This window comes from Brevundimonas sp. NPDC090276 (genome assembly GCF_044772165.1).
Lineage (GTDB): Bacteria > Pseudomonadota > Alphaproteobacteria > Caulobacterales > Caulobacteraceae > Brevundimonas.
This window is the reverse complement of sequence record NZ_JBIVYK010000001.1, coordinates 833,760-888,237: the sequence shown is the minus strand read 5'-3', so window position 1 is coordinate 888,237 and position 54,478 is coordinate 833,760. Positions and strand designations below refer to the sequence as shown.

The window sequence follows — 54,478 nt, the reverse complement described above, 5'->3', positions numbered from 1 at the left end:
AGCAGGTCCCCATCATAGAGGCTGACATTGCTGTAGTCGAAGTCCAGCAGCAGTTGACCGGCCATGCCGATCATCTCTTCAGCCATGCGGCGCGAATAGCCCACGGCTTCGCTCTCATTGGCGAAATCATCGGTCAGCGTGTTGACCTCGGCCGCCTCGCTGCCTTCGGTCGCGCTGGTGGTGACGATTGTATATGCGGGCATGGTCATCTCTCTTGGGGGTGGAACCCCACCCCTAACCCGTTTGCCGTCCGAAGCCGCCTAGTTTCGGCAAACGATCCGGTGATCGCTGCAGATCAATCCCGCGAACCCCGGTTGTTCCGCTTGGTGGCGCGGTAATGCTTCTGAAGCCCCGCAAGGCGACGACGCTCAGCGTCCTTGGCCACGCGTTCCGCCCTCTCTTCGGCCGCCGCCGATTCGAGCTTCAACTTGAGGAAGTGCGCCCAGCGGTCGGGGTCCAGCGCCCCGCTCTCCAGCGCGGCCCGGACTGCGCAACCGGGTTCGTTGGCGTGGCCGCAGTCGCTGAAGCGGCAGTCCTGAGGCAGACGCTCGATGTCGTCGAACACCGCGCTGACCCCTTCGTCGGCGTCGATCAGCCCTACTTCGCGAATGCCGGGCGTATCGACGATCATGCCCCCGCCAGGCAGCAGGACCAGCTCGCGGTGACTGGTCGTGTGACGCCCCTGATCGTCGGCCTCTCGAATAGCCTGCGTCGCCATCCGGTCCTCGTTCAGAAAGGCGTTGACCAGGGTTGACTTGCCGACGCCGGACGAGCCGATCAGCACACAGGTCTCGCCCGGCTTGACCTCGGCCAGCAGCGCATCGAGACCGACGCCCTCGCGGGCGGAAACCAGCAGCACCGGGCAATCGACCTCCAGAGCAGCGATCTCGGCCGCCTGGGCCTGGGGATCGTTGCTGAGGTCGGCTTTCGTCAACACCACCACGGGCCGTGCGCCGCTCTGCCATGCGGCGGCGAGATAGCGCTGGATCCGGCGCGGATTGAGGTCGGCGTTCAGCGAAGTGACGATAAAGGCCACGTCGATATTGGCGGCGATAATCTGCAAACCGCGTGCGCTGTGCGCCGCCCGGCGAACAAAGGCTGTGCTGCGCGGCAGGATGGCGTGGATGGTGGCGGTGCGTTCCTGGGCGTTCTGTGACAGCGCCACCCAGTCGCCAACAGCCGGGTGGCCCAACTCCCTGGCCTCGTGCAGCAGGCGGCCCGAGGCCTTGGCCCGCACCTCGCCTCGATCAGTGATGACCAGATAGCCGTCCCGCTGCTGAAGCACGACCCGTCCAGGCGTGTGGCCTGCGCGCGCGTGCGGGGCAAAGGCCTCCGCCAGCAGATCGGACCATCCGTATTGCTCGATCAAGTAAGGGGCATCCTATCCTCGGGCGACCTGCCGCCGGCTGGTCGTGGCCCTTTCTATGGGCCCGTTGGCCGGCGGCGAACAGTCACCTGGCGGATGCCCTGCCAATTTCAGCGTCAGGCCACGCTGCTGAACAGCGCCGCGCCCCTCGCCTGCGTCAGCGCAGCACCTCGTTCACGTCCGCCAGCACCACGTCGTGCATCTGGTTCAGATAGGCCTCGTAGTAGCCCTTGTGCGAGGCGCCCACGAGGGTCAGCATCTTCACGCCCGGCTTCACCCCCATGACGTCGCGCATATTGGCGACCATGCGCAGGTTCCGCGTCTCATAGGCGGCCAGGTACATCCGGCCGAAGCCTTCGGGCGACGGGTCCTTCTGGGCCGCGCCGAAGTCGCTCTCATAGGCCCGGCGCATCGCCTCGGCGCTGTTGTAGTAGCGATAGAGGTTCAGCAGGCCGTCGGGCTGCGACAGCCCAGCCTCGAACGGCGCCTCCGCCGTCTTGCGCTCTTCGCTCGCCGGATTGTTCCAGACCTGGCGGATGGCCCGGACGAAGCCCTTGATGTCCGCCGGATACCGATCGGCCGAGTGGTCATCGACGCTCCACACCCGCTCCAGTCCCAGACGGGCGGCCAGGATGGCGGCGACGGAATCGCTCTCGTTGATGCTGTCCAGTTGCTTGTTCAACTGCGCGACCAGCTGGGCGTCCAGCCCTTCGCCCTCGCGGCGGTCGGCCGGGGCCAGGCGCAGCCATTGGACGAAGGCCGAGGTCGGCTCGCCCGCCGCCAGGAAGACCGCCGCCAGACGGCGACGCTGCTCAGGCGTCGGCGCCGCCGGCCATTCCGCCAGCAGGCGCTCGGCCTCGGCGTTGGCCGCCGGGACGTCCAATCCGGTCTGCTGCCCGGCGTGGCTGGCGTCCTCGCAATAGTCGCTGATCGACATGGCGTATCGCTGCGGATAGCGGCGCATGGCGTCGCATTGCAGGCCCGAGACGTTCTCGATGGCGATCACCTCGGGCGCCCAGGCCGCCAGACGATCCAGCAAGGGCGGCAGCATGTCGGCGCGCACCGCGTCGCCCATCTGGGCCAGGTGGGGCGAACCCACCACCAGCACCTGATTGAGCGGCCCCGCGGGCGGCCCCTTCAGCTGGTCCGGGTGGAAGGCGGGACGATAGGTCTGGGCGGCGGCGGCCCCCGTCAGGGCGAGGGCGACGCCCAGGGCCAGAAGGCCGGCGGAAGAACGGACAGATTTCACAGTACGCAACCTTGTAGGATCGACGGCGCCGCCCACGACGGCTCAAGCGGGACCGTTAGACGAACCCGCGTTCGCCGCCCCGTTAATTCCCGCTCATCTTTGATCGCCCGCGCCTTTCCTGTGGATGCCGCCACGCCCCTGATCCGACGTCGTGAATCGTATCGCTCCACAGCCATCAACAGGTTTGCCCACCGCGGGCGGACCACTTGCCCACAGGGCGCCGAATCGCCCGCTTGCCAGAAACCCTCGTTCGTCAGACCCTCATCAGGCCGAGGGACACGACGGCGCGGGAAGCCTGAACCAGCAATGGGACACAGGGTTTCAAGCGGGTCGGTCCGGCTCTCTGACCCAGGGTTCCGGGCCTTTTCGAAGGACGCGGAAACACCGAGGCAGGGCCACAGGCTCCCGATCTTTCAGCGCCTCGGCGCAGGGGTTGTGGAGAACCGGGCCGGGATCGAAGACGACGCGTCCCGACGACGCGCCCGACACGACCAGGAGCCGCCAGGAGACCAGCCGACGCCGCCGGGTCCGCCCGGAAGTCGAGGCCAGGCCCTGACCCATCCGGCCAGGTCCAACCCGGACTTGGCGAGGGGACGTGATCGCGGGCCTGCCTTCGGGCGGTTCAGGATCGCGTCCCCTCGCTCAATTCGGGTGTGCAGTGCGGCGCCGCCGACCTTTCCAAGTCCGCCGCCGCCCCCTAAACCGTCAGTCAATGACCTTCGACCGCCTCTCCCGCCGCAATCTGCTGCTGGGCGCCGCCGGCCTGACCGCCGCAGGCGCTCTGTCCGCCTGCGGCCGCGCCGAGGCGCCGGTCGATGAATCCGGCCGGGTGCGCCTGCGCCTCGCCGCCGGAGGGCCGGTCACCGCCGCCCACGGGGGCTTCTATCAGGCGATCGCGACCGGAGCCTATGAACGACGCGGCCTGAACGTCGAGATCCTGACCGGTGCGGCAGGCGCCGACGTCCCTGCCCTGCTCGCCGCCAGCGCCGTGGAACTGGCCGTCGGCGTCGACAGCTTCGCCCCCATGCGGCTGATCGCCGATCGTGCCCCCGTCAAGGCGGTCGCCGCCTTCCTGCAGAAGGACCCCGTGGTCCTGATGGCCCGGCCCAACCAACCGTTGGAGACCCTGTCCGCCCTGCGCGACAGGCCCATCCTGATGAGCCCCGCCGATCACGCGGGCTTCTGGAACTGGCTGCGGACACGCTTCGAGCTGGCGCCCGATCAGGCCAAACCCGGCACCCCCGAAGACAACCTCAAGGCCTTCCGCGAGGATCCCAAGTCGGTGCTGGTCGGACGGCTGACGGCGGGCGATCCGACGCTGATCGCGCGCGAGACCGGCTTTGACCCCCGTGTCCTGATCCCCGCCGACGACGGCTACCCCTCCTATTCCAGCCTGGTCCTGGCCCCCAACGCCTTCGCCCGCGACAACGCCCGGGCCCTGCGCGACTTCATCGCCGCCTCGGTCGAGGGCTGGCGCGACTACGTCCACGGCGACGGCAGCAAGGCCGACGCCCTGATCCGCCGCGCCAACCCCGATCTGAACCAGCGCCTGCTGAACGCCGTGCGCGACAGCCTGCGGACCGAGGCCGTGGTCGACGGCGGCGACGCCGCCCTCTACGGCCTGGGCACCATGACCGCCGAACGCTGGCAGGCCTTCGCCGAACAGACCGAGGCCGCCTATCCCTCGCCCCCCGACTGGCGCGAGGCCTTCACCGTCCAGTACCTGCCCGGACGCAGCTGAGCGCCTGTTAGCAGCGGATTAAGCCGTCACGGCCTAGTCTGCCCCCTTACCACCGTCTCTTTTCAGGAGGCCGTCCGTGCGACGCCCGCCGATCACCGCCATCCTGACCGCCGGGGCCTGCGCCTTGAGCGTCGCCGCGCCCGCTGCGGCCCAGGAAAGCGCGAGTCAGCGCTACCTCGCCTGGCCGACCAAGGGCGCAGGAGCCCCTCGCGCTCCCGGCGCCTATGTCGCCAACCCCGCCGCCGACGCGCCGCGCCGCCGCGCCCCGATCATCCCGCACGGCGGCTTTGGCCGAATGCCGGACACGGCCCCGGCGCAAAACCTGACGCCCGCCAGCGCCTGGCTCGGCCCCAACGCCCCGATCTATCAACCCGTCCCGCCGCCCCAGCCCTACGCGCCCCCGGCGCCGACCCCGTGGTCGCGCGACCTGACGCCGCCCGCCCCCCCCTACGCCGCCGCGATGGCCCCAGCGCCCACGGCCTACGCGCCGCCGGTTCCGACCCGCACCGCGCCGCAACCGCAGCCTCAGCCTCAGCCTCAGCCTCAGTCGGTCTACGCCCCCGCCGAACCGCCCCCTGTCGAGCAGGCCTATGCCGTCCCGGCCGAGGTCGCCCCCGCGCCGCAACCGCCCGTCGCCTATGCTCCGCCGGTGCCGATGCCGGAGGCCGTCCCGACCGCGCCCGTGACGACGCCAACCGCCTATTATGCGACGCAGCCCGAACCGGCGCCGGCGCCCGTCACGACCGCTCCGGCTCTCGCTCCGGCGTCCGAGCCGACGCCCCCCGCGCCCGAGGCCCCGGCCTTCGACCCCATGGCCCCGCGCCGCGACGCCCCCATCTTCCGCCTGCAGCGCGCCGCCCCGAGCGAACCGGTCGCCGCGCCTGCGCAGCCGCAGGCCGCGCCCGCGCCCGTCCCGCAGGCCCAAGCCCAGGCTCACGTTCCGCCCCAGCCCTCTCAGCCGGCGCCGCAGGAAGGCGCCCGCTACTATTCGCTGCATCGCCAGGCCGGTCGCCAGCCCGACGCCACGCCCCTGCCGCCGACGGTCTATCTGGATGCCCTGCCGGTCGAGCTGGCCACGCCCCCGGCCTCCGCCGATCTGGCCGAACCACCGGCCCAGCCCGCCCTGATCCGCAATTCCAGCGGCCGGCTTCAGGCCGCGCCCGACACCGAAGTCCAAGACCAGCCATGAGCGACGGCGCCCCCTCCTCACCCATCGTCGACGCCGCCTCGCGTCTGCCGGACCTGATCGCCCTGGCGCAGGAGACCTCCAGCGAGAAGCGCCGCGCCCTGTTGCGTGAGCTGACCGACCACTTCTTCGGCGCCCCCGAGCGCAGCGAGGCCGAGACCGCCCTCTACGGCTCGGTGCTCAGTGACCTGACCGACGCCATGGAGCTCGCCGTCCGCACCGAACTGGCCGAACGCTTCGCCCACGCGCCCGACGCGCCCCGCCAGCTGATCCGCCGCCTCGCCAACGACGAGGCCGAGGACGTGGCCCACCCGGTGCTGCGCGCCTCGCCGGTGCTGACCGAGGCCGACCTGATCCAGGTCATCCGCTCGCGCGGTCAGGGCCATATGCGCGCCGTCAGCCAGCGGGCCTCCGTGTCCGAGGCCGTGTCCGACGCCATCATCGAGCGCGGCGACGACGAGACCCTGGGCGTTCTGCTGGGCAACGACGGCGCCCAGTTGTCGCGCGCCGCCTGCGAAACCGCCGTCGAGCGGGCCCGCGTCAATCCAGCCCTGCACGCCCCGACCGTCGAGCGCGCCAGCCTGCCGCCCGACCTGCTGAACGAGATGTATTTCGAGGTCGAGGCCCGCCTGCGTCAGCGCATTCTGGAACAGAACGCCCGCATGGACCCGGCCCTGCTGGAAAGCGCCCTGGCCGCCGGTCGCACCCGCGTCGCCACCGACGACGGCGCCCTGCCGCCCGACTACGCCGAGAGCCTGGCCTATGTCGAGGAACTGAACGTCGCCGGTCAGCTGACCCCGCCGGTCCTGGCCCGCTTCCTGCGCTCGGGCAGCCGGACGTCGTTCCTGATCGCCCTGTCTCAGCTGGCCGACATCGACTTCCACACCGCCCGCCAGATTGTCGAGCGGCGCGAACTGGACGCCCTGGCCGTGGTCTGCAAGGCCGCCGACCTGGATCGCGCCCTGTTCCTGACCTACGCCGTCGTCCTGCTCAACACCGACGGCGACGCCATGGGCAAGGCCCGCGCCTACGCCGGCATGTACAACGACCTCACCAGCGAGGCGGCCCAACGCACTCTGCGCTTCTGGCGTATGCGCAAGGCCATGCACGCGGCCTAAAGACCAGAAGCGCAACACCCCAACAAACGCGCTCAAGCAGCCCGAAGGGCGGTAGCGCACCTAGAGTGCGCTCAGGCAGGCCGATAGCGCCTCAACAAAGCAAAACGCCCGCCCTCCTTCCGGAGAACGGGCGCTGCATCCAGCCTTGAAAGACCGGTCTTACTTCTTGGCGCGGGGCGCGCGGGCCGGTTTGCGGCCGCCCTGGCCCAGACCCATCTGCTTGGCCAGGTCCGAACGGGCCTTGGCGTAGTTCGGAGCGACCATGGGGTAATCCTTGGCCAGGCCCCACTTCGCCCGGTACTCCTCGGGGCTCATATTGTATTTCGTGCGCAGGTGACGCTTCAGCGACTTGAACTTGCGGCCGTCTTCCAAGCAGATCAGGAAGTCAGGCGTGATCGACTTGCGCACCGGAACCGCCGGTTCCTTGGGCTCGGGCTCGACTTCGACCGGCGCCGAGGAAACGCCCGACAGTGCGGCGTGGATCTGAGCGATCAGACCCGGCACGGCTTCAGCCGAGACGGTGTTGTTGCTGACATAGGCCGACACGATGTCCGCCGTCATTTCGAGCAGTTCGGGTTTTTCTTCCATGGGGGGATCGCCTGTTGCAGGAGCCAAACGCATTCGACTGATCTGACCCGACCCGTCGGTGTTCGGTTTCATACGGATGTTCCGTGATGAAAGCAATGCAAGCATAGATCATCATTGAAACGGTGAGTTTCTATACTGATCTAAAACGAGACCGACCGATCAGCTTCACCGACCGAAGTTATCCGCAAGCGCCAGCATGGCCGCCCGTTCGGGTGCGGAGTATTCGTCGATCAGCTCTTCGTCGCCCTCGCGGATCGCACGAAGAAGCGCCGGGGTCAGGGCCGACGATAGAGACCAGTTCCAGTAACGCAGCACCGTCTGCGCCCGATCCACGGCCAACATTTCATAAGTAATCTGCACCCGCTCCCAATCGGGATGGACCTCGCCGTTGGCGTCGACCTCGGGGCGGCGCATGGCCCTCCACAGGGTCTGCAGGTCCAGCCGCGTCAGGCCGGTGGCCTTGCACAGGATGGCCATGGGCTCGCCGCCGGCGTCGCCCATGATCTTGGCCGAGGTCAGCGGCTTGATCCCCGACAGGTAGCCGATCTCGCCGACCAGTTCGCGGGTCATGCCCCGGCTGGCCGCGGCGACCGCGTCCTCCAGGCCGTTATAGGGGCTCTTGTCGATGGCGGCGCGGTTGCGCTGGCGCCGCTCGATGAACTGCAGGGCCTTGCGTGTGACCGGGTCGGACCAGCCCTCGGCGGCGGCGACGGCGAACAGGTCCTCGACGCTGTCCTGCAGCACCTCACGCGACACGGCGAAGCGTTGCAATACGGCGCGGCGCTCCTCAGGCCCGCACCACCAGAACATGACATAGGCGCCGGACGGTCGCAGCTCCGGCCGCTTCAGCAACGGCGCGCACAGGCCCCGGCTCTGGCGGCTCAGGGCCACGACGCCCTCGATCGCGCCCTGGGCCAGTCGCGCGGAGGTGTTCTTCAGCACCGCCTCGATGACGGCGTCCTCGCCAAAGCTCAGCAGGGTCTCGGTCACCACTTCCGACAGGCCGCGCCGTTCGGCGATCAGCAGGCGATGTGCGATCCCTGTGTCGCGGGCGCAGCCGATCAGGTCCACGTCGGTCAACGAGGCGCACTGCTCGATCAGCGGCCCCGCCACCGACGGCTCGTCGCGCAGCATCAGCCGCGCCAGACTGTCGGGCAGCTCCGCCAGTGGGGCCAGCCGCACCGCCACGCGCCGCCGCTCCTCGACCGAAGCCAGCCGCAACAGGTCGACCAGCAGGTCGCCCGTCACCGCCCGCTCGAAGGCGTTGATCCGGCTGGCGGGCAGACAGACGACGTCCGCCAGCCGCCGCAGCAGCGTCTGGCGGGCCTTCGACGCCGCAGGCGGGACGTCGGCGTCGGAACTGACAGCCGGAATTGACATGGCTTCTACCCTAGCGCGAGCCGGTTAACCGCGCGTGAGGGGCGAAAGGCCGACCCCTTACAGCCCCTCGAACAGGGCCGTGGACAGGTAGCGTTCGGCGAAGCTGGGGATGATGGCGACGATGGTCTTGCCCGCATTCTCGTCCAGCGCCGCCTGCCGGAAGGCGGCGATCAGGGCCGCGCCCGAGCTGATGCCGACCGGCACGCCCTCCGTCCGCGCCACCTTGCGCGCCATGTCGAAGGCCTCGTCGTTGGAGACCTGTTCGACGCCGTCGATCACGGCGCGGTCGACGATGGAGGGGACGAAGCCCGCGCCGATGCCCTGAATCTTGTGCGGGCCAGGCGCGCCGCCCGACAGGACGGGCGAGGCGGTCGGCTCGACCGCGATCATCTTCACCGAGGGCTTTTTCAGCTTCAACGCGTGTCCGACGCCGGTGATGGTGCCGCCGGTGCCGACCCCGGCGACGACGATGTCCACCGCGCCGGCCGTGTCGTTCCAGATCTCTTCGGCGGTCGTGACCTCGTGGATGGCCGGGTTGGCGGGGTTCTCGAACTGCGAGGGGGTGACGGCGCCGGGCGTGCGGGCCAGCAGGTCCTGAGCCATGCCGATGGCGCCCTTCATGCCCTGTTCGGCCGGGGTCAGCACCAGTTCTGCGCCCAGCAGGGCCAGCATCTTGCGGCGCTCGATCGACATGCTCTCGGGCATGACCAGGATCAGCTTGTAGCCCTTGGAGGCGGCGACGAAGGCCAGGGCGATGCCGGTGTTGCCGCTGGTCGGCTCGATCAGCACCGAGCCGGGCTTGATCTTGCCCGCCTGCTCCAGCGCTTCGATCATGGCCACGCCGATGCGGTCCTTGACCGAGGCCAGCGGGTTGAAGAACTCCAGCTTGGCCAGCACCGTGGCCTTGGGCTCAAGCTCTTTCGTCAGATTGGGCAGCCGCACCAGGGGCGTGTCGCCGATGGTGTCGACGATGCTGTCATACACCCGGCCGCGTCCGGCCTTCTTGTGGCGGCTGGCGTCATAGGCGGTGTCGGACATGGGGAGATCTCCGTGCGGCGGTTTCGTCTAGGTGACAGTCCTTATACGCGCGAGGCAAGAGCGCGCCGCACAGGATTTCTGCCGACCGATTAAGCGCAGCTATAAATCCTCATCGCGCCAGCCCCCGCCGCGCCGGATCAAACGGCAGAACCTCGCGGATCGAGATCAGGGTCTTGAAGGCGCGCACCCGCGCGTCGTCGTTCAGCACCTCGCGCGTGAAGACCTCATAAGCCTCCATGGTCGGCACCCGGACATAGAGGACGAAGTCGGTCTCGCCGGTCACATACCAGGCGGCCTGGACCTCGGGTCGGGCGGTCAGCTTGGCGATCAGGGCGTCCAGCACGCCGGTCCCCTCGCGCTCCATCTCGACCAGGACGTGCATGGTCAGGGCGCGCTCCAGCCGCCGCTCGTCGATCACCGCCACGTCGGCGACGATGACCCCGTCGTCGCGCAGGCGGCGCAGGCGACGCGACACCGCCGATTCCGACAGGCCGACCTTGTCCGCCAGCACGCGGGCAGGCTGCAGATTGTCGCGTCGGACCAGATCCAGCAGGCGGCGGTCAAAATCGTCGAGCGTGACGGTTTCCTGCATATGTCATCTTTCTCACGCGGTTTTATTGCATCCTATCAGCAGAAATCAGCGAGAAACACAGGTGGATTTTCACTAGGTTCCGGCCCCATGTCCTCCCCGACTCTCGCCCTGCCGGCGCCGCGCTTCGCGGCCGCCCTGCCCTATCTCGCCCTGATGGGCGGGATCGTCTCCCTGTCCCTTGGGACCTCGTTCGCCAAGTCGCTGTATCCCATGGTGGGGGCGGCGGGCACGGCCTCGCTGCGCGTCGGCCTGTCGGCCCTGATCCTGTTGGCCGTCTGGCGGCCGTGGCGGTCGCAGCTGACCCGCGCCGACCTCAAGGGGCTGGCGATCTACGGCGTGGTCATGGGTCTGATGAACCTGTGCTTCTACCTGTCGCTGGCCACCATTCCCCTGGGCGTGGCCCTGGCCATCGAGTTCACCGGACCGCTGACCATCGCCCTGCTCAACTCGCGCAAGCTGATCCACTTCGTCTGGATCGGCTTCGCGGTTCTGGGCCTGGCCCTGCTGCTGCCGTTCAACGGCGACGTTCAGGCCCTGGACCCGGTCGGCTGCGCCTTCGCCGCGGCGGCGGCGGTTTTCTGGGCCCTCTACATCGTCTTCGGCAAGCGGGTCAGCCACCTGCCCAGCGGCCCGACCGTGGCCGTCGGCATGTCGATGGCGGCCCTGACGGTCGTGCCCTTCGGCTTCGCCACGGCGGGCCTGGAACTGCTGAACCCGTCCATCCTGATGCTGGGCCTGATCGTGGCCGTGGTGTCCAGCGCCTTGCCCTACACCCTGGACATGATCGCCCTGAAGGGCATCCCCAAGCGCACCTTCGGCGTCATGCTGAGCGGCGATCCGGCGGTCGGCGCCCTGGCCGGCCTGCTGTTCCTGGGCGAGCACCTCAGCGGCCTGCAATGGCTGGCCATCGCGGCCATCATCACCGCCTCGATCGGCGCGGTCCTGACGTCGCCCGCGGGCGAAGACCAGCCGCTGCAGGACCCGGCCGCCCCGGCCTGACCCTTTACGCCTGTCCCACGACGCGTCGTCAGAAGCGACGCTGAAGGCTCAGACGGACACTCCGCCCGATCGGGTCCTGCCAGTCCCGGCCATAGCCGGGCGCGGGGGCCCCGTCGCCGAGACGCGCCTCGGGCCGCGCGTCGAACAGATTGCTGACCTCCAGGCTTAGTTGCAGCCCGGCGCTGCGACGACGCGCCCCGCCTTCCTCGTCGGCGTTCGCGGCGCGAACCGAGGTCGACGTCATCTGGAAGCTGAGCTTGAGATCCACCGCCGTATAGGGCGCCGTGATCAGATCCCCTGAACCGTCCTGGCCGCTGAAACGCCGCGTCCGATAGCCCTCCTCCCACCGCGCCGAAGCATTGACGCCCCACCGCCCGCGCCGGGCGTCGAGCATCGCCCGCGCATCCTGTCGGGAGACGCCGCCTCCATCCCCTTTCAGGCGGTCGAGTTCCGGCAGCCCCGACGCCAGAGAAAGCGTGCTCCCGAGCCGGAGATTATAGTTGAGCGCCACCCGAACAACGGTCGCCTCGTTGGCGGCGACGCCGGCAGGTCGCGGAAGGTTGAAATTCAGACTGCTGGTCAGGCCTTCCGTCTGGGTCGAGCCGAGGTTCATCGGCCGGAAATCAATACTAATGAGACGTCCAGTCGCATCCCGTTGAAACCGATCGGGAAACGCAGCCTCCACATCCTCGGTCAGATCCGGCAGCGCACCTATCCCGTCGGTCGATTCCGTGCGCAGGTAGCCGAGGTTGCCGGCCAGAGACCACCGGCTGAAAGGCCCGATCGAAGCGGTCAAGGACAGGCTCTCTGTGTGGGGCGGCCGCAGATCCGGATTCCCGCCCCGGATCGGCGCGATCTCCACCGCTTCTCCGGTCCGGAAGTCGAACACGACCATCGGCGTATCGAAATAGACCGGCTCGAACCTCTGCAGGTCCGGCACGCTGTCGCTAGAGGCCGACCAGACGCCGTTAAGCCGAACACCCTTGTTCGGCGTCCAGGCGAAAGCAGCGTTCACCTCGTCGCCGCCGCCGGCGCTGGATTGCCGAACACTGCCGCCCAAGGTCGCCAGAACATCTCCCAGGCCGCTCCACTTCCCTTGCTCTTCACCTGCTTTCGACAGCGGCACCGAAAGCGAACCGCGGACCTCTCCCGTATGGAACGTCGTCGTGGTGCGGGCTTGATTTCGATCCAGAACGGAACGGGTTCCCAAGAAATTTCCGCCCAGATTGGCGACCACTGCGCCCGACGGCCATTCCATTAGCGTCCGGCCTGCCGTGCCGTTGAAACCCAGCGACTGGTTCTCGTTTCGGATATCGGCGAAGCCCTCATCTCGAGAGCGCGACGCCTGACCGTTCATGTTCCCCTGCACGGACCAGCCAAGCGCCGTTCCGCTAAGTCCGGCCGAGACCCCCAGGTTTTCGTACTGGCGACGGCCTTCGACAATGTTTGCGCCCAGACGCGAGACGGGACGGCTCTCCCTCGCCTGACCGCTCAGACTGAAAACACCGGCCCATTGGCCCAGGGAGTGCGTCAGATTGACGTTGGCCGAGACCGCGTCACTGCGCGGACGCAGGGTGATCGCCCCCGCCCCCGGTCCCTCGTTTTCATGGCCGCGCTCGCGCTCATCCGCCCGCAGGGGGCTGTCGCGCGAAACCCGGACGCCCGACTGATGCGTCTTGTCCCCCGCGATGGCCGAGCGGCGCAGATCGGCGGACAGGGACGACGTCCCGCCCTGTGTCGGACGCGATCCGATCATGCGCGCGTCATGGCTGGAGAAACGCCGCTGCAGCACCAGATTGACGACCCTCTGGCCGGGCTTTCCGCCGTACAGCCCCCCCGCCTCGGGCGGCAGCACCTCGGCGCGCACAAGGGCGTCGGGCGGGAAGCCGGAAAAGACGCTCGAATTCGCCACCCGCTTGCCGTTGATAATCACCATCGGCTCGTCGCCGACGCCCAGCGTCTCGCCGATGCGATCCAGAACCTCGCCGATGTCATAGGCGCCCAAGGCGTCGATCTCGGCGCCGTTCAGCTCGGTCTCGGGCGCCAGTCGCGCGGCGCCCCGCCGGCCGCGCACCTCGACGTCGTCCACCCGCACCGGATCATCGAGGTTGGTCAGGGTGACGACCTGGGCGGACGGCGTCATCGGGCCCGTCAGATCGGTCGAGCCTTCACCCAGTTCTGCAGCGTCCAACGCAGCGAGCAGCAGCCACAACATTACTGTAACCCCCGCCCTACTGTAACGCCCTCCTATCTACATCTACGTCAACTTCTCCACCCGTCCAACACAGAACCTCGCGCCGGGATCAAAATCCCGAGGCCCGCAACCACGCCCCCTGGTCCTGCGACGCAACGGGCGACGCCCCGTTGGTCCCCGTGCGGAAGCGTCCGACCATTCGCGCCAGCCCCTCGGCCTCGCTCTTGAGATTGGCCGCCGCCGCCGTGGTCTGTTCGACCATGGCGGCGTTCTGCTGCGTGACCTGGTCCATCTGGTTCACCGCCGCATTGACCTGGCCGAGGCCCGACGACTGTTCCTGGGCCGAGGCGGCGATCTCGGCCACCAGGGCGTCCATCTCGCCGACCTTGCCGGCGATGGCCTCCAGCGACGCGCCCGCCTCGCCAACCAGCTTCACCCCCTGCGCCACCTCGGCGCTCGAGGCCGAGATCAGCGTCTTGATCTGTCTGGCCGCCTCGGCCGACCGCTGGGCCAGCGCACGCACTTCCGACGCCACCACGGCGAAGCCGCGCCCGCTGTCGCCCGCCCGCGCCGCCTCGACGCCCGCGTTCAGGGCCAGAAGATTGGTCTGGAAGGCGATCTCGTCGATAACGCCGATGATGTCGCTGATCTGGTTCGAGGTCTGGCTGATGCCGTCCATGGCCGCGACGGCCTCACGCACCACCACGCCCGAACGATCCGCCTGGCTCCGCGCCTCGCCGGCGACGGCGGCGGCCTGACGCGCGCCCTCGGCGCTGCGCCTCACCGTCGCGGTGATTTCATCCAGGGCGGCGGCGGTTTCTTCCAGACTGGCGGCCTGCTGCTCCGTTCGCCGCGACAGGTCGTCCGAGGCGCTGGAAATCTCGTCCGAGCCGCCGCGCAGACCCGTGACCGCGTGCAGCACCTGGTTCATGGTCTGGCGTAGGCAGTCGACCGCATTGTTGAAGTCGTCCTTCACCCGCCCATGGGCGCCGCTCATCTCGCGGTCGATCAGGGCCGTCAGATCTCCGTCCGACAGCTTGGACAGACTGTCAGCCAGGGCCTCGACCAGTTCGTTCTGAGCCGCCTCGGCGTCCAACCGTGCGGCCTCACGCCGCGCCGTCTCCTGCTCGGCCTCGGTGATGTCGACCGCCAGCTTGATGACCTTGGCCGGGCGCCCGTCCGGCCCCATGACCGGGTTGTAGGAAGCCTGCAGCCAGACCTCGCGCCCGCCCTTGGCGATGCGCCGGAACTTGGTGGCCACGAAACGCCCGGCGTTCAGGTCGCGCCAGAAGGCGGCGTAGGCCGGGCTGGCCGCCTCGTCCGGGTCCATGAAGGTGCGGTGATGCTGGCCCCGGATCTCGTCCAGGGAATAGCCCATCGTCATCAGAAGGTTGTCGTTGGCGTCCAGAATGCGCCCGTCCAGATCGAACTCGATCACCGCCTGGGATCGCCCGATCGCGGCCATCTTGCTGTCGAGATCATGGAGCTTCTGCTCCGCTTCACGCTTCTGCCGTTTCCTGCCGAACATCCAGCCCGCTCCCCAGCGTTAGACTCGATTGATTGCCCCTCAAGTGTAAAATCTGAAACCTTCCTTTTTCTGCGGGGCGATATACGGGCCTTCCCGTAGGCCGGCTTCACCGCTCGTTAACCACGTTGGCGCATTCGTTAACGGGCATATTTGTGGGCTGCGGTCAGAAGGCTCCGCCTTCTCGATCCGACGCAGCCTGAGGGGCCTTCTTCTTGCGCAATCTCGTCGCCGCCGTTGAAGCGATCGACCCGCTGGTCGTCACCGGCAAGGTGGCGGGCGTCAGCGGCCTGCTGATCGAATCGCGGGGCGGCCTGTCGCGTCTGGCCGTCGGCGCCCGCGCCGAGATCGAACGGCGCGGCCAGGCTCCCCTGCCCGCCGAGGTCGTCGGCTTCCGCGACGCCAAGGCCCTGCTGATGCCCTTCGGCCCGGTCGAGGGCGTGGCCCCCGGCGCCGACATCCGCATCATCGACACCGCCGCCAGCGTGCGTCCGACCACCGCCTGGCTGGGGCGGATCATCGACGCCTTCGGCCTGCCCATCGACGGGCTGGGGCCCCTGCCGCAGGGCGCCGTTCCCTATCCCCTGCGCGCCTCGCCGCCGCCGGCCCATTCGCGCGGCCGGGTGGGCGAGCGGCTGGATCTGGGCGTCCGCTCGATGGACGTCTTCACCACCACCTGCCGGGGTCAGCGCCTCGGCATCTTCGCCGGTTCGGGCGTCGGCAAGTCGGTGCTGCTGTCCATGCTGGCCAAGCAGGCCACCTGCGATGTCGTGGTCGTCGGCCTGATCGGCGAGCGGGGCCGCGAGGTCCGCGAGTTCATCGAGGAGACCCTGGGCGAGGAAGGCCTGAAGCGCGCCATCGTCGTTGTGGCCACCTCCGACGAACCGGCGCTGAAACGACGGCAGTCGGCCTATATGACGCTCGCCATCTCGGAGTACCTGCGCGATCAGGGGCTGGAAGTCCTCTGCCTGATGGACTCGGTCACCCGCTTCGCCATGGCCCAGCGCGAGATCGGTCTGGCCGCGGGCGAGCCGCCGACCACCAAGGGTTACACCCCCACCGTCTTCACCGAACTGCCCAAGCTGCTGGAACGCGCCGGTCCCGGCCCCATCCGGCCTGACGGCACAGAAGCCGGGCCGATCACCGCCCTGTTCACCGTCCTGGTGGACGGGGGCGACCATGACGAGCCGATCGCCGACGCCGTGCGCGGTATTCTGGACGGCCACATCGTCATGGACCGCAAGATCGCCGAGCGTGGCCGCTTCCCCGCCATCGACGTGCTCAAGTCGGTCAGCCGGACCCTGCCCGGCTGTCAGACCCCGCCCGAGCGCGAACTGAACCGCCGCGCCCGTCAGTGCCTGTCGGCCTATGCCAACATGGAAGAGCTGATCAAGATCGGCGCCTATCGCACCGGGGCCGACCCCATCGTCGACCGCGCCATCGCCCTGAACCCCGCGCTCGAGGACTTCCTTGGCCAGGACAAGGACGACCACACCAGTCTGGACGAGAGCTTCGTGCGGCTGGAGGCCATCCTGAACCAGGGCATGGCCGCCCCCTAGGCCCCTCGCCGACCGCCGTTCCAAAGTATTAACCCCCGCAACCGCATCGTGACGCCATGACCGCCTGGGCCCAATCCTTGATCCGCATCTCCAACTACGAGGTCGAGACGCTGCAGAAGCGTCTGGCCGAGGTCGCGGCCCGCAAGGCCGAGGCCGAGATGCGCGTGGCCGTCCTGGACGCCGAGGTCGAGATCGAACGCCAGAACGCCCGCCTGGACCCGACCTCCGGCATGATGCTCCAGGCCTATCTCAAGGGCTGGGCCCTGAAGCGCGCCGACGCCGAAGGCGTGGTCGCCGCCGTCTCCGCCGAGGAAGAAGGCGCCCGCGACGCCCTGACCAGCGCCTTCGAGGAGCTGAAGAAGTTCGAACACGTCGCCGAGACGACGCGGCTGAACAAGCTGCTCGCCGCCGCCAAGCGCGAAACCGCCGCCTTCGACGAAATGGGCCTGAGGCGCCGTGCGGGGGGCTGACGCCTGATGATCGACCGGCGCGCGCTGCTGGCTTCGACGGTCGCCCTGACCGCCTGCGGCTCCGGCGAGGCCGCCGTCGTCCCGATCGACCGCCCTGTCCGCGCGCTGAAGTCCCTCGCCCCCTTCCCGGTCGGCACAGCCTGCATGACCGGCCAGCTGTCGGATCAGGTCTGGTTCCAGCTGGTGTCGGAGCACTTCTCCCAACTCACGCCTGAGTGGGAGATGAAGATGGAGTACATCCTCCAGGCCGACGGCTCGCTGCGTTTCGACGCTCCCGACCGCATCGCCTATTTCGCTCGCGACCTGGGCCTGCGCCTCTTTGGCCACGCCCTGATCTGGTACGCGCAGGACCATCCGTGGTTCAAAGCCCTGACCGGCGACCGCGCCCGCTTCGCCGCCGAGTACGACCGCTACATCGCCGAAGTCGCCGGGCGCTGGCGCAGTCAGATCGTGGGCTGGGACGTGGTCAACGAGCCGGTGACGCACGACGGCAAGGCCCTGCGCGACTGCGTCTGGAGCCAGGGTCTTGGCGGGACCGACGCCTACATCGTCCGCGCCTTTGAACAGGCGAAGGCCGCCGCGCCCGATGCGGTGCTCTTCCTCAACGACTACGGTCTCGAGAACAATCCGGTGAAGGGCGCCACCTATCTGCGGCTGGTGGAGCGGCTGCTGAAGGCGGGAGCCCCGGTCACGGGCCTGGGGACGCAGAGCCACCTCGACATCAGCCTCCCGTCCGGACAGGCCGCCGCCTTCATCCGCGAACTGGCCCAGTTCGGCCTGCCCATCCATGTCGCTGAACTGGACGCCTCGCTGCGCACCGGCGACCGCCTGTTCGACCTGACGCCGCGCCCACAGCGGATCGAACGCCAGACCGCCCGCGTCGCCGAACTGGCCGAGGCCTTCCTGGCCCTGCCCCGCGCCCAGCAGTTCGCCTTCACCGTCTGGGGCGTGCGCGACACCGACAGCTGGCTGCGCCGCGGGACGGAAGACGACGGCAAGGACAGCCCCCTGCTGTTCGATACGGCAGGCCGGGCCAACCCGATGTTCCACGCGGTGGCGGACGCCTTCGGCGGCTGACCCGGCGCACGAAACGTCGCTCAAGCAGGCCGAAGGCCGGTAGCGCACCTAGAATGCAAAACGCCCGCCGGTTTCCCGGCGGGCGTTTCCATCTTCAGACCCGAGTGGAGGCTCAGGCCGTCATTCAGGCGGCGACGTTGACGGCGCCTTCCGACGGGTCGCGCAGGACGTAGCCCCGGCCCCAGACGGTTTCGATGTAGTGCTTGCCGCCGGCGGCTGTCGCCAGCTTCTTGCGCAGTTTGCAGATGAAGACGTCGATGATCTTCAGTTCCGGCTCGTCCATGCCGCCGTACAGGTGGTTCAGGAACATTTCCTTGGTCAGGGTCGTGCCCTTGCGGAGCGAGAGCAGCTCCAGCATCTGGTACTCCTTGCCGGTCAGGTGCACGCGGTGGCCGTCCACCTCCACCGTCTTGGCGTCCAGATTCACGGCGATCTCGCCGGTGTGGATGATGGCCTGGGCGTGACCCTTGGAGCGACGGACCACGGCGTGAGTGCGCGCGATCAGCTCGTCCTTGTGGAAGGGCTTGGTCAGATAGTCGTCGGCGCCGCCGCCGAAGGTCTTGACCTTGGTGTCGATTTCGTGGCTGCCCGAGAGGATCATGACCGGCGTATTGATCTTGCCGACGCGCAGCTGACGCAGAACCTCAAGGCCGCTCATGTCGGGCAGGTTCAGGTCCAGCAAAATGAGGTCGTAGTCATAGATCTTGCCCAGATCGATGCCTTCTTCACCCAGATCGGTCGTATAGACATTGAAGCCTTCCGACTTAAGCATCAGTTCGATGCTCTGGGCCGTGGCGTGATCGTCTTCAATCAGCAGGACGCGCATTCATGCCCCTCCAGGCAAAGCTTTGGTTCGGCCGCCAAGGGAGCGACAGCCGGGTAACCTTGTTCCAACGTTAACGGGTCAAAACCTTAAGAAGGGTTAACGGGTCCCGATATGGAACGCCTAAGGTGATTTGCGAATCGCCGTCCAGAGTCCCGAGTCAAGGATTCGTTAATTTATTAACCACGCGGCGCGCCTTGCCCCCTTGACCTTCGCAAGATCCCCCGTCGCGCATCCATTGCTCCACAGCCGATCCCGCGCCCGGCAAGGCGAAACGACCGATTCTGACGTCAGTTAGGACAAGATTCCTAACTCACCCCTCTGCACGACACATGATGGGGACCACAGAAAAATAAGTTCGGGAGCAACTGACGACATGGAATCCTATCGGGCCGAGCCCTATCGCGTGCCGGTGACGGAGGGCGATCGCATCCGCGCCGACGCGGCCCTGCATCTGGCGGCCTATGCGTTTGGCGTGCCGGCGACCGAGATGCTGCGACGCGAGCGGACGCGCCCGCGCGCCTGCCGCGCCCGCTGGTCGGCCATGTATCTGGCCCATGTCTCCTATGGCTGGCCGCTGGAGCGCGTCGGCCACGCCTTCGGCCTCAACCGGGCCACGGCCTCGACCGCCTGCCGCTGGGCTGAGGACGAGCGCGACGACGACAGGTACGACACCGTCATGGATGGGCTGGAGACCTGCCTGCGCGCCGTCATGGAACTGCCCGCCGTCGATCTGGCTCCGGGCTCGGGAGCCAGCCGATGAGCCGCGCTCTCGAACGTGCTCGCTCCCTGCTGGACCGTCCCGGCGCCTGGCTGGATCAGGCGGGCGCCGCCTATCCCCTGCGGCTGGGCGGCGACCGGCGCGGCCGTGTGGTGCTGACCCTGGACGAGGCGGCGTTTCGCGCCCTGGTCGAGCGCCCTGGTCTGCGCCGTCGCGACGGCGGCGGCTGGCTGCCGCGTCCGACGGCCGCGCCCAACGCCTCGCTGTCCCCATCCCCGCCGCCGGGTCGTCCCGGCCTGATAGAGGGCGAACGCGCCGTCATGGAGGCCGACGGCCGCCTGACGACGCGCCGCGCCAATCTGGGCGAAAGCCCCGTCGCCTGGCTGGCCCGACGCAAGGACGCCTCGGGCCGCCCCTGGCTGAGCTCCGCTGAAGTGGCGGCGGGCGAACGTCTGCGCCGTGACGGCGAGCTCGCCCTGTCGGGCCCCTCCCTGACCATGCGCTGGGACGCCCTGCCCCGCGCGGGGGCGGGTGGTGGCGGCGACCGCATGGAACCCGGCGACCGCGCCCTGTCGGCCGCCGCCCGCGTCGAAGCCGCCCTGAGCGCCTGCGGCCCGCGCCTGCGCGCCCTGGTCGAGCACGTCTGCATCCACGGCACGTCGCTGCAGCTTGCGGAACAGGACCTCTCCCTGCGCCGCCGTCAGGGCAAGACGGTGCTGAAACAGGGTCTGCAGGCCCTGGCCGAACACTACGGCCTCGGCTGAACGAAAAAGCCCGCCCCGGACAAACCGGGGCGGGCGAAGTCGAGGGATCACACGATCCGTTGACGCGCCCTGCAGGTCAGACGCATCGAGCCGGTGCGATCAGGGTCTTTCCGGAACCCCCGATCACGTCGCCAACAAGCGCATCAATTTACTTAAATGTCAATACAATCTTCCCAGACCGCCACCAACGGCAGCCCCTGCGGTATGTCCGCTATGGGTGGTTAGCGGACATTGACAGCGATCCCTTGGCCCCTACCGTGCGAGCATGTGGCGAGCGATCTTTATCGGCATGCTAATCACCGTCGCTGGATGCAGTATGCCGCAGCCAGAGAGCAATCGGACCGTCGCTGCGTTTGAGATACCGCTTTCCTCGCCTTCTGACAGGACGGAGTTCCTTGCGGTCATTCGGCAAGTGGCCGAGGCGGAAGGCCTTCACTTGGATGCGGCGAGTGACGACCGTCTAAGAGAAGCCGCCGAGGCAATACCAGAAGCTAAGATGACAGTTCATGCGGCTGTTTGGAGAGGCACCGAGGACGATCAGTCGGAAGCGACAATTATGGACGGGCCCGATCATCTAGGGCTCGTCTGGATAATGTTTGCTCAAGGCAAGGATAGCCAACTGGCGACCCGATTTAGAGATCGGTTGATGAACCGGATCATGGGCCGCTGGCCGGAAACTACGTCGCTGCCCGTGATGCCGACAGGGTCAATTCCGAACCCGTATCAACTCATTAAAACGCCGTCCGGCTACAAACTCGATCCGGCTTACGTCTCAGAATACGATGTCGCGACTACCTCTCCCTTGGTATTCAACTCCGACGCAAACTGACCGAACGTCCGCAACGGGTCGAAAGCGGTCCATCACCCCGGTCGAGAAAGCAGACGCTGGTCCCGCCGACGCCGCCCTAGATCGCCCCCATGGCCAGGAAGGCGCGGCCGGCGGCGAAGTCGCCGGCCTCGAAGCGGGCCTCGGCCACGCTGTCGTCGCGGAACAGGAACTGGATGACGAAGGTCTCGCGCGGGTCCAGCTGGGCCAGGGCGTCGGCGGCTTCGTTCGAGAAGGTCCAGATCTCGCCCTGACGCGCGCCCTCGGGCAGCAGGCCGGGCGCGGCGGCCCGGGCCGAGGCGGCGAAGAAGGCGCGGCGCACGGCTTCCGGCGGCAGGCCGCCCCCGGTCAGCCAGACGCGCGGGGCCTGTTCGCGATCCCGCATCACCAGCCGCGCGGCATAGGGCCGGGGCCGCCCGACAAAGGACACCACCGCCATCGGCGTCGTCGCCGTCGGATGACTCCCCGCCAGACCGAAGCGCACGGGCGAGCCGCCGGTGCTGCTGTCCTGCACCAGCCGCCAGCCCATCGTCTTGCTTTCATAGCGGTCGCCGCGCCAGGCCGAGCGATCGCCGGGGAAGCTCATCCGGGCCGCGCGCGACCAGCCGGCGAAGCCCGCCTCGACCCGCGCCCGCACCCGGTTCAGGTCGCCGTCGTCACAGGCCGTGCGCGAGGCCTTGGAGCGGGCCCGCGCCGCCGCCGCCGTCAGGTCAGCCGCCGGGGTTCCCGCCCGCAGGGCCGCATTGCGCGCCTGCAGGGCCGCCGCGTCCAAAGCTGCGATCAATCCGGGCTCGAACAGGTCGCACTTCTGATGCGCGGCCAGCATGAAGGCGCGGTCATAGAAGGCGTCAGTCACCGCCGCGCGCGCCGCGCCGACGGGCGTCGCCAGCGTCATGGCGGCAAGCGTCGCGGCCAGCATCCTGCTGACGGACCGGGGAGAAAGGCCTATCCTCATGAACTCGACCCTAGGGCCGCAAGGTTCCGGTCCCGTGTCCAATCAGGGTTAGCGAATTGCTTCTATCCACCGACGTCTGGGCCGGCGCCCTGATCCGCCGCGCCGAACTGGAGGGCGCCTACGCCACTGTGGTGAAGAAGGGCGACGCCCGCGGCGGGGCCGTCATCGTCAAGGCCTACAACACCTCTGACCGCACGGCGCGGCTCTTCACCGAGGCGACGGGTCAGGACGGCGAGCCCCTGTGGATCCAGCCCGTGGTCAGCGACAGCGAGAGCGAACTGGACGCCTATATCGAACGCCAGCGCCGCTACGACCCCGACCTCTGGGTCGTCGAGATCGAGGACAAACAGGGCCGGCACTTCCTGACGGAGAAGGTGCAGGAGGCGTAGCCCCGTCCTCGCCAACCCATCCAAACCCAACGGGCCTCAAGCAGCGCGAAGCGCGGTAGGCCCAAGAATAAAGCCGGGCCTCAAGCAGCCCGAAGGGCGGTAGGTCCCACAAATAATGCCTAACCGCGCGTTCACCGCGTTCGTGAACGGGACCGCAAGCGAGTCGGTCGTAACCCTGTCTCATCGGGCCAGAAGGGCCTGGATAGCGGTGGACGGCCCATGCTGTTTCTCTTGAACGACGTCGTGTTCGATCTGGACGAGGCCTGCCCGGCCCCGAGCCATGACGTGCGACGCTTCGAGAAGCTGGACTTCGACTATGTGCTGGAGATGGGCTGCGACCTGTTCGCCGAGGACCCGATGCTGCACCGGAACGATCCGGCCCGCGCCCGGCGTCTGGCCTGGCTGATCGCGCACAAGACCGAGGGCGTGAACGCCGCCCTGTTCGCCGCCCCCGACGCCGGATGCGCCCCCGAACTGGTCGAGCCGCGCTTCTGCGCCCTGCCCGAGATGATCATGCGCCAGCTTCAGGCCCGCGCCGCCCACGGCCGCCTGAGCGCCGTCGCCGCCGACAAGGCCGTCTGGGGACGCATGGCGGCCTGACGTCGCAACCCCTTCCCTGAAACAACAACGTTCGCTATTCCTCCGGACATCGTCCTCGGGGGAAACGACGTGAAGCTTTTCAATCGCTTGACGCGCATCGTGCGCGGGGCCGCCGTCGCGTCTGGCCTTGCCGTGATGACCGCTGCCTCAATCGGGATCGCACCCGCCCATGCCGACTGGCTCAGGGCCGAGAGCGAGCGCTTCATCGTCTACAGCGACGGCGGCGAGGGCAAGCTGCGCGAGTTCGTTCAGGAGTTGGAGACCTTTGACCGTTTCCTTCGGCTACGCATGGGACTGGACGTCAACGAGGCCCCTCTGCGCAAACTGCCCATCTATCTGGTGGCTTCCCGCCGCGGCCTGCTCCAGGTCAGCCCCGATCTGGCCGAGAACGTCGCGGGCTTCTATACGGCCACCGACGAGGACATCTTCGGGATCGCCCTGCGCGATCAGACCGTGAACACCCTCAAGCACGAATACGCGCATCACTTCATGAAGCAGAACTTCGCCTATCCCTATCCGGGATGGTTCGTGGAGGGATTCGCCGAATACTACGCCACCGTCGAGATCGGGAAGTCGCGCATCCTGGTCGGCAAATACAATGAGAACCGCGCCTATGCTTTGCAGGCGGCGTCCTGGATGCCCATTGCGGAACTCCTGTCCAAGCGGCCGCTGCAAAGCGCCCGTCACCGCGACACCTATTATCCCCTGGCCTGGCTGCTGACCCACTGGTTCCTTGGCGACACCGAGCGACAGAAGACCCTCGACGTCTATCTGCGCGATGTCGGGGCCGGCGGCGACCCTGTCGAGGCCATGGAGCGCGCGACCGGCCTCGATCCGATAGAACTGCGCCTCACCCTGCGCCGCTACATGAACGGGCGCATTCCCTATCAGGGCTTGACGGTGACCTTCCCCCCGCAAGCCATGACGGTGACGCGGCTGCCGCCTTCGGCCGACGATCTTCTGCTGCTGAACCAGAGGCTCAAGATCGGCGTCCCCGCCGAGCAGCGCGCCGCCACGGCCGAAGAGGTGCGCCGCGCCGCCGCCCGTCATCCCGACGATCCTCTGGCTCTCCTGGCGCTCGGTCACGCCGAACTGCATTTCGGCGACCCTGCCGCCGCTGAAGCGCCGTTGCAGCGCCTGCTGGCGCTACAGCCGAACAACGTCGAGGCCCTGCAATATCTCGCTCGCGCACGCATGAAGGCGGCGCAGGACGCCGAAAATCTGGAAGACTCGGATCGCCTGAACACCGAGGCTCGCGGCTTGCTGGTCCGCGCCTATCGCGCCGACGACGCCAACTACGCCACCCTTCTGCTCGTCGCCGAAAACCGGAATGGAGGCGAGGGCTATCCCAACGACAACGACGTGGCGGTGCTGGAACAGGCCTTCGCCCTGGCCCCGCAACTGGGCGAGGCGCGGATCAACCTGGCCCAGGTGCTGATGTTCCGCGACCGGAACGAGGAGGCCGTGACCGTGCTGGAACCCCTGGTGAACGACCCGCACCGTCCGTCGCCCGGTGCCAGAGCGCTGTTGTTGCGCGCCAAGGGAGTCAGCGAGGTCGAAGCCGACGCCCAGGAGGCCGAAACCCTGCGCAGGGGCGAAGCCGAGGGCGAAGCGACCGAAGACTGATCGCCGCGCCCAACGCTCAGCCGCCCATCGCCAGACGAAACGGCGAAGGGCGGCTAGATCAGGCTGAACAGGATATGCACGACCGTCGCCGCCAGGGCGATCAGGCCAAAGCCGCCGATCAGCCCAATTACCGGATGCAGTTCTCGTTCACTGCGGACGGGCGGGACCTTGCCCGGATGCGCCAGAGCCATGTCGTTTCCTTTCCCTTGCGGCGACGGGCTCATGGCCCGGCGTCTCGCAGAAACGAGGATGCCTACAAAAGCCCCGCTTCGCGAAGGGTCTTTCACGGCATTGTGAAATTTCATGACAAACGACGCGCCACGCCCGCGCCTCTTTACGAAACACCGACGTTCTTTAAAGTCTCAGATCGCGTTTGCGGGGGAACAGTTCTTGAATATTGCCAAAATGCGGTTTCGCTTTGGGCTGCTGGGCGCAGTCGTGGCTGCGCTGGGCGCCAGTCTGATGGCCGCGCCCGAGGCCCATGCAGAATGGCTTAGGGCCGAGACCGACCATTTCATCGTCTATGGCGACACCTCGGAAGCGAGCCTGCGTCGCTACGCTCGCAAGGTCGAGCGCTTCGACGCCCTCCTGCGCACCTACTACCCGATCGAGACGGAATACGTCGTTCCCAAGCTCGAGATCTTCATGGCGGATGGACGTCGCGACATGAATCGCGTCTCTCCCGGCATCGGCGAAGGCGTCGCCGGATACTATGCGCCCAACAGCGGCCGGATCTATTCGGTCGTCGATACGCGCAGCGGCATGGGCGACGTGGTGGTCTTCCATGAATACGCCCACCACTTCATGTTCCAGATGCGATCGAACGCCTACCCGTCGTGGTTTGTGGAAGGCTTCGCCGAGTATTACTCGACCGCCGATGTCGACGGCGAGCGCATCCAGTTCGGTCGCCATAACGCCGGGCGGATGAATTCCCTCACCGACGGCGCCAACAGCTGGGCCCCGATGCCGGACGTGCTGAAATGGCGTCTGACGGCTTCCGGCCGCTATCCCGGCCACCTCTACTACGCCCAGGCCTGGGCCATGACCCACTACTTCATGAGCACGCCCGAGCGGACGCGCATGCTGGGCAGCTACCTTAACAGCGTCGTCGGCGGCCAGGACTCGGTCGTCGCCATGCAAGCGGCAACCGGCAAGACGGCGGAGGAACTGCAGAAGGACGTCTGGCGCTACGCCTCTGGCCCGATCACCGTCCTGACGCCCCAGATCACCCTGCCCGACCCGACCGTCACGATCACGCCGTTGACCCGCGCCGAGGCCGACGCCATCTGGCTGGACATCCGCCTCGACACGACCCCGATCGTAGAGCCTCCCGCCGATGAAGACGGCCGCACCCGCAAGTCCGAATCCCAGAAGGCCCGCGAGGCGCGCGAAACGGCGGAGCACAGGGCCGAGCTGATCCGCTCGGCCCTGGCCCTGGCGGGCACGCATAACGGAGACAAGGCCGGTCTGTTGCTCGCCGCCCGCGCCCATCGCCTGTCTGCTCGTCCCGACCTGGCGCTGGAGGTGCTCGCCCCCGCCCTGAACGATAGCCAGACCGACGCCGACATCCTCAGGGTCGCCGCCATGGCCATGCTCGATCAGGCCGGCGCCGCATCCGATCCAGACGCCGTCCAGACCCTGCGCGCCAAAGCCAGCGGCTATCTGGCGCGCGCCATGGACAACGACCCGACAGACTTCCGCGTCTACCTGGGCCTGAACGACACCCGGCGAGGACAGACACGCTACCCCACCGACAACGACATCTCGACGCTCGAGGTCGCCTACGCCCTGGCGCCCCAATCCTTCGAAACCCGAGTGCGGCTGGGCGAGGCCTATATGGCCCGCTCGCTCAATGTCGAGGCGGTGCAGGTTCTGACTCCGGTCTCCAACAGCCCGCACCGGGGCGCCTACACGCGTCGCGCCCGCGCGATGATCGCCCAGGCCCAGGCGGCCCTCGGCCAGGCCCCGACAAACTTCGATGAAAGCTCGACACAGGCGGATACCTCGGAACGCCCCGCCGAACCGGAATAGGCCGAATGCGAGCCTGCTGACCGCCATGGCGTGACTTTCGCCGCGCCTCGCGCTAGGTGCGCGCCATGTCGAAACTCACGCTCGCGGAAGAGGCCGGTCGCCGCCGGACCTTCGCCATCATCGCCCACCCGGACGCCGGTAAGACGACTCTGACCGAGCACATCCTGCTGGCGGGCGGCGCCGTGCGCGCGGCCGGCGCGGTCAAGGCGCGGGGCGACAACCGGCGGGCGCGCTCTGACTGGATGAAGATCGAGAAGGAGCGGGGCATCTCGGTCACCGCCTCGGTCATGACGTTCGAGCACGACGGCAAGATGTTCAACCTGCTGGACACGCCGGGCCACGAGGACTTCTCGGAAGACACCTATCGCACCCTGACCGCCGCCGACTGCGCCATCATGGTGCTGGACGCCGCCAAGGGCATCGAGCCGCAGACCCTGAAGCTGTTCGAGGTCTGCCGCCTGCGCGACATTCCGATCATCACCTTCATCAACAAGCTGGACCGCGAAGCCCAGGACCCGATGGCCCTGCTGGACGAGATCGCCAACCGCCTGCAGCTGGACCCCTCGCCCATCTGGTGGCCCGCCGAGAGCGGCAACCGCCTGCGCGGTCTGGCCGAGGTCGGCGGCGCGGGCCGCTTCCAGCCCTATACGAAGAAGCCTGCCGGCTCGACGGAGGACGTCCCCCACCCCGCCCCCCTGCCCCTGGGCGAGGCGGCGCAGTACTTCGAGGGCGCGGAACAGGCCGACCTGACCGACGCCCTGGAGCTGGTCGAGGCGGGCTACAAGCCGTTCAATCGTCAGGCCTTCCTGGAAGGCCACATGACGCCCGTGTTGTGGGGCTCTGCCCTGCGCCACTTCGGCATCGAAGAGCTGCTGAAGGCCATCGGCGAATGGGCCCCGCCGCCCAAGACCATGTCGGCCCGCAAGGAAGCCCCGCCCGAGACCCGCAACGCCCCGACGCCCGAAGACATCGTGGTCGAGCCGGGCCGCGACGAGGTCACCGGCTTCGTCTTCAAGGTCCAGGCCAACATGGACCCCAACCATCGCGACCGCATCGCCATGTTCCGCATGGCCTCGGGCAGCTTCAAGCGCGGCATGAAGCTGAAGGTGCAGAACACCGGCAAGCAGTTGTCGGTGAACGCCCCCATCATGTTCTTCGCCTCCGACCGTGAACTGGCCGACGAAGCCTATGCGGGCGACGTCATCGGCATCCCCAACCACGGTGTCCTGCGCGTCGGCGACAGCCTGTCGGAAACGGGTCTGGTCCGCTTCGCCGGCCTGCCCAACTTCGCCCCGGAAATCCTGCAGCGCGTCCGCGTCAAGGACCCGCTGAAGGCCAAGCACCTGAAGAAGGCGCTGGAGGGTCTGGCCGAGGAAGGCGTGACCCAGCTGTTCCGCCCCGAACTGGGCTCGGACTTCATCGTCGGCGCCGTCGGCCAGTTGCAGTTCGAGGTCATGGCCGACCGCCTGGGCGAGGAATACAACCTCGACGTCATCTTCGAGCCTTCGCCCTACGCTGAGGCCCGCTGGGTCGCCCCGGCCGGGGACGGGACCAAGGCCGATCTGGAAGACTTCGCCGGCAAATACCGCCCCCAGATGGCGGTCGACATCGACCAGAACCCGGTCTTCCTGGCCAAGTCGTCGTGGGAAACCGGCTACGTCTCCGAACGCTTCCCCAGGATCAGCCTGACCAAGACCAAGGAACGGGGCTGACGCTCAGGTCTTGCTGATCGACACCCCGCCGTCGACCAGCATGGCCGTCCCCGTCATGAAGCTGGAGGCGTCCGACGCCAGGAACAGGGCGGCGCGGGCGATCTCGTCCGGGCTCGCCATCCGCTTCAGGGCGTGCATCCCCTCGACGAAGGCGATGATCTCGGGCGTGTGGGCGAACTCGCGCCCCGCCTCGGTGTCCGTGCCGCCGGGCAGAAGGCAGTTGCTGCGCACGCCACGCGCGCCGAACTCGGCGGCGATAACCCGCGACAGGCCGACCAGCCCCGCCTTGGCCGCGCCATAGGCCGCCATGCCCGGCATGCCGATGGCGTGGCCGACAAAGGTCGAGGTGAAGATCAGCGAGCCGCCGCCTCGGCCCAACATCGCCGGAATCTGATGTTTGGCGCCCAGGAAGGCGGCGGTCAGGTTGACGTCCAGCGTATCCTGCCAGCGATCCAGCGCGATCTCCGGCGTCGGCTCATTGGCGCCGATGGCCCCGGCGTTGTTCAGGGCCACGTCCAGACCGCCGAACCGCTCCACCGCCGTGCGCACCAGATGCTCGGCCAGAGCCTCGTCACGGATGTCGCCGGGCACGGCGATCGCGCGACCGCCCTCGGCCTCGATGTCCGTGACCAGGGCCAGAAGCTGGGCCTCGCGCCGGGCGGTGACGACCACCGCCGCGCCCTCCCTTGAAAACAGACGCGCGGCGGCGGCCCCGATGCCGGAACTGGCTCCCGTGATGATGGCGACCTTGTTGGATAGAACAGGCATGACGACCTCGTGCGTGATGAAGGCGGTCTTCCTTTCATGACCGCGCGGCAGGGTCTGGCGAGGTTCGGACGCCGCATCCGCCTGCGGCCAACCGTCGTTTTGCGATTGTCATTCCCGACCGATAGGCTGGGTGCGAACGAGGGGCTGCCTATGAAGAACCGGAACAGGACGATTGTCCGGCTGTCGCGTGCACTGCTGCTGGGGGGTGTGATCACGCTCACTTCCCTTCAGGCGGCCCAGGCCGAATGGCGGCGCGCCGAGACGGCCAACTTCCTGGTCTATGGCGAGGGCTCCGAGGGCGACCTGCGTCGCCACGCCGAGCGACTGGAGCGCTTCGACGCCCTGCTTCGCCGGCAGCTCAGCGTGCCGCCGATGGAAGGGGCGCGAAAGCTGCCCGTCTATCTGGTCCACACCAACAAGGACCTGCGCCAGGTGAACCCCAACCTGGCCGAAGGGGTCGCCGGCTTCTATTCGGCCAGCGAGACCGACGTCTATGCCGCGCTGAACCGGCGCGGCGGCGACGACATCCTGTTCCATGAATACGCCCACCATTTCATGTTCCAGAACTTTCCCGGCGGCTATCCGGGCTGGTTCACCGAAGGCTTCGCCGAATTCTTCATGACCGCCGCGGTCGACAATCCGGACAAGGTGACGGTCGGCTATTTCAATCCGGGCCGGCTGCGGACGCTGAACGAAGTCGACTGGATCCCGGTCGAGCAGTTGCTGACCAGTCGCCCCCGCGACCTTGAAAACCGGCGCGCACGCAGCGCCTTCTACGCCCAGTCCTGGCTGCTGACCCACTATATGTTCATGGACGCCGACCGGCGGCGCGGGCTGGACGCCTATCTGGCCGCCGTGGCGCGAGGGATGCCGCCGGTCGAGGCGCTTCAGACCCATCTGGGCCAAACGCCCGAAAGTCTGGAGGCCGCGCTGAAGGCCTATCTGCGCGGAACCATGAACTATGCGGAGATCCGCATGGCCGAAACGGCTTCGTCGGTGCGCTTCCAGGCCCTGCCCGCCAGCGCCGATCGGATGCTGCTGGACAGCCTGAACATCCGCTACCCCAAGGACGAGGCGGACGCTCAGGTCCTGCTGACGAAGGTGCGGAGCGACGCCGGCCGCTACCCCGGAGACAGACTGGCCCTGGTCACCCTGGGGCGGGCCGAACTGAACTGGGGAGACGCCGATGCCGGCGAGGCCGCCCTGACGCAGGCCCTGGCCGTCGCGCCCGATGATCCCGAGGCCCTGCTGTTGCTGGCCCGCGCCCGCATCAAGGCCGGGGATCAGGCGCCTGACACGCGTGTGGAACGCTATGTCGAGGCGCAGGCCTATCTGGCGCGTGCGCTGCAAGCCGATCCGACCGACTACCGCATCTATCTGGCCCTGGCCCGTATCCGGCGGATCGCGGACTCCTACCCCAACGACAATGACCTGCAGACCTGGCGCCTCGCTGTCGCCTATGCGCCCCAGGTCATGGGCGCCCGCGCCCAGGCCGCCGACGCCCTGCTGCACGTCGGCCGCCGCGACGAGGCGGCGGCCATGCTGACGCCCGTGGCCAACAACCCGCACGGCGGCGAGCATGTCGAGCGCGCCCGCGCCCTGCTGGATCAGATCCGAGGCGCGACGGGCGAAGTCGCCTCAGACTGAGGGCGCAGGCTCGGCCTCGGCCTCGGGCTTGGGGGCGATCTCGAAGCGGGCCATGAACCACTGGACCAGGGGGCCGTTGGCCAGGGCGTACAGGACGGTGCCGACGCCCGCCACGCCGCCCAGCATCCAGCCCATGGCCAGGACCGCGACCTCGATCGCCGTGCGCGCCCAGCCGATCCGCCAGCCGGTGACGCGCACCAGCCCCGTGGTCAGGCCGTCGCGCGGGCCGGGGCCGAGGCCCGCCCCGATATAGGCCGCCGTCGCTGCGCCGTTCAGCACGATGGCCGCCGTCAGGAAAGCGCTCCGCAGCGCCAGCCCCTCGATGGGCGGCAGAGCCCAAAGCGCCACATCCGCCGCCGTGCCGATCAGCAGGACGTTGCAGATGGTGCCCACGCCCGGCTTCTGGCGCAGAGGAATCCAGACCAGCAGGACCAGCAGCCCGACCAGGTTGACCACCATGCCGAGACTGATCCCGGTCCGCTCCGACAGGCCCTGATGCAGGACGCTCCACGGATTGAGGCCAAGGTCGGCGCGAACCATCAGGGCCAGCGACGCCCCGTAAAGCAGAAGGCCGATCTGAAGCTGGATGAAGCGACGCATGAACATGGGGCCATACAGTCGATAATTGGCCTTGTTTTATAGAGCCGCTTTCGTGACGATGGCCTTATGCGCGACCTCCTCGTCAACTCGGCCTCCCTGTCGCGCCAGCTGAACGGCTGGCGCGGGCCGGACGGCGAGCCCGCCTATCGCCGCCTGTCCGAAGCGCTGAAATTGCTGATCCTCGACGGACGGCTGTCGCTGAACGCGCGCCTGCCCGGCGAGCGGCGGCTGGCCGAGACCCTGGGCGTCAGCCGCATCACCGTCAGCGCGGCGCTGGACCGGCTGCGGGCCGAAGGTTTCGTCGTCAGCCGCACCGGATCGGGCAGCGTCACCGCCCTGCCCGCCAGCGCCGCCTCACGTCCCGTGCGGCTGGACGGGCCGATGCAGGGCGACGACACGCCCGGCGTCATCGACATGGCGACGGCCTCCATGCCCGCCGACGCACAGGTCCACGCCGCCTATGCCCGGGCGCTGGAGGCCCTGCCCGCCCACCTGCCGGGCCGGGGCTATGAGCCGGTAGGGATCGAGGCCCTGCGCCGCGTCGTCGCCGACCGCTATGGCGCCGAAGGCCTGGCGACCTCGCCAGATCAGATCGTGGTCACGGCGGGGGCGCTGGGGGCGCTGGCCATTCTGCTGCGGGCCACAACCCGGCCCGGCGATCGGGTGGTGGTCGAGCACCCCGGCTATCCCCACGCGCTGGACGCCCTGGTGCAGGCGGGGCTGGACCTGACGCCGGTGGCCATGACGCCACAGGGCTGGGACATCGACGGGATGCTGGCGGCCATCGCCCGCGTCCGCCCGCGACTGATCTATCTGATCGGGGCCCACCAGAACCCGACCGGCCATGTCCTGTCGGCGGACGACGAGGCCGCGCTGGCCGCCGCCGCCGCCCGCGTCGGCGCCCTGCTGGTGCTGGACGACACCCTGCGCGAGCTGTGGTTCGAGTGCCCGCCGCCGCCGCCGGTCGATCATGGCCCGCACGTGATCCGGCTGGGCTCGACCAGCAAGCCCTACTGGGGCGGCCTACGGGTCGGCTGGCTGCGCGCCCACGCCGAGGTCATCGACGTGGTGATCCGCCGCCGTCCTTCGCTGGATCTGGGGGTGCCGGTCATGGAGCAGCTGGCCGCGGCCGTCCTGCTGAGCGGCGATCCCGCGCCGCTGGAGGCGCGACGTGGCGCCATCGCACGGCAGGAGGCCCATCTGCGCGCCCGCCTGGCCGAGGCCCTGCCCGACTGGAAGACCCGTCGCCCCGACGGCGGCCTGTCGCTGTGGGTCGAACTGCCCCGGGCCGACAGCACGCGTCTGGCCTTGGCCGCGCCGGACCACGGCGTGCGCATCGCGCCCGGCGTACGGTTCGGCGTCAACGGCGCCTATGAGCGCTTCCTGCGCCTGCCCTTCAGTCGCCACGAGGCCGATCTGGACCGCGCTGTCGAAGGGCTGGCCGCCGCCTGGAACACCCTGGACCGCCGCGCGCCGCGCAAGGCCGTGAAGCGCGTGGACGCCGAGCCGGTGATCTAGCCCCGCCGTTCCAGTCCGAAGGTCATGGCGAACATCAGCACGCAGACCGCGCTGGACGCCAGCAGAGCCAACGCCGCCGAGCGGTCCAGCAGGACGCCGTAGCTGAGCGGCGCCGCCGCCTGAAGGAAGCGCGCAGGGGTCAGGATCAGGGCCTGACGGGTGGCGTAGTTTTCCTTGCCGAACAGGTGCAGCGGCAGGACGCCCGAGGCCACGGACAGCAGGCCGTTGCCCGCGCCCTGCCCCAGAGACACGGCCCCGGCCAGCGACTTGCCGCCGAAGAAGGCGATGGCTGCGCCCAGCGGGTGCAGCAGGGTGGCGAAGCGCAGGACAAGCACAGGCGAGCCCTTGCCCGATGTCAGAAAGGACAGCAGCCGCACGACCACCGCCGCGCCCGCCATCAGGCTGGCAGCCACCGCCGCCTCGGCGGGTTCCAGTCCCAAGCGCCCCAGCAGACGCGGCAGGTGGGCGCTCATGGCCGTGGCGATCCACCAGGCCCCGGCGAACAGCACCGCCAGCCGGATCATCCGCCCGTCCCAGCGCACCCGCCCGGCCTCGGCTGACGGACGCGGCCCGGCGCGACCGTCCGGCAGCAGGGTCAGATAGAGGGGCAGGCAGACCAGCAGATGCAGCCCCGCCCAGCCGAAACAGGCCCCGCGCCAGCCGACCGCCTCGATCATGGCCAGGGTCAGGGGCCAGCCCAGCGCCCCGCCGAAAGCGCCGATCAAGGACACGGCGGTGATGGGCTTCTTGGCCTCCTCGCCGTGGAGGGCGACCAGAACCGCGAAGGCGGGACCATAGAAGCCGACCCCCATGCCGATCCCCAGCGTCAGGATGGAGGCGACCATGCTGACCGGCCCCTGCGACAGGCCCAGCCCAGCCAAGCCGAGCGCGAAGACCACGGAGGCGACCGCCAGGACCTCGCGCCCGCCGCGCCGGTCGACCCAGCGTCCGCCGAAGGGACTGAGCCCCGCCGAGATCAGGAAGGCCCCCGACAACCCCGCGAACACCAGTGACGGCGTGGTCCCCGTCCCCGCCGCCAGCGGCTCGGCCAGCACCCCCAGCAGGTAATAACTTGAAGCGAAGGCGACGATCAGGCCGAAGCCGAGGACGGGAACGATCAGGCGAGAAGCAGAGGACGACATAGACCGCTCTGATCCCCGCATTGCCGCCGGGGCGAAAGCGACCTATCGGGAAGGGCATGTTCGAAAACCTCACATCCGGCGCCGCCCTGCCCTCGCTGAATGCGCTGCGGGCCTTCGAGGCCATGGCGCGGACCGGCAGCGCCACCCTGGCGGGCGCCGAACTGAACGTGACCCACAGCGCCGTCAGCCGTCAGGTCAAGGCGCTGGAGGCCCAGATGGGGGTGCGGCTGTTCGAGGGGCCGCGTCACGCCCTGACCCTGACACGGGCGGGCCGCGACCTGCTGCCCGGCCTGACCGCCGCCTTTGACGGCGTCGCCGCCGCCGTGGCGAGAGCGCGCAGCGAGGGTCAGGACCTGCACGTCGCCGTCAACGCCAGCCTGTCGGTCAAATGGCTGATCCCGCGTCTGGCCGACTTTGGACGGCGGCACCCCGAGATCCGGGTGCATCTGGTCGAACTGGCGCCCCATGCGGTCAGCCGGCGCGGGGCCGATGTGGTTCTGCGCCTGCTGGACCCCGAGCGGATCGAGACGCTGAAGGCCGAACGGATCATCCCCAACGCCGTCGGCCCCGTCATCGCGCCTTCCCTGGCGGGCGAGGACCCGCGCGCGGCCGTGCTGAGCGCGCCGCGCCTGACGGCGCGCACCCACCCCAGCGGCTGGAGGGACTGGTCGACGCTGAGCGGGCGCCGCTCGACAGCCACATCCGAACGCCCGGTCGCCCACCTGCACTTCGTTCTGGACGCGGCCCTGGCGGGCTGGGGCGCGGCGGTCCTGCCCTGGGCCCTGGCGGCGGAGGCGGTGCAGGACGGACGACTGCTGGCGCCGTTCGGTTTTCACGCCGACGACGGCGCCGTCGCGGCCATTCCCGGCGCAGGCGAGGCGTCGCGGGCGCGGCGCGCCTTCGTCCGCTGGCTGGTCGATCAGGGCGCCGCCATGCCCCTGGCGCCGGGTCTCGCGCCGGCAGCGAATTGACTGCAACCTGAAGCTTTACTGAACACGTCTTTCATCCGACACACGACCGTGGTTCTCTAGGGGGATGCGGCGCCGGGTTTTCATCCTCGTCGGGGCGCCGTGGAGCTTTTGATGTTCATCGCTGTCGTCACCGCCGCGCTTGCGGTTCTGGGTCCGGCCCAGACGACCCGGCTCGTCTCCTACGACGAGGCGGTGCGGTGCGCCGGGCTGACCCAGGCGGCGTCGGAGCTGGAAGGCGGCGAAAGCCGCTACGGCCGCACCCTCTATGACGCCGCCCTCTATTGGTCGCTGGCGGCCATGCAGGCGGCGACCGCCTCGGGCCGCGACCCCGTCGCCGCCGAGAACGACCAGACCCGCGCCCGCCTCGATTCGGTGAAGCGCCTGTCGGCGGGCGAGACCGAGGCCCGCACCGTGCTCACGCGCTGCCGTCAGAAGACCCCGCGCCTGGGCTGACCGCGCCGCGGCGGACGCCGCGCCGATTTCGTCCATATGCTCAAGTCGAACCCATCCCGCGGCGCTGCGTTTGCTTGTGCATCCGCAGGATCGCCTCCGCGATCCCGAAGCGGGACGACGAAGGCCAGCGATGTTCGAATTCGGCAGAGATCTGCGACGGTTGTTCGAGAAGGCGCGCGACAGCGACGATCTCGGCTGGCTGGAGCTGATCGGCCTCGGTCTGGTCGAGGTCGAGGCCCGTCAGCAGACGGTCGACGCCGGTCGCGTCTCCTGCCCCCGCCCGCATGACGCCGCCCTGCGGGCCTCGGCCCTGTGGCGCGAGCACGCCCGCCGCTGCGGCGCCGCGACCAGTCTGGACAAGGCCGAGACCGCTGCGCGCGACGCCGCGCGCCACGCCCGCAACGACGACGAAACCATCCGCGCCGCGCTGGAACTGGCCCAGACCGGGATGATGGCGTTCGACCTGTGCGGCGAGCCCGACCGCCTGGACGCCATCCTGACCCTGCTGGCCGCCCTGCCCCCGGCCCGACGCGGCGACACCGCCTCCGTGGTCGCCGCCCTGCACGCCCGGCTGCGGGCGCGGCAGGCTTCGCTCTCGGGCGAGACGACGGCCCTACAGGAGGCCGCCGCCTTGCTGGACGCCGCCCTGCACGGCCTGAAAGGGCATCAGCGCCCGGTCGAGGACGAGCTGCGGATGGACCGCGCCGCCCTGATGCTGGAAGCCGGACTAGCCGCCCGCGACCCCCGCATGCTGGATCAGGCCGGCGCCGACCTGCGCGCCCTGGTCGAGGCCGCCACGCCGGAACAGCGCCCGCTCAGCCGCGCCCGCGCCCTGGCCCTGTGCGCCGCCGGGATGGCGGCCCTGGCGGCCATCGCCGACGATGTCCTGGCCCGCGATCAGGCCCACGCCCTGTTCGACGCCGCCGCCGACCAGTTCACCCCCGACCACAGCCCGCTCGACTGGGCCGCCATCCAGGTGCTGCGCGCCGAGCGCGAGACCCTGCCCCTGCTGGTTCTGGTTCAGGCCGAGGCCCTGACCGAGGGCGGCGGACTGGTGCTGGGCGCCCTGGCCCACGAACGCCGTGTGGCGCAAGAAGCGTCGCGCGCCGGATCGGTCGGCGACCTGCCAGCCCTGCTGGAGATCGAAAGCGGCCTGCGTCGACGCCTGACCCGTCCCTCGGTGCTGGCGACCCCGCTGGACTGGGCCTCGGACCAGATCGGCATGGCCCGGATCGCCCTGGCCCGCGCCCGCTGGACCGGCCAGACCCCGCGCGGCCTGGGCCTGATGCTGGTCGAGGCCGCCGCCACGGCCCGCGAACATGGCGCCCCGGCCCTGGCCCAGCGCGCCGAACGTCTGGCGCGGACGCCGGAAACCGCCTGAGCCCTTACGCCGCAGCGGCCTTGACCCGGCCCCATTGGGCGCCTAGCTGACGGGCTTCGCTGAAAGGCCCCTTACCGTGACCGATCAAATGACCGCTGACGCCGCCGCCGACCCCGTCCACGCCTTCATCGCCCAGACCGTGGCCGAACATGACGTGGTCCTGTTCATGAAGGGCACGCCGGACGCGCCGCGCTGCGGCTTCTCCTCGCTGGCGGTGCAGATCCTCGACCACGTGGGCGCGGCCTTCGTCGGCGTCGACGTGCTTCAGGACGAAGCCCTGCGCGACGGCATCAAGAGCTTCACCGACTGGCCGACCATCCCGCAACTCTACGTCAAGGGCGAGTTCGTCGGCGGCTCGGACATCGTGCGCGAAATGTTCCAGGCCGGCGAACTGCAGGCCCTGATGGTCGAGAAGGGCGTCGCCCTCGGCGAGGCCTGAGACCGGATGGCCCGGCCGCAGCTGGCCCCGCGCGACGACCGCGAGGTCTTCGTCGTCCCGCTGGACGTGCGGCCGGAGCACATCGACGAGAACAACCACGTCAACAACGTCGTCTATGTCGGCTGGCTGCAGGACGTCGGCACGGCCCACTGGAACGCGCGCTTCGACGAGGCGACGCGGGCCAAGTGGTCCTGGGTCGCGCTGAGGCACGAGATCGACTACCTGCGCGCCATCGCGCCGGGCGCGACCGGCGTCGTCGCCCGCACCTGGGTCGGCGACCCACAGGGGCCGCGCTTCAATCGCTACGTCCGCATCGAGGACGGCGAAGGCCGTCTGTGCGCGCAAGGCGTCTCTGAATGGTGTCTGGTGGACGCCGCCACCCTGCGCCCCGCCCGCATCCCGACGGAAATGCTGGGGCCGTTTTCGGCCTAGCCAAGGCCTGAGCCTGCCCTTTCCTCCCTGTTGCACGGCAACAGGGAGGAAAGACCTGGCGTTTCTTACAGGCTGATCGGGTTCAGCACGCGCACGTGCTGGCCGGTCGTCAGGCCCAGTTCGGCGTAGGTCCAGCTGACGGCGACGCCTTCACGGACGATGGCCTTGCACAGGTCCGGCGCGCGACGGATCAGGCTAAGTTCGGCCGGGTCCGTGTCCTTGATCTTGACCTCGAAGCTGGAGGCCTCGGTGCAGCCGTTGGAGCCGACCACGACGGTCAGACGCTGGCCGTCGAAGTCGACCTTGCGGACGGCTTCCAGGACTTCGGCCTGAGCCACGACCTGGTTGTTGATGTTGACCTTCCGCTCCCCGCCATCGCTCGAATAGATGACGCAGCCGCCCAGCAGCGGCAGCAGGGCGACGGCTGCGACGGCTGCCAGACGCATCAGTTGGCCTCGGCCGGGGTCGAGTGGATGACGCGGGTGGTCGGCTTGTCGCTGGCGATGATGATGCAGCCCGACAGCATGGGCGCGGCGACAGCGGCGACGGCGAGAGCGATGATGAGACGGCGCATAGGTGTTCCCCTTCTTTGCTGGCGGCAAACTGCCAGCGTCGCCGTTCCATATCACGTGAATAATCGGAAAGGCGGGGGTTGAACGGAACAGCCACAGTCATAGCTACTGTGACCCGCCTCCCCACCCCCTGTATCCGGGGTTGAACCGAGAGATCCAGAATGAGCCTGCTGTTCACCCCGCGCGCCGTCGGGCCGCTGACGCTGAAGAACCGCATCGTCGTCGCGCCGATGTGCCAGTATTCGGCGGTGGACGGCCTGCCCCAGCCCTGGCACGCCCAGCACATCGGGCGGCTGGCCCTGTCGGGCGCCGGACTGGTGGTGATCGAGGCCACGGGGGTCGAGGCGGCGGGCCGCATCTCCTGGGCCGACACCGGCCTGTGGAACGACGAGCAGGAAGCCGCCTTCGCGAAGATCATCCGCGACATCCGCACCTATTCCGACACCCCCATCGGCATCCAGCTGGCCCACGCCGGACGCAAGGCCTCGACCAATCCGCCGTGGATCGACCGGGGCGGCCCCGCCCCCGCCGACAAGGCCTGGGAGACGTTTTCAGCCTCAGCCCAGGCCTTCAAGCCCGACTGGCACACCCCGACCGCGCTCGATCAGGCGGGCATGGACCGGGTGGTTGAGGCCTTCGTCGATTCGGCGAAACGCGCTGACCGCGCAGGGTTCGATCTGGTCGAGTTGCACGCGGCCCACGGCTATCTGCTGACCCAGTTCCTGTCGCCGCTGTCGAACGAACGGACCGATGAGTTCGGCGGTTCGCTGGAGAACCGGATGCGTTTCCCGCTGCGCGTGGCCCAGGCCCTGCGCGACGCCTGGCCCCGCACCAAGGCCCTGGGCGTGCGCTTCAACGGTTCGGACTGGACCGAGGGCGGGATCACGGTCGAGGAGGCGCAAGCCTTCGGCGCCGCGCTTCACGCCATGGGCTACGACTATCTGCACCTGACCAGCGGCGGCAACATCGCCACGGCCCGCATTCCGGGCGACCAGCCCAACTATCAGGTCGCCTTCGCCGAGGCGGTCAAGGCGGCGGCGCCCGAGGCCAATGTCATGGCGGTCGGCATGATCGTCACCCCGCAGCAGGCCGAAGACCTGCTGGTCGAGGGCAAGGCCGACCTGATCGCCCTGGCCCGCGCGGTGCTGGACGACCCCAACTGGGGCCACCACGCCGCCGTGGCCCTGGGCCTGCCCGAAGGCCTGCCCGTCCAGTACGAACGGGCCGGCGCCGGACACTGGCCGGGCTATGCGACGGCGCGCGCGGCCTTCGCCTGAGCCTCGCCTGACGGCGCCGTCGTCACTGCGGCGGCGCCATTGGCCAGGGCGTCGGCTTCCGGCTGAGGCCGGCCCAGCAGATAGCCCTGCACCTCGTCGCAGCCCTGATCGCGCAGGAAGGCCAGCTGCTCGGCCGTCTCGACGCCCTCGGCCAGAACCGGGATCGACAGGCTTTCGCCGATGGTCAGGACGGCGCGGATGATGGCTCGCGACTGGGGCGCGGCGCCGTCCAGCTCGGTCATGAAGGAGCGGTCCAGCTTGATCTTGTCGAAGGGGAAGGCCCGCAGCGTCGACAGCGACGAATAGCCGGTGCCGAAGTCGTCCATGGCGATGGTGACGCCCAGGGCCTTCAGCTGACGAAGCACATGGGTGGTGCGCTCCATGTCACTGATCATGGCCGTCTCGGTGATCTCCAGCTCCAGCCGCGAGGCGGCCAGCCCGGTCTCCAGCAGAACCTGATGCACCAGACGCGGCAGGTCGACATGGCCCAGTTGCACCGGCGACAGGTTGACGGCGATACGATGCGGCTCGGGCCAGGCGGCGGCCTGACGGCAGGCCTGACGCAGCACCCATTCGCCGATCGGCAGGATCAGACCCGTCTCCTCGGCCACAGGGATGAAGTCCGACGGCGGGATGTTGCGGCCGTTCTCGTCCTTCCAGCGCAGCAGGACCTCGTAGCCGATGGCCTTGCCGGTCTCGACCGAGGCCTGGACCTGATAGTGCAGCTCGAACTTCTCGTTATCCAGGGCCTCGCGCAGGGCCTGGGTGACGCGGCGGCGGGCGCGCACGGCCTGATCCATGTCCGCCTCGTAGAAGCAGATGTCGACCGTCAGCGAGCCCTTGGCCCGGTACATGGCCAGGTCGGCGTTGTTGATCAGGGTCGACAGGTCGTCGGCGTCCTCGGGCCACAGCGACACGCCGATGCTGGCGCCGCACGACAGGTCGGCGTGTTCGATGGTGACCGGCCGAATGACGGCGGCGCGCAGGCGCTCGGCCACGGCCTGGGCCTCGGCGCGCGAGGCCACGGGCGCCATGGCCACGAACTCGTCCCCGCCCTGACGGGCCACGAACTCGCCATCCTTGACCGCTTCGCGCAGCTGCTCGGCGATACGGCACAGCAGCTTGTCGCCGACGGCGTGGCCGTACAGGTCGTTGACCTCCTTGAACCGGTTCAGGTCCAGGGCGAACAGGGCCAGGGTCTGGCCCGACTTGAGGGTGGCGGTCTGGCGGCTGAGGCGCTCCAGGAAGGAGGCGCGGTTGGGCAGGCCGGTCAGGCTGTCGTTGCGCGCCAGATGGGCGATGCGACGCTCCTGGGCCTGGCGGGCCCGCAGGTCGCGCACGGAAAACAGCATGACCTCGCCCTCGCTGGCGTGGTCGCGCTTGGCCGCCAGCTCGACCGGCAGGATCTCGCCCGTGAGAGTGGACAGCGACGACTGGACCATGTCTCCGTCGACCAGACGGGCGACGTCCTCGGCCCATCGCGACAGGCTCTGGCCGACCACGGCCTCGCGCTCGGCGTCGAGAAGCTTCAGCAGGGCGGCGTTCAGGGCGATGATGACGCCGTCGCGCTCGACCGCCATGCCGTCGACGCTGCCCTCGATCAGATGTTGCAGGCGCACTTCGGCCTGGCCCCGTGACTGGCTGTCCAGGGCATAGCTGGCGGCGCCGGCGCCCAGCACCAGCAGGCCGACGCCGGCCACGCCGATGGCCAGGATATGCTTGGCGTCGTCGCCCGTCAGCGCCCCGTCCAGCGGCGCGAAGGGCAGGATGGTCATGGCCGACATGGCCGTGAAGTGCAGCACCACAATGCCCAGCACCATGAAGAGAATCGCCAGCCAGCGCCCCTTGACCGTCGGCCACAGCTTGTCGGCCTTGAAGGCCAGGGCGGCGAATACGACCGAACCGACCACGGCGACCACCACATAGGGGACCGACCACTGGATCACGGCGTCGACGGCGAAGGCGCCCATGCCGATGAAGTGCATGGCGGCCACGCTCAGACCGAACAGCACGCCGCCGACCAGGCCCGATCCCGGGAAGCGTTGCGCCGCCACGAACTGGGCTGTCCCCGACCCGAGGATGGCGACCAGCAGCGACAGGCCCGTCAGGCCCGGCTCATAGGCAACGGCGATCCCCGGCTCATAGGCGATCATGGCGACGAAATGGGTGCACCAGACCGTGGCGCCGCCCGCCACCGCGCCCAGGAAGATCCAGGCGGCGCGGGCGCCGGCCCGCGTGCTGCGGACCCGTTTCAGCAGGCTGATGGTGATCCAGCTGCCCAGCACGCAAACCAGCGCGGCCAGGGCGACCAGCGCCAGGTTATGGGCGTTGGTCAGACAATCTACGATACGCATGGAATCCGAACGGAGAACGCGACAGGGGGGATCGGGTCTCTAGCGGCCCAATCCTTAATCGCCCGTCGTCCGGCATGGCTAACGAAGCCTTGCCGCCAGAACGCGGATCAGTTCGCCTTGACGTCCTGACGCATCATGTAGGGGTTGTTGACCGACACCTCGGAGCCCGGCTCCAATCCCAGTTCCTCGAAGGACCACTGCAACTGCACGCCCTCGGACTTGACGTCCGAGCAACGGTCCTCGTCGAGCCGGCGCAGGGTGATGACGGCGCTGTCGCGCAGCCGGGTGATGAAGGGTTTGACATCCGCCTTGCTGGTGCAGCCGTTCGAGCTGACCCAGAAGACCGCCGTGTCGCGCGTGAAGGCGGCCGCGTGGATCGGCTCCAGCTGGCCCGGCATCCCGGCAGTCGACACGGCGCCGGTCGAAGCGCAGCCAGACGCCAGGACGGCGACAGCAGCAAGGGCGCAGAGGGCGGCGGTTCGTCTCATCTCGGCCTTCCGGGGGCGGATCATGGTCCACCCGGTCAGAATGCGCTGCTTCCTTCCGCAAGGGAACAGCGGATGCTGAATAAGAAAGAAGCCCCGGTTTTCACCGGGGCTTCCATCAACTCTATCGTCGATCGCCTGAAATCAGGACGAGTAGTATTCGACGACCAGGTTCGGTTCCATCTTGACCGGGTACGGCACGTCGGACAGTTCCGGCACGCGCACGTAACGGACCGAGAAGCCGCGGTCGCCCAGTTCCAGATAGTCAGGCACATCGCGTTCCGACGACTGCTGGGCTTCGAGCACCAGAGCCATGTTGCGCGACTTTTCCTTGACCTCGATGACCTGGCCCGGCTTGACGCGGTACGAACCGATGTCGACCTTCTTGCCGTCGACGGTCACGTGGCCGTGGCTGACGAACTGGCGAGCGGCCCAGACGGTCGGGACGAACTTGGCGCGGTAGACGATGGCGTCCAGACGCGATTCCAGCAGACCGATCAGGTTTTCCGAGGTGTTGCCCTTACGACGACCGGCTTCGTCGTAGATGGCCGAGAATTGCTTCTCGGTGATGTTGCCGTAGTAGCCCTTGAGCTTCTGCTTGGCCTTCAGCTGCAGGCCGAAGTCCGAGACTTTCGACTTGCGGCGCTGACCGTGCTGGCCGGGGCCGTACGAACGCTTGTTAACCGGCGACTTGGCGCGGCCCCACAGGTTTTCACCCATGACCCGATCAAGTTTGTACTTGGCGCTATGGCGCTTGGACATAAGTCACTCTTCATGCTGATGCGGCCCGGCCCCTCCCCGATTGGAGCGGCGATCTCAACGGCGGTCCACGCATCGTCCGTAGTCAATCTGCGCCTCGGGCCGATACCCGATGCGAGAAGGGCGGGCTTATGAGGCCGGCAGGCCCGAGAGTCAATGTCGGCGCGGGTTCAGACCCATGCCGCACGGATCGCAGACTCCGGTTCTGGACCATTCCTCACGGTTCCGCCGCCGAACAGTGGCGAAACCGCTATCAAACTGAGCCGCGATCGTCGCACCCACGGCCTAGCTCGCCGCCCCGACACCAGTTCTTGTATCGGGGAGCCTTCCGCCCATGTCCGCCCATCGTTTCGCCGCCGCCGCCCTGCTGGCGACCACCGCGCTCTGCGCCCCCGGCCTGGCCCTGGCCCAGACCGCGCCCGCCGAGGCTGTCTCCGAGGTCGACGAGATCGTCGTCACCGGCCAGCGCGAAGCCCAGCGCGCCGCCATCGCCGTCAAGCGCCGCCAGTTCGAGGTCATGGACGCCGTATCGTCGGACGACATCGGCAAGCTGCCGGACCACAACACCGCCGCCGCCCTGCGCCGCATCCCCGGCGTCTCGATCATGGAGGACCAGGGCGAGCCGCGCTGGCCGATCCTGCGCGGTCTGGCCTCGACCTATAACCGCACCACCATCGACGGCGCCTTTGTCGGCTCGGTCGACGAAAGCGCCCGCACCGTGCCGATGGACATCGTGCCCTCGGTCATGGCCGGCCGGCTGGAGGTCATCAAGACGGTGACGCCCGAGAACGACGGCAACGCCATCGGCGGCGTCATCAACGTCCGCACCCGCAGCGCCTTCGACCGCAAGGGCCCCTTCTTCGACGGCATGGCCTCCTACGGCGTCTATGAGCGCAGCGGCGACGTGCGCAACGACGATCCGTCCTACCGTCTCAGCTTCGCCACCGGCCGCCGCTTCGGCGCCAACGACGAATGGGGCGTGGTGGTCGGCGCCTCGCACGAACAGCTGGACTACGACATCCCGCAGGTCGAGGTCGCCGCCCCGTCGGTGCGCGAGTACGACGCCGCCGGCAAGCCGGTGGACTCGGGCGCGGCCAGCGGCAACGGCATCCAGGTGCCGACCCAACACCGCCTGTTCTGGTACAACAACACCAAGCAGCGCTCGGGCCTGAACGGCAAGCTGGAATGGCGTCCGAACGACGACTTCCGCTGGGAGGCCTCGGCGCTGTGGGCCAGCATGGAGGACGACGAGGAGCGGATCGAGTTCCGCACCGAGCCCAACGGCAATGTGTCGAACCAGACCCAAACCTCGGGAACCTTCGCCGCCGGACGCAACATCGTCGGCCTGAACCAGCCGATCACCAAGCGCGAGATCGGCCTGCTGCGCACCGGCTTCGAGTGGAACGCCGCGCCGCTGTGGACCCTGGACGGCGACCTGTCGTGGTCGACCGCCGCGCTGGAGACGCCGAACACCTCGTATGAGTTCCGCACGGCGGCCAATTCCAGCTTCGGCTTCAACTACGACACCAGCGACTTCTTCCCCGTCTTCACGCCGACCAACCCGACGGCCTTCCGCGACGCCAAGCTCTACAACCTGCAGCAACGCCGGGTGTCCCTGACCGCCAGCGACGAGGACACGGTGCAGGCCCGCTTCAACGCCGCCTTCGACGACGGCGGCTTCGACCGCAACCTGAAGGTCAAGTTCGGCGGCCTGCTGCGCTCCAGCGAGCGGTCCTTCGCCAGCAGCCGCGTCGACTACAAGACCGCGCCCGGCTTCGCCTTCACCTTCGACGAGGTGGACGTCGCTGGCCCGAGCGAGCTGATCCAGGGCCGCTATGACCTGGGCGCCCGCATCGACGCCGGTCTGGCCGAGCGCTTCTTCGAGGCCAACCGCGACCGCTTCATCGCCACGACCTCCCTGCCGACCGGCGACTATGACGTGACCGAGGACGTCTACGCCGCCTATGGCCAGGCCAGCTACCGGATCGGCGACGTCACCGTCCTGGGCGGCCTGCGCTACGAGAAGACCGAGGTGGAGTCCCAGGCCGTGCGCAACACCGGCGGCGTCCTGACGCCCGCGCACAACCAGGGCGGCTATGAGAACTGGCTGCCCAGCGTCCACCTGCGCTGGGACCTGCGCGAGGACATGGTGGTGCGCGCCGCCTGGACCAACACCATCGGCCGTCCGGACTTCGGCTCGCTGGCCGCCAGCGAAAGCCTGAGCTTCGACGGCTCGCAGCCGACCCTGTCGCGGGGCAACCCCAATCTGGAGCCGCGCGAGAGCGAGGGCTTCGACCTGTCGTTCGAATACTACCCGACGGACGGCCTGGTCTCCGTCGCGGTCTTCAGCAAGTCGATCGACAACGAGATCTTCAGCCTCAGCTCCGTCCAGCGCATGGACGTGGGCCGGGGTCTGGAGGACGTTCTGGTCTCCACCCCGATGAACGCCCAGTCGGCGGAAATCCGCGGCATCGAACTGGGCTTCCAGCAGGCCCTGACCATGCTGCCGGCGCCCTTCGACGGCTTCGGCGTCAGCGCCAACGCCACCTTCCTGGACACCGAGTTCACCTTCCTGACCTCGGCGGGCGAGCGTCATACCGGCCTGTTCCAGCAGCCGGACACCACGACCAACGCCTCGATCTACTACCAGCGTGGCCCGCTGGAGGCGCGGATCTCGCACAACTATGTCGGCGGCTTCCTCGAGACCATCAACGACACCATCCCCAACGCCGACCAGTACTGGAAGGGCCGTCACCTCTATGACGCCTCGATCAGCTGGCGCTTCGACAACGGCATGACGGTCTTCGTCGAGGGCCAGAACCTGAACGACGCGGGCCGCCGCGAAGTGACCGGCCCGAACAAGGGCTATCTGCAGGAGTCCGCCGAATACGGCCGCACCTTCTGGGTCGGCCTGTCCGCCAGCTTCTGATCCCCTTCAGGCCGCCCTTCCAGACTGGAGGGCGGCCTTCCTCTTCCAGAGACCTGCCCATGTTGACCGCCGCCCTCGCCGCCCTCGCCCTGACCGCCTCCGATCAGGCCGCCCCGCCCGCCCCCGCGCCTGCCCTCGCTGGACAGATGGAAACCGTCCGCCGCTATCCGTCCGACGCGCGTCAGGGCGTGGCCGTCGGCCCCCATGACATCTACGCCGTCTCCAACTGGTCCCTGACCCGCTACGACAAGGCGACCGGGCAGAAGAAGGCCGCGTGGTCGGGCGATCCCAAGCGCTTTCCCCACATCAACTCCTGCACCCTGATCAGCACCGAACTGGTCTGCGCCAGCTCCAACTTCCCCGGCACGCCCCACGTCAGCACGGTCGAGGTCTTCGATCCGCAGGACCTGCATCACATCCGCAGCGTCGCCCTCGGTTTGGGCACAGGCTCCCTGACCTGGATCGAGCGTCACGACGGGGCCTGGTGGGGGATGTTCGCCAACTATGACGGACGCGGCGGCGAGGCCCCGCGCGACCACCGCCACACCACCCTGGTCCGTTTCGACGACCAGTGGCGGCGCACCGAGAGCTGGGCCATCCCCGCCTCCATCCTCGAGCGCATCGCGCCGATGAGCATTTCGGGCGGCGGCTGGGGGCCGGACGGTCGGCTCTACCTCAGCGGCCACGACCACCCCGAGCTCTATGTCGTCGCCTTCCCCGAGGGCGGCGGGGTGCTGGATCACGTCGAGACCCTGGGCATGGAGGCCGAGGGTCAGGCGGTCGACTGGGACGAAAGCGAACCGGGCGTCCTCTACGGCATCACCCGCCGCACCCGCGAAATCCTGGCCATGCGTCTGCCCTGACCGGTGGAAGACCGCGCATGAAAAACGGCCCCGGAGATGTCTCCGGGGCCGTTCTCTTTTGGACCGGTCGCTGTCGTCAGGCCTTGGCGGCGGCGTACAGTTCGTTGACCTTGTTCCAGTTCACGATGGACCAGAAGGCGGCCAGGAACTCGGCGCGGCGGTTCTGGTACTTCAGGTAGTAGGCGTGCTCCCAGACGTCGGCGACCAGCAGGGGCGCGCCCTTTTCCTCGGCGAAGTCCATCAGGGAGTTGTCCTGGTTCGGCGTCGAGATGATCTTCAGCTTGCCGTTCTGCACGATCAGCCAGGCCCAGCCCGAACCGAAGCGGCCCAGACCCGCCGCGTTGAAGGCCTCCTTGAAGGCGTCCATGCCGCCCAGGTCGGCGTCGATGGCGGCGGCCAGCTCAGCCGAGGGTGCGCCGCCCGTGCCGACGGGGGCCAGGCCGTCCCAGAAGAAGGTGTGGTTCCACACGCCGCCGGCGTTGTTGCGCACGGCGACCGGCAGGGTCGACATCTTGGCGAACAGTTCGTCGAACGACTGGCCTTCGACGCCGGCGGCGGCCACGGCCTTGTTCAGGTTGTCGACATAGGTCTGATGGTGCTTGTCGTAGTGGAAGCTCATCGTCTCCTTGTCGATGGCGGGCTCCAGGCCGTCGTGGGCATAGGGCAGCGGGGGCAGGGTGAAGGCCATGGGGAGCTTCCTCTTCGGCGTTTGGATTCGTCTGGCCCCTATCTAGGGCGGCGCACGAAAGACCCAAGCCTTTAGCGCGGCCTTTGTTCAGTTTTTCGCTCGAGGAGGGCCGATTGGGAACCGTACGGGCGAAATACCCGTTTCCCCAAGGTCATTCCGACGTCTTCGAGAGCCCTCCCGAAAGGAGGATCGCCATGCCCGTTCGTTCCCTCCGCCGGCCCGCTCCCCTGACCGACGCCGAAGCCGAGACTCTGAGGCTGCAACTGTTGGAGATCATCCCGCGCCTGCGCCGTCACCAGTTGCTCGACCTGGCCGACACCCTGCACGACGCCGCCCGCGAACGCCGCGGCGCCGAACCGCGCCATTTTGATCTGAGGGTGTGAGGCTGCGCTCCAACCACTATAGGGTTGAAGGTCGAAAGCGGCTGCGTTGAATGTCCGCTAAGGGTGGAAAGCGGACATTGCTTATCCTAGACATCATGGGATGCTCGACGCCCTTTCTCTTGCTGCCTTCGATCTCTGTGAGGAGGTCCGTGATGGACGCTGGGATGCTGCTCTAAAGCTTGTTTCGAACGGCCAGCCCGCCGCCAGTCTGGAAGTTCTCGAAGAACTTCGTAGCCGCTGCCCCGGGCACAGCTTCGAGGAGTATCAGCGGGCGATAGCAAAGGGCATGTTCGTCTCTCGCTGAAGAGGCTGCCTATTCAAAAAGTGGCTTCCGCTTCCTTGGCCTTAGCGCGGTTTAGCAGCACCAACTGAAGCGCGAGCCAAGGCGCGAAGGCGAGGGTTTGAAGCGTAATGGATATCCGCGCGTCTATAGGGCCGCTGGAGAACGCCAAAGGAACCGCGCAAAAAACGAACGCCACGGTGAAAGCCCAGAAAATGCGCTTTTGGGTGCGGCCCATGCGGCTGAAAATCCACATGGCGATCGTGCTGACGACCGCCGCGTACAGAAGCGCCGCCAGAGACGCGCCAAGCCAAAAACCGATATTCATGTCCGCAGGATGAAACGGCTAGCGAATGTCCGCAACGGGTCGATTTGCGAAATTGGCTACCGACCCGAAAACAGACTCGCGCGTCCAAGGCCACCCCGCCGTCGTCCCGGCCGTAGCAAAGCGGAGAGCCGGGCCCCAGGCGCCCGCTCCTGCCGCAACGGCGCTTGTGATCCGCCGCCTGGGTCCCGGGTTCTGCTGCGCAGCCCCGGGATGACGGCGGGGCGGCGATCAGCCCGCGTGCAGTTCCTGCTTCACGCGCTCGGCCAGGGTCTTGATGTCCAGCGGCTTGGGCAGGAAGGAGACGCCCGTCTCGTCCTGCAGCAGGTCCGAGAAGTCGCTCTCGGCGTAGCCCGAGATGAACATGACCGGGGCGTCGCCGAGGAAGGGCCGCGCCTTGCGCAGCAGGGACGGACCGTCCAGCCCCGGCATGATGACGTCGGAGATCATCATGTCGATCTGACCCGCCCATTCCTCGGCCAGGATCAGGGCCTCCTCGCCGTCGCAGGCCTCGATCACCTCATAGCCGCGCTGGCGCAGCAGACGGGCGGCGATGCCGCGCACGGCGGCCTCGTCCTCGACGAACAGGATGCGGCCCGCGCCCGACAGGTCGCGCGGCGCGGCCTTGACCACCTTCTCGACCACCGGGGCGGCGACCAGTTCCTCGGCCGAGGCGGCGGGCAGGAAGATGCGGAAGGCGGCGCCCGCGCCCTCGATATTCGAGACGCTGATGTGGCCGCCCGCCTGCTGGACGATGCCATAGACGGTGGCCAGGCCCATGCCGGTGCCTTCGTTGACCGCCTTGGTGGTGAAGAAGGGCTCGAAGATCTTGTCGACCAGTTCGGACGGCACGCCGGGGCCGGTGTCGGAGACCTCGATCAGGGCGATCTCGCCGGCGGCCTCGCGCCAGCCCATGTCGCGGGCCTGAGCCTCGGTCAGACGGCGGGTCTTGATGGTGACCACGCCCGCGCCCGGCTCGACCACGCCGCGCATGGCGTCGCGGGCGTTGACCGCCAGGTTCATGACGGCGGTTTCCAGCTGGCTCTTGTCGGCCAGGACCAGCGGCATGTCGCGGCCGTAGTCGGTTTCCAGACGGACGTCCTCGCGCAGCAGGCGACGCAGCAGGACGGCGAACTCGCCGACCAGTTCGCCCAGGTCCAGACGCTCGCGCCGCACCGTGGACTTGCGCGAGAAGGCCAGCAGCTTCCTGACCAGATCAGCGGCGCGGATGCCGGTCTGGCGGATCTGGTTCAGCCCGTCATAGGAGGGATCGCCGACCGGGTGACGCTCCAGCAGCTCGGACAGTTGCATCTGGATGGCGGTCAGCAGGTTGTTGAAGTCGTGGGCCACGCCGCCCGCCAGCTGGCCCACGGCCTGCATCTTCTGGGCCTGCGACAGCTGCAGCTCCATCGACTTCTGCGACGAGACGTCGAACAGCCAGACGCGGCGCTTGTCGCCTTCCGGCGCGACATAGAGGTGCAGGTGGCGGTCGGGATAGGCGCGCGCCACCAGCTCGATCGGGCCGGAAGACCCCGCGGCCAGCTTGGTCTTGGCCTCGGTCACGCCCGCCAGGTCGAACAGGTGGCCAAAGGCGGCGTCGCCAGAGGCGGCGGGGCCGGTCAGGACGGCCAGGGCCGCGTTGGAATCCTCGGCCTTGCCCGCAAACAGGTCGTCGCCGGCAATCACCGTCGAGCCGAAGGGGGCGCCGGCGGCCATGGCGCGGGCCTCGCCGCTGACCTTGGCGGGAGCGGCGACGGGGGCCGTCTGCGGCACCGGCAGGACGGCGTCGGGGGCGGCGCGGACCAGGAAACGCCCCTGCCCCGCCTGACCGATCAGGACCTCGATCTCGCGCGCGCCGATCTGGACGATGGCGCGGCCCTGATGACCTTCGCGGGCCTGGGCGAAGGCCATGTAGAGAGCTTGCGCCGACTTGCCGCGCGGAAGGGCGGTGACGGCGCCGTTCTCCTCGGCCCAGGCGGCGTTGTAGGCCAGGACCTGACCGGACGGCCAGACCAGGGCGGCGGGCTCGGCCATGGCGTCCAGCATCTCGACCGCCGTGTCGCCGTGGGCGCGGCGCACTTCGGCCCGGCCGAAGGCGAACAGCCAGATCAGGGCCGTGGCTCCCGCCGCGAAGATCAGGATCAGGCCCGGCGCCGTGAAGGCGTTGGCCCGGAACGCCGGATAGACCATGGCCGCGACCGCCAGGGCGAAGCCCAGCGCCATCACCACCAGCAGGGGATCAAAGGTCGGACGGCGCGTCGCCGCCGCCTTCGGCCGGGAAATCGTCATGGCGTCCTGCCCGCGCGAATCATTAACCATCAGCATACCGAAGCTCGTTCCAGCGCCCTAGCGGGAGAGCGATCCTCCCCTGCAACGCGGGGGAGGATCAAGCGGACGCGCCTCACCGCCGCTTCCGTCCCTGCATGACGAAGCCGATCACCTTGGCCGCGGCCTCGAAGTGTTCGCGCGGGATGACCTCGTCGACATCGACCGCGGCATAGAGGGCGCGGGCCAGGGGCACGTTCTCGACGACCGGCACGCCGCTCTCCCTGGCCAGCTCGCGGATGCGCAGAGCCACCGCGTCGACGCCCTTGGCGACGCAGATGGGGGCGGCGTCGCCCTGATCCGGTTCATAGCGCAGCGCCACCGAATAGTGGGTCGGGTTGGTGACGATGACGGTGGCGGTCGGCACGGCCTGCATCATGCGTTGGCGGCTGCGCTGCATGCGGATCTGACGCAGCTTGCCTTTGACGTGGGGGTCGCCTTCGGTCTGCTTGAAGTCCTCCTTCATCTCCTCCTTGGTCATCCGCATCCGCTTGGCGAAGCGGAACTTCTGCCAGATGAAGTCTGCCCCGGCGGTGAAGCCCAGGAAGATCAGGGCGGCGATCATCAGCGACCCCGCCAGATCGCGCGCGAAGGGCAGGATCGCAGCCGGGCTCATGGCGGCCAGGTTCTCGAACTCGCGGGCATGGGGCTTCAGCACCCACCAGCACACCGCGCCGATAGCGATCAGCTTGAGGAAGGTCTTGATGAACTGGACGATGCCGTCGGGGCCGTAGATGCGCTTGAAGCCCGACAGCGGGCTGAGCGTCGACCACTTGGGCTTCAGCTTCTCGGCGGTGAACAGGAAGCCCGACTGGGCCAGATTGCCCCCCACCCCGCCGATGATGACCGCCAGCATCAGGGCGGCCAGAAAGGGCGTCACGGCCCAGACGGCGCGCATGCCGATCTCGACCCCGGCCCCGGCCTGCAGCCCGCCGATCATGGCGTGGGGCTCGGCCAGGAAGGGCAGCATGTCCTCGGCCATCTGCTGCGAGAAATAGCCGCCGCCGATCAGCAGCACCGCCACCGCGCCCGCCAGGGACATGGCCGCCGCCACGTCCGGCGACTTGGCGACGTCGCCCTTCTTCCGCGCTTCCTCAAGTTTTCGCGGGGTGGCCTCTTCGGTTTTCGACTCGGGATCGGAACCTTCAGCCAAGGCTCCCTCCCGTGAACACCCGCGCCAGGGCGCGATAGCGGTCGATGAAGATGGTCCCCATCACGCCGAGGCTCAGCGCGAAGATCGAAAGGCCCAGCAGGACGCTGAGCGGGGCGGCGGCGAAATAGACCTGAAAGGCCGGCATGACCCGGGCGATCAGGCCCGAGGCCAGGTTGAAGATCAGGGCGAAGACCAGCACGGGCGCCGACAACTGGACCCCCAGCATGAAGCTCTGCCCCAGCGTCCGCACGGCCATCGCGGCGAAGTCCGACGCGATCATCGGCTTGGCGGGCGAGATGGCCTCGTAGGAGCCCAGGATGCCGGCGATGAACAGGTGGTGGGTGTTGGTGGCGAAGATCAGCGTCACCCCCAGCAGCATCAGAAAGGCCGACAGAGTAGAGCCCGGCGAGGCCTGAAGCGGGTTGGCCGTCTGGGCGAAACCGAGCGTCGTCTGCTGCGAAATGATCTCGCCCGCCGTGACCAGGGCCGTCATGAAGCTGCGCAGGATGACGCCGATGGCCAGGCCGGTCGCCACCTCGCGGATGATCCAGCCCACCATGCCGCCCAGGGTCGGCGGCAGGGCCGGCAGGGTCCCGGCCACCAGCGGCCACATGACCAGCGACAGCAGCAGGGCCAGCGACAGGCGCACGCGCGGCGGGACATAGCTCTCGCCGATGCCGGGGATGGTCATCAGGATCGCGCCGATCCGCGCGAAGATGAGGCCGCCGGCCCAGATCTGATCGGCGGTGGCGTAGGATTCCATGCGGCGACCTACATCCCGGCGATGCGGGCGGCGATCTCGCGCATGAAGCCGCCCAGCAGCGCCCCCATCAGCGGCAGGAACAGCAGCAGCGAGACGAAGATGGCGATGATCTTGGGCGCGTAGATCAGGGTCTGTTCCTGAATCTGCGTCAGGGCCTGAAACAGGCCGATGACCACGCCGACCACCAGGCCGACGACGAGCACGGGGGCGCACAGCTGGATCGTCAGCCAGATGGCGTCACGGCCAATATCCAGAACTTCCGCGCCGCTCATCACCACTCCCGGGAACCGGGCAGAAAATGCCGACAGGATGGTTAACAGGCCGTTTACCTCAAGCGATAGAAGCGCACTCCCCTCCCCCGTCATCCTCCGGCGAGCGGAGTGAGACCGGGGGACCCAGCGGCGCCGAAGGCGAGCTTCTCACGCCGCGCTCGGGACAGGGTCGCGCTCACGCGCGCCGCTGGGTCCCCCGGTCTGCGCCGCTGCGCGGCTTGCCGGAGGATGACGGCGATGGAAAATCAGTCGCCGTTCGCGCCGGCGCACGGTCCGTTTCGTCCCGCATCGGCCTTAACGGCTGGATTGATCGGCCGGTCCGGCTATATGGACAAGCCATGACCGACCACGCGCACAAACCCTCCGTCTCGCAGGCCGAAGCCGAAGCCGCCGTCCGCACCCTGATCCAGTGGGCGGGCGACAATCCCGACCGCGAGGGTCTGCTGGAGACGCCCAAGCGCGTGGCCAAGTCCTATCGTGAGCTGTTCCAGGGCTATGAGGTCGAGCCGCGCGAGTATCTGGAGAAGACCTTCGAGGAAGTCGGCGGTTACGATGAACTGGTCGTCCTGAAGGACATCCGCTTCGTCAGCTTCTGCGAGCACCACATGCTGCCGGTGGTGGGCAAGGCCCACGTCGGCTACCTGCCGACCGACCGCGTCGTCGGCATCTCCAAGCTGGCCCGGGTGGTGCGTGGCTTCGCGCGCCGCCTGCAGATCCAGGAAAAGATGACGTCGGAAATCGCCCACGCCATCCAGGACGTGCTGCGCCCGCACGGCGTCGGCGTGGTCATCGAGGCCGAGCACAGCTGCATGACCATGCGCGGCGTCGACGCCCCCGGCGCCAGCCTGTCGACCAGCTGCCTGCTGGGCACGGTCCGCGAAGACCCCCGGACGCGCGAGGAATTCCTGCGCCTCGTCCGGGGCTGATCCTCACGCCCCCTACCCCTTGATGAAGGCCAGCAGGTCGGCGTTGATGACGTCGGCGTGGGTGGTGCACATCCCGTGCGGCAGGCCGGGATAGACCTTCAGCGTGCCGTTCTTCAGCAGAGGCGCCGACAGCCGGGCCGAGTCGTCGATGGGCACGATCTGGTCGTCGTCGCCGTGCAGGACCAGGGTCGGCACGGTGATGGCCTTCAGGTCATCGGTGAAGTCGGTCTCCGAAAAGGCCTTG

General features: G+C 68.4%; 55 protein-coding genes (2 of these 55 only partly in view). 28 read left to right on the top strand and 27 right to left on the bottom strand.

What is annotated here, in order from left to right; all coding sequences use genetic code 11:
* The 3 genes from ACIQTU_RS04245 to ACIQTU_RS04235 all read right to left on the bottom strand — a co-directional run.
* Positions 1–203: the 5' portion of a hypothetical protein gene (locus ACIQTU_RS04245; RefSeq protein ID WP_400542785.1), read on the bottom strand. 124 nt of this gene lie to the left of the window's left edge; 203 of the gene's 327 nt are visible here — the first part of the coding sequence; it begins with the start codon at positions 201–203; the stop codon falls past the left edge of the window.
* Positions 204–295: 92 nt separating this feature from the next.
* Positions 296–1,369, bottom strand: coding sequence for a ribosome small subunit-dependent GTPase A (gene rsgA / locus ACIQTU_RS04240; protein ID WP_400542782.1), 1,074 nt, complete (start codon positions 1,367–1,369; stop codon positions 296–298).
* A gap of 154 nt (positions 1,370–1,523) precedes the next feature.
* Positions 1,524–2,615, bottom strand: coding sequence for a DUF5694 domain-containing protein (locus ACIQTU_RS04235; protein ID WP_400542779.1), 1,092 nt, complete (start codon positions 2,613–2,615; stop codon positions 1,524–1,526).
* Positions 2,616–3,327: 712 nt separating this feature from the next.
* Between ACIQTU_RS04235 and ACIQTU_RS04230 the strand changes: the two genes are divergently transcribed.
* The 3 genes from ACIQTU_RS04230 (at position 3,328) to ACIQTU_RS04220 (ending at position 6,660) form a co-directional block, all read left to right on the top strand.
* A complete protein-coding gene (locus ACIQTU_RS04230) occupies positions 3,328–4,356 on the top strand; it encodes an ABC transporter substrate-binding protein (protein ID WP_400542777.1) in 1,029 nt (342 codons plus the stop codon).
* A 76-nt stretch (positions 4,357–4,432) separates the two neighbouring features.
* A complete protein-coding gene (locus tag ACIQTU_RS04225) occupies positions 4,433–5,545 on the top strand; it encodes a hypothetical protein (protein WP_400542774.1) in 1,113 nt (370 codons plus the stop codon).
* Positions 5,542–6,660, top strand: a complete 1,119-nt coding sequence (locus ACIQTU_RS04220; RefSeq protein ID WP_400542771.1) for a DUF2336 domain-containing protein — start codon at positions 5,542–5,544, stop codon at positions 6,658–6,660. The genes ACIQTU_RS04225 and ACIQTU_RS04220 overlap by 4 nt, the downstream gene beginning before the upstream one ends.
* Positions 6,661–6,819: 159 nt before the next feature.
* Here ACIQTU_RS04220 and ACIQTU_RS04215 read toward each other — a convergent pair whose 3' ends face one another.
* The 4 genes from ACIQTU_RS04215 to ACIQTU_RS04200 form a co-directional block, all read right to left on the bottom strand.
* Positions 6,820–7,248: a MucR family transcriptional regulator gene (locus ACIQTU_RS04215; RefSeq protein WP_400542768.1), complete on the bottom strand. Its 429-nt coding sequence runs from the start codon at positions 7,246–7,248 to the stop codon at positions 6,820–6,822.
* A gap of 165 nt (positions 7,249–7,413) precedes the next feature.
* Entirely contained in the window at positions 7,414–8,628 is a 1,215-nt protein-coding gene (locus ACIQTU_RS04210) for a DUF2336 domain-containing protein (RefSeq protein WP_400542765.1), read from the bottom strand.
* 57 nt (positions 8,629–8,685) lie between these two features.
* The gene (gene cysK, locus ACIQTU_RS04205; protein ID WP_400542762.1) at positions 8,686–9,666 is read right to left on the bottom strand and encodes a cysteine synthase A; all 981 of its coding nucleotides are present in this window, start codon (positions 9,664–9,666) and stop codon (positions 8,686–8,688) included.
* Positions 9,667–9,775: 109 nt separating this feature from the next.
* Positions 9,776–10,258: an Lrp/AsnC family transcriptional regulator gene (locus ACIQTU_RS04200; RefSeq protein WP_400542759.1), complete on the bottom strand. Its 483-nt coding sequence runs from the start codon at positions 10,256–10,258 to the stop codon at positions 9,776–9,778.
* Between the two features lie 87 nt (positions 10,259–10,345).
* Here ACIQTU_RS04200 and ACIQTU_RS04195 point away from each other — a divergent pair, with 87 nt between their 5' ends.
* Complete coding sequence (locus tag ACIQTU_RS04195; RefSeq protein WP_400542756.1) at positions 10,346–11,257, top strand: EamA family transporter; 912 nt, start codon at positions 10,346–10,348, stop codon at positions 11,255–11,257.
* Positions 11,258–11,285: 28 nt separating this feature from the next.
* On the opposite strand, the gene ACIQTU_RS04190 is transcribed toward ACIQTU_RS04195, so the two are convergent.
* Together ACIQTU_RS04190 and ACIQTU_RS04185 are read right to left on the bottom strand one after the other, a co-directional pair.
* Complete coding sequence (locus ACIQTU_RS04190; RefSeq protein ID WP_400542753.1) at positions 11,286–13,472, bottom strand: TonB-dependent receptor; 2,187 nt, start codon at positions 13,470–13,472, stop codon at positions 11,286–11,288.
* An 88-nt stretch (positions 13,473–13,560) separates the two neighbouring features.
* The gene (locus tag ACIQTU_RS04185; protein WP_400542750.1) at positions 13,561–14,979 is read right to left on the bottom strand and encodes a methyl-accepting chemotaxis protein; all 1,419 of its coding nucleotides are present in this window, start codon (positions 14,977–14,979) and stop codon (positions 13,561–13,563) included.
* Positions 14,980–15,191: 212 nt separating this feature from the next.
* Between ACIQTU_RS04185 and fliI the strand changes: the two genes are divergently transcribed.
* From fliI to ACIQTU_RS04170, 3 genes are read left to right on the top strand one after another with little or no spacing between them, the layout of a single operon-like run.
* The gene (fliI, locus tag ACIQTU_RS04180; RefSeq protein ID WP_400542747.1) at positions 15,192–16,535 is read left to right on the top strand and encodes a flagellar protein export ATPase FliI; all 1,344 of its coding nucleotides are present in this window, start codon (positions 15,192–15,194) and stop codon (positions 16,533–16,535) included.
* 56 nt (positions 16,536–16,591) lie between these two features.
* Positions 16,592–17,005 carry a flagellar export protein FliJ gene (locus ACIQTU_RS04175; protein WP_400542744.1) on the top strand — a complete coding sequence of 138 codons (414 nt, stop codon included), beginning with the start codon at positions 16,592–16,594 and terminating at the stop codon, positions 17,003–17,005.
* A gap of 6 nt (positions 17,006–17,011) precedes the next feature.
* Positions 17,012–18,082: an endo-1,4-beta-xylanase gene (locus ACIQTU_RS04170; RefSeq protein ID WP_400542741.1), complete on the top strand. Its 1,071-nt coding sequence runs from the start codon at positions 17,012–17,014 to the stop codon at positions 18,080–18,082.
* Between the two features lie 124 nt (positions 18,083–18,206).
* On the opposite strand, the gene ctrA is transcribed toward ACIQTU_RS04170, so the two are convergent.
* A complete protein-coding gene (gene ctrA / locus ACIQTU_RS04165) occupies positions 18,207–18,908 on the bottom strand; it encodes a response regulator transcription factor CtrA (RefSeq protein ID WP_400542738.1) in 702 nt (233 codons plus the stop codon).
* Positions 18,909–19,281: 373 nt separating this feature from the next.
* Between ctrA and ACIQTU_RS04160 the strand changes: the two genes are divergently transcribed.
* The 3 genes from ACIQTU_RS04160 (at position 19,282) to ACIQTU_RS04150 (ending at position 21,219) form a co-directional block, all read left to right on the top strand.
* Positions 19,282–19,668 (top strand): chromosomal replication initiator DnaA, encoded by a 387-nt coding sequence (locus ACIQTU_RS04160; protein WP_400542735.1) that lies wholly within the window; start codon positions 19,282–19,284, stop codon positions 19,666–19,668.
* Positions 19,665–20,390, top strand: coding sequence for a DUF6456 domain-containing protein (locus ACIQTU_RS04155; protein ID WP_400542732.1), 726 nt, complete (start codon positions 19,665–19,667; stop codon positions 20,388–20,390). Before ACIQTU_RS04160 ends, ACIQTU_RS04155 begins: the two co-directional genes overlap by 4 nt.
* A gap of 289 nt (positions 20,391–20,679) precedes the next feature.
* Positions 20,680–21,219, top strand: coding sequence for a hypothetical protein (locus ACIQTU_RS04150; protein WP_400542729.1), 540 nt, complete (start codon positions 20,680–20,682; stop codon positions 21,217–21,219).
* A 76-nt stretch (positions 21,220–21,295) separates the two neighbouring features.
* Here ACIQTU_RS04150 and ACIQTU_RS04145 read toward each other — a convergent pair whose 3' ends face one another.
* Entirely contained in the window at positions 21,296–22,135 is an 840-nt protein-coding gene (locus ACIQTU_RS04145) for a hypothetical protein (RefSeq protein WP_400542726.1), read from the bottom strand.
* 92 nt (positions 22,136–22,227) lie between these two features.
* Between ACIQTU_RS04145 and ACIQTU_RS04140 the strand changes: the two genes are divergently transcribed.
* From ACIQTU_RS04140 to ACIQTU_RS04130, 3 genes are all read left to right on the top strand, one after another.
* Entirely contained in the window at positions 22,228–22,560 is a 333-nt protein-coding gene (locus ACIQTU_RS04140; protein ID WP_400542723.1) for a DUF1491 family protein, read from the top strand.
* A 219-nt stretch (positions 22,561–22,779) separates the two neighbouring features.
* Positions 22,780–23,160 (top strand): hypothetical protein, encoded by a 381-nt coding sequence (locus tag ACIQTU_RS04135; RefSeq protein ID WP_390183159.1) that lies wholly within the window; start codon positions 22,780–22,782, stop codon positions 23,158–23,160.
* Between the two features lie 135 nt (positions 23,161–23,295).
* Positions 23,296–24,786, top strand: coding sequence for a tetratricopeptide repeat protein (locus ACIQTU_RS04130; protein WP_400542720.1), 1,491 nt, complete (start codon positions 23,296–23,298; stop codon positions 24,784–24,786).
* Positions 24,787–24,839: 53 nt separating this feature from the next.
* Here ACIQTU_RS04130 and ACIQTU_RS04125 read toward each other — a convergent pair whose 3' ends face one another.
* Complete coding sequence (locus ACIQTU_RS04125; RefSeq protein WP_400542714.1) at positions 24,840–24,977, bottom strand: hypothetical protein; 138 nt, start codon at positions 24,975–24,977, stop codon at positions 24,840–24,842.
* A gap of 214 nt (positions 24,978–25,191) precedes the next feature.
* On the opposite strand from ACIQTU_RS04125, the gene ACIQTU_RS04120 reads away from it, so the two are divergent.
* The gene (locus ACIQTU_RS04120) at positions 25,192–26,817 is read left to right on the top strand and encodes a DUF1570 domain-containing protein (protein ID WP_400542711.1); all 1,626 of its coding nucleotides are present in this window, start codon (positions 25,192–25,194) and stop codon (positions 26,815–26,817) included.
* 65 nt (positions 26,818–26,882) lie between these two features.
* Complete coding sequence (locus tag ACIQTU_RS04115) at positions 26,883–28,529, top strand: peptide chain release factor 3 (RefSeq protein WP_400542708.1); 1,647 nt, start codon at positions 26,883–26,885, stop codon at positions 28,527–28,529.
* Positions 28,530–28,532: 3 nt separating this feature from the next.
* Here ACIQTU_RS04115 and ACIQTU_RS04110 read toward each other — a convergent pair whose 3' ends face one another.
* A complete protein-coding gene (locus ACIQTU_RS04110) occupies positions 28,533–29,297 on the bottom strand; it encodes an SDR family oxidoreductase (protein ID WP_400542705.1) in 765 nt (254 codons plus the stop codon).
* Between the two features lie 150 nt (positions 29,298–29,447).
* Between ACIQTU_RS04110 and ACIQTU_RS04105 the strand changes: the two genes are divergently transcribed.
* Entirely contained in the window at positions 29,448–30,944 is a 1,497-nt protein-coding gene (locus tag ACIQTU_RS04105; protein ID WP_400542702.1) for a DUF1570 domain-containing protein, read from the top strand.
* On the opposite strand, the gene ACIQTU_RS04100 is transcribed toward ACIQTU_RS04105, so the two are convergent.
* Positions 30,936–31,544 carry a YitT family protein gene (locus ACIQTU_RS04100; RefSeq protein WP_400542699.1) on the bottom strand — a complete coding sequence of 203 codons (609 nt, stop codon included), beginning with the start codon at positions 31,542–31,544 and terminating at the stop codon, positions 30,936–30,938. The genes ACIQTU_RS04105 and ACIQTU_RS04100 overlap by 9 nt on opposite strands.
* Positions 31,545–31,610: 66 nt before the next feature.
* On the opposite strand from ACIQTU_RS04100, the gene ACIQTU_RS04095 reads away from it, so the two are divergent.
* Positions 31,611–33,062, top strand: a complete 1,452-nt coding sequence (locus ACIQTU_RS04095) for a PLP-dependent aminotransferase family protein (protein ID WP_400542697.1) — start codon at positions 31,611–31,613, stop codon at positions 33,060–33,062.
* Here ACIQTU_RS04095 and ACIQTU_RS04090 read toward each other — a convergent pair.
* The gene (locus ACIQTU_RS04090; RefSeq protein WP_400542694.1) at positions 33,059–34,204 is read right to left on the bottom strand and encodes an MFS transporter; all 1,146 of its coding nucleotides are present in this window, start codon (positions 34,202–34,204) and stop codon (positions 33,059–33,061) included. The genes ACIQTU_RS04095 and ACIQTU_RS04090 overlap by 4 nt on opposite strands.
* A 56-nt stretch (positions 34,205–34,260) precedes the next feature.
* On the opposite strand from ACIQTU_RS04090, the gene ACIQTU_RS04085 reads away from it, so the two are divergent.
* From ACIQTU_RS04085 to ACIQTU_RS04065, 5 genes are all read left to right on the top strand, one after another.
* Positions 34,261–35,175: a LysR substrate-binding domain-containing protein gene (locus tag ACIQTU_RS04085; RefSeq protein WP_400542692.1), complete on the top strand. Its 915-nt coding sequence runs from the start codon at positions 34,261–34,263 to the stop codon at positions 35,173–35,175.
* Positions 35,176–35,286: 111 nt separating this feature from the next.
* On the top strand, positions 35,287–35,628 hold the full coding sequence (locus tag ACIQTU_RS04080; protein ID WP_400542689.1) for a hypothetical protein: 342 nt from the start codon (positions 35,287–35,289) through the stop codon (positions 35,626–35,628).
* Between the two features lie 130 nt (positions 35,629–35,758).
* Positions 35,759–37,009, top strand: coding sequence for a hypothetical protein (locus tag ACIQTU_RS04075; protein ID WP_400542686.1), 1,251 nt, complete (start codon positions 35,759–35,761; stop codon positions 37,007–37,009).
* A gap of 88 nt (positions 37,010–37,097) precedes the next feature.
* Positions 37,098–37,448 (top strand): Grx4 family monothiol glutaredoxin, encoded by a 351-nt coding sequence (gene grxD, locus ACIQTU_RS04070; RefSeq protein ID WP_296177740.1) that lies wholly within the window; start codon positions 37,098–37,100, stop codon positions 37,446–37,448.
* A gap of 6 nt (positions 37,449–37,454) precedes the next feature.
* Positions 37,455–37,880 (top strand): acyl-CoA thioesterase, encoded by a 426-nt coding sequence (locus tag ACIQTU_RS04065; protein WP_400542684.1) that lies wholly within the window; start codon positions 37,455–37,457, stop codon positions 37,878–37,880.
* A 65-nt stretch (positions 37,881–37,945) separates the two neighbouring features.
* Here the strand turns inward: ACIQTU_RS04065 and ACIQTU_RS04060 are convergent, their stop codons facing one another.
* Complete coding sequence (locus ACIQTU_RS04060; protein WP_400542681.1) at positions 37,946–38,326, bottom strand: hypothetical protein; 381 nt, start codon at positions 38,324–38,326, stop codon at positions 37,946–37,948.
* Positions 38,326–38,454, bottom strand: coding sequence for a hypothetical protein (locus ACIQTU_RS04055; protein WP_400542678.1), 129 nt, complete (start codon positions 38,452–38,454; stop codon positions 38,326–38,328). The genes ACIQTU_RS04060 and ACIQTU_RS04055 overlap by 1 nt, the downstream gene beginning before the upstream one ends.
* Positions 38,455–38,613: 159 nt before the next feature.
* On the opposite strand from ACIQTU_RS04055, the gene ACIQTU_RS04050 reads away from it, so the two are divergent.
* Entirely contained in the window at positions 38,614–39,729 is a 1,116-nt protein-coding gene (locus tag ACIQTU_RS04050) for an NADH:flavin oxidoreductase/NADH oxidase (RefSeq protein WP_400542675.1), read from the top strand.
* On the opposite strand, the gene ACIQTU_RS04045 is transcribed toward ACIQTU_RS04050, so the two are convergent.
* The 3 genes from ACIQTU_RS04045 to rpsD form a co-directional block, all read right to left on the bottom strand.
* On the bottom strand, positions 39,699–42,083 hold the full coding sequence (locus ACIQTU_RS04045) for an EAL domain-containing protein (protein ID WP_400542672.1): 2,385 nt from the start codon (positions 42,081–42,083) through the stop codon (positions 39,699–39,701). The genes ACIQTU_RS04050 and ACIQTU_RS04045 overlap by 31 nt on opposite strands.
* Before the next feature lie 107 nt (positions 42,084–42,190).
* A complete protein-coding gene (locus tag ACIQTU_RS04040; RefSeq protein ID WP_400542670.1) occupies positions 42,191–42,571 on the bottom strand; it encodes a hypothetical protein in 381 nt (126 codons plus the stop codon).
* 141 nt (positions 42,572–42,712) lie between these two features.
* Positions 42,713–43,330, bottom strand: a complete 618-nt coding sequence (gene rpsD / locus ACIQTU_RS04035) for a 30S ribosomal protein S4 (RefSeq protein ID WP_400542667.1) — start codon at positions 43,328–43,330, stop codon at positions 42,713–42,715.
* Positions 43,331–43,661: 331 nt separating this feature from the next.
* Here rpsD and ACIQTU_RS04030 point away from each other — a divergent pair, with 331 nt between their 5' ends.
* Both ACIQTU_RS04030 and ACIQTU_RS04025 read left to right on the top strand, forming a co-directional pair.
* Positions 43,662–46,256 carry a TonB-dependent receptor gene (locus ACIQTU_RS04030; protein WP_400542664.1) on the top strand — a complete coding sequence of 865 codons (2,595 nt, stop codon included), beginning with the start codon at positions 43,662–43,664 and terminating at the stop codon, positions 46,254–46,256.
* Positions 46,257–46,315: 59 nt separating this feature from the next.
* A complete protein-coding gene (locus ACIQTU_RS04025; protein ID WP_400542661.1) occupies positions 46,316–47,119 on the top strand; it encodes a hypothetical protein in 804 nt (267 codons plus the stop codon).
* Between the two features lie 76 nt (positions 47,120–47,195).
* Here ACIQTU_RS04025 and ACIQTU_RS04020 read toward each other — a convergent pair whose 3' ends face one another.
* Positions 47,196–47,807, bottom strand: coding sequence for a superoxide dismutase (locus ACIQTU_RS04020; protein ID WP_400542658.1), 612 nt, complete (start codon positions 47,805–47,807; stop codon positions 47,196–47,198).
* Between the two features lie 194 nt (positions 47,808–48,001).
* On the opposite strand from ACIQTU_RS04020, the gene ACIQTU_RS04015 reads away from it, so the two are divergent.
* Positions 48,002–48,190, top strand: coding sequence for a hypothetical protein (locus ACIQTU_RS04015; RefSeq protein ID WP_400542655.1), 189 nt, complete (start codon positions 48,002–48,004; stop codon positions 48,188–48,190).
* Positions 48,191–48,290: 100 nt separating this feature from the next.
* Positions 48,291–48,494, top strand: a complete 204-nt coding sequence (locus ACIQTU_RS04010) for a hypothetical protein (protein ID WP_400542652.1) — start codon at positions 48,291–48,293, stop codon at positions 48,492–48,494.
* A gap of 13 nt (positions 48,495–48,507) precedes the next feature.
* Here ACIQTU_RS04010 and ACIQTU_RS04005 read toward each other — a convergent pair whose 3' ends face one another.
* The 5 genes from ACIQTU_RS04005 to fliQ form a co-directional block, all read right to left on the bottom strand.
* Positions 48,508–48,798 carry a hypothetical protein gene (locus ACIQTU_RS04005; RefSeq protein ID WP_400542649.1) on the bottom strand — a complete coding sequence of 97 codons (291 nt, stop codon included), beginning with the start codon at positions 48,796–48,798 and terminating at the stop codon, positions 48,508–48,510.
* Positions 48,799–49,026: 228 nt separating this feature from the next.
* Positions 49,027–51,114 (bottom strand): cell cycle histidine kinase CckA, encoded by a 2,088-nt coding sequence (gene cckA, locus ACIQTU_RS04000; protein ID WP_400543759.1) that lies wholly within the window; start codon positions 51,112–51,114, stop codon positions 49,027–49,029.
* Positions 51,115–51,196: 82 nt separating this feature from the next.
* On the bottom strand, positions 51,197–52,273 hold the full coding sequence (gene flhB / locus ACIQTU_RS03995) for a flagellar biosynthesis protein FlhB (RefSeq protein WP_400542647.1): 1,077 nt from the start codon (positions 52,271–52,273) through the stop codon (positions 51,197–51,199).
* On the bottom strand, positions 52,266–53,036 hold the full coding sequence (fliR, locus tag ACIQTU_RS03990; RefSeq protein WP_400542644.1) for a flagellar biosynthetic protein FliR: 771 nt from the start codon (positions 53,034–53,036) through the stop codon (positions 52,266–52,268). Before fliR ends, flhB begins: the two co-directional genes overlap by 8 nt.
* Positions 53,037–53,044: 8 nt before the next feature.
* Positions 53,045–53,311, bottom strand: a complete 267-nt coding sequence (gene fliQ / locus ACIQTU_RS03985; protein WP_199183609.1) for a flagellar biosynthesis protein FliQ — start codon at positions 53,309–53,311, stop codon at positions 53,045–53,047.
* A gap of 335 nt (positions 53,312–53,646) precedes the next feature.
* On the opposite strand from fliQ, the gene folE reads away from it, so the two are divergent.
* Positions 53,647–54,234 carry a GTP cyclohydrolase I FolE gene (folE, locus tag ACIQTU_RS03980; protein WP_400542641.1) on the top strand — a complete coding sequence of 196 codons (588 nt, stop codon included), beginning with the start codon at positions 53,647–53,649 and terminating at the stop codon, positions 54,232–54,234.
* Positions 54,235–54,246: 12 nt separating this feature from the next.
* Here the strand turns inward: folE and ACIQTU_RS03975 are convergent, their stop codons facing one another.
* Positions 54,247–54,478, bottom strand: the 3' portion of a protein-coding gene (locus ACIQTU_RS03975) for an alpha/beta fold hydrolase (protein WP_400542638.1). The gene runs 599 nt beyond the window's last position; only the last 232 of its 831 coding nucleotides appear in the window; its start codon lies beyond the right edge, outside the window; it ends in the stop codon at positions 54,247–54,249.

Bases quoted from the DNA above. Each gene is read 5' to 3' on its own strand.
- ACIQTU_RS04230 (WP_400542777.1), top strand. From the start codon at position 3,328: ATGACCTTCGACCGCCTCTCCCGCCGCAATCTGCTGCTGGGCGCCGCC.
- ACIQTU_RS04220 (WP_400542771.1), top strand. From the start codon at position 5,542: ATGAGCGACGGCGCCCCCTCCTCACCCATCGTCGACGCCGCCTCGCGT.
- ACIQTU_RS04215 (WP_400542768.1), bottom strand. From the start codon at position 7,248: ATGGAAGAAAAACCCGAACTGCTCGAAATGACGGCGGACATCGTGTCG.
- ACIQTU_RS04210 (WP_400542765.1), bottom strand. From the start codon at position 8,628: ATGTCAATTCCGGCTGTCAGTTCCGACGCCGACGTCCCGCCTGCGGCG.
- cysK (WP_400542762.1), bottom strand. From the start codon at position 9,666: ATGTCCGACACCGCCTATGACGCCAGCCGCCACAAGAAGGCCGGACGC.
- ACIQTU_RS04200 (WP_400542759.1), bottom strand. From the start codon at position 10,258: ATGCAGGAAACCGTCACGCTCGACGATTTTGACCGCCGCCTGCTGGAT.
- ACIQTU_RS04195 (WP_400542756.1), top strand. From the start codon at position 10,346: ATGTCCTCCCCGACTCTCGCCCTGCCGGCGCCGCGCTTCGCGGCCGCC.
- ACIQTU_RS04190 (WP_400542753.1), bottom strand. From the start codon at position 13,472: ATGTTGTGGCTGCTGCTCGCTGCGTTGGACGCTGCAGAACTGGGTGAA.
- ACIQTU_RS04185 (WP_400542750.1), bottom strand. From the start codon at position 14,979: ATGTTCGGCAGGAAACGGCAGAAGCGTGAAGCGGAGCAGAAGCTCCAT.
- ACIQTU_RS04175 (WP_400542744.1), top strand. From the start codon at position 16,592: ATGACCGCCTGGGCCCAATCCTTGATCCGCATCTCCAACTACGAGGTC.
- ACIQTU_RS04170 (WP_400542741.1), top strand. From the start codon at position 17,012: ATGATCGACCGGCGCGCGCTGCTGGCTTCGACGGTCGCCCTGACCGCC.
- ctrA (WP_400542738.1), bottom strand. From the start codon at position 18,908: ATGCGCGTCCTGCTGATTGAAGACGATCACGCCACGGCCCAGAGCATC.
- ACIQTU_RS04160 (WP_400542735.1), top strand. From the start codon at position 19,282: ATGGAATCCTATCGGGCCGAGCCCTATCGCGTGCCGGTGACGGAGGGC.
- ACIQTU_RS04155 (WP_400542732.1), top strand. From the start codon at position 19,665: ATGAGCCGCGCTCTCGAACGTGCTCGCTCCCTGCTGGACCGTCCCGGC.
- ACIQTU_RS04150 (WP_400542729.1), top strand. From the start codon at position 20,680: ATGCTAATCACCGTCGCTGGATGCAGTATGCCGCAGCCAGAGAGCAAT.
- ACIQTU_RS04145 (WP_400542726.1), bottom strand. From the start codon at position 22,135: ATGCTGGCCGCGACGCTTGCCGCCATGACGCTGGCGACGCCCGTCGGC.
- ACIQTU_RS04135 (WP_390183159.1), top strand. From the start codon at position 22,780: ATGCTGTTTCTCTTGAACGACGTCGTGTTCGATCTGGACGAGGCCTGC.
- ACIQTU_RS04130 (WP_400542720.1), top strand. From the start codon at position 23,296: ATGACCGCTGCCTCAATCGGGATCGCACCCGCCCATGCCGACTGGCTC.
- ACIQTU_RS04125 (WP_400542714.1), bottom strand. From the start codon at position 24,977: ATGGCTCTGGCGCATCCGGGCAAGGTCCCGCCCGTCCGCAGTGAACGA.
- ACIQTU_RS04120 (WP_400542711.1), top strand. From the start codon at position 25,192: ATGCGGTTTCGCTTTGGGCTGCTGGGCGCAGTCGTGGCTGCGCTGGGC.
- ACIQTU_RS04115 (WP_400542708.1), top strand. From the start codon at position 26,883: ATGTCGAAACTCACGCTCGCGGAAGAGGCCGGTCGCCGCCGGACCTTC.
- ACIQTU_RS04110 (WP_400542705.1), bottom strand. From the start codon at position 29,297: ATGCCTGTTCTATCCAACAAGGTCGCCATCATCACGGGAGCCAGTTCC.
- ACIQTU_RS04105 (WP_400542702.1), top strand. From the start codon at position 29,448: ATGAAGAACCGGAACAGGACGATTGTCCGGCTGTCGCGTGCACTGCTG.
- ACIQTU_RS04100 (WP_400542699.1), bottom strand. From the start codon at position 31,544: ATGCGTCGCTTCATCCAGCTTCAGATCGGCCTTCTGCTTTACGGGGCG.
- ACIQTU_RS04095 (WP_400542697.1), top strand. From the start codon at position 31,611: ATGCGCGACCTCCTCGTCAACTCGGCCTCCCTGTCGCGCCAGCTGAAC.
- ACIQTU_RS04090 (WP_400542694.1), bottom strand. From the start codon at position 34,204: ATGTCGTCCTCTGCTTCTCGCCTGATCGTTCCCGTCCTCGGCTTCGGC.
- ACIQTU_RS04085 (WP_400542692.1), top strand. From the start codon at position 34,261: ATGTTCGAAAACCTCACATCCGGCGCCGCCCTGCCCTCGCTGAATGCG.
- ACIQTU_RS04080 (WP_400542689.1), top strand. From the start codon at position 35,287: ATGTTCATCGCTGTCGTCACCGCCGCGCTTGCGGTTCTGGGTCCGGCC.
- ACIQTU_RS04075 (WP_400542686.1), top strand. From the start codon at position 35,759: ATGTTCGAATTCGGCAGAGATCTGCGACGGTTGTTCGAGAAGGCGCGC.
- grxD (WP_296177740.1), top strand. From the start codon at position 37,098: ATGACCGCTGACGCCGCCGCCGACCCCGTCCACGCCTTCATCGCCCAG.
- ACIQTU_RS04065 (WP_400542684.1), top strand. From the start codon at position 37,455: ATGGCCCGGCCGCAGCTGGCCCCGCGCGACGACCGCGAGGTCTTCGTC.
- ACIQTU_RS04060 (WP_400542681.1), bottom strand. From the start codon at position 38,326: ATGCGTCTGGCAGCCGTCGCAGCCGTCGCCCTGCTGCCGCTGCTGGGC.
- ACIQTU_RS04055 (WP_400542678.1), bottom strand. From the start codon at position 38,454: ATGCGCCGTCTCATCATCGCTCTCGCCGTCGCCGCTGTCGCCGCGCCC.
- ACIQTU_RS04050 (WP_400542675.1), top strand. From the start codon at position 38,614: ATGAGCCTGCTGTTCACCCCGCGCGCCGTCGGGCCGCTGACGCTGAAG.
- ACIQTU_RS04045 (WP_400542672.1), bottom strand. From the start codon at position 42,083: ATGCGTATCGTAGATTGTCTGACCAACGCCCATAACCTGGCGCTGGTC.
- ACIQTU_RS04040 (WP_400542670.1), bottom strand. From the start codon at position 42,571: ATGAGACGAACCGCCGCCCTCTGCGCCCTTGCTGCTGTCGCCGTCCTG.
- rpsD (WP_400542667.1), bottom strand. From the start codon at position 43,330: ATGTCCAAGCGCCATAGCGCCAAGTACAAACTTGATCGGGTCATGGGT.
- ACIQTU_RS04030 (WP_400542664.1), top strand. From the start codon at position 43,662: ATGTCCGCCCATCGTTTCGCCGCCGCCGCCCTGCTGGCGACCACCGCG.
- ACIQTU_RS04025 (WP_400542661.1), top strand. From the start codon at position 46,316: ATGTTGACCGCCGCCCTCGCCGCCCTCGCCCTGACCGCCTCCGATCAG.
- ACIQTU_RS04020 (WP_400542658.1), bottom strand. From the start codon at position 47,807: ATGGCCTTCACCCTGCCCCCGCTGCCCTATGCCCACGACGGCCTGGAG.
- ACIQTU_RS04015 (WP_400542655.1), top strand. From the start codon at position 48,002: ATGCCCGTTCGTTCCCTCCGCCGGCCCGCTCCCCTGACCGACGCCGAA.
- ACIQTU_RS04010 (WP_400542652.1), top strand. From the start codon at position 48,291: ATGCTCGACGCCCTTTCTCTTGCTGCCTTCGATCTCTGTGAGGAGGTC.
- ACIQTU_RS04005 (WP_400542649.1), bottom strand. From the start codon at position 48,798: ATGAATATCGGTTTTTGGCTTGGCGCGTCTCTGGCGGCGCTTCTGTAC.
- cckA (WP_400543759.1), bottom strand. From the start codon at position 51,114: ATGGTTAATGATTCGCGCGGGCAGGACGCCATGACGATTTCCCGGCCG.
- fliR (WP_400542644.1), bottom strand. From the start codon at position 53,036: ATGGAATCCTACGCCACCGCCGATCAGATCTGGGCCGGCGGCCTCATC.
- folE (WP_400542641.1), top strand. From the start codon at position 53,647: ATGACCGACCACGCGCACAAACCCTCCGTCTCGCAGGCCGAAGCCGAA.